The organism is Streptomyces aureocirculatus (genome assembly GCF_000720475.1).
In the GTDB taxonomy this organism is placed as follows: domain Bacteria; phylum Actinomycetota; class Actinomycetes; order Streptomycetales; family Streptomycetaceae; genus Streptomyces; species Streptomyces aureocirculatus.
Genome location: NZ_JOAP01000058.1, coordinates 1 through 44844, shown reverse-complemented (window position 1 = coordinate 44844; position 44844 = coordinate 1). Strand labels below are relative to the sequence as shown.

General features: G+C 68.6%; 33 protein-coding genes and 5 pseudogenes. 19 read left to right on the top strand and 19 right to left on the bottom strand.

Features of this window, described 5'->3' with window-relative positions; translation table 11 throughout:
- On the top strand, positions 1-1397 hold a 1397-nt coding region (dctA, locus tag IG78_RS0136015), incomplete at its 5' end, for a C4-dicarboxylate transporter DctA (protein ID WP_051853285.1).
- A gap of 53 nt (positions 1398-1450) precedes the next feature.
- Here the strand turns inward: dctA and IG78_RS0136010 are convergent.
- On the bottom strand, positions 1451-2245 hold the full coding sequence (locus IG78_RS0136010) for a metal-dependent hydrolase (protein WP_030572104.1): 795 nt from the start codon (positions 2243-2245) through the stop codon (positions 1451-1453).
- A 61-nt stretch (positions 2246-2306) separates the two neighbouring features.
- Here IG78_RS0136010 and IG78_RS0136005 point away from each other — a divergent pair, with 61 nt between their 5' ends.
- The 3 genes from IG78_RS0136005 (at position 2307) to IG78_RS0135995 (ending at position 6557) form a co-directional block, all read left to right on the top strand.
- Positions 2307-4880 carry a DEAD/DEAH box helicase gene (locus IG78_RS0136005; protein ID WP_199813323.1) on the top strand — a complete coding sequence of 858 codons (2574 nt, stop codon included), beginning with the start codon at positions 2307-2309 and terminating at the stop codon, positions 4878-4880.
- Between the two features lie 37 nt (positions 4881-4917).
- Positions 4918-5820, top strand: coding sequence for an acyl-CoA thioesterase (locus IG78_RS0136000; RefSeq protein ID WP_030572098.1), 903 nt, complete (start codon positions 4918-4920; stop codon positions 5818-5820).
- 167 nt (positions 5821-5987) lie between these two features.
- The gene (locus IG78_RS0135995) at positions 5988-6557 is read left to right on the top strand and encodes a tetratricopeptide repeat protein (protein WP_078965678.1); all 570 of its coding nucleotides are present in this window, start codon (positions 5988-5990) and stop codon (positions 6555-6557) included.
- 77 nt (positions 6558-6634) lie between these two features.
- Here the strand turns inward: IG78_RS0135995 and IG78_RS43205 are convergent, their stop codons facing one another.
- The gene (locus tag IG78_RS43205) at positions 6635-7669 is read right to left on the bottom strand and encodes a DUF6397 family protein (RefSeq protein WP_263972736.1); all 1035 of its coding nucleotides are present in this window, start codon (positions 7667-7669) and stop codon (positions 6635-6637) included.
- A 297-nt stretch (positions 7670-7966) separates the two neighbouring features.
- The gene (locus tag IG78_RS0135985) at positions 7967-8380 is read right to left on the bottom strand and encodes a roadblock/LC7 domain-containing protein (RefSeq protein WP_030572088.1); all 414 of its coding nucleotides are present in this window, start codon (positions 8378-8380) and stop codon (positions 7967-7969) included.
- 93 nt (positions 8381-8473) lie between these two features.
- On the opposite strand from IG78_RS0135985, the gene IG78_RS0135980 reads away from it, so the two are divergent.
- The gene (locus IG78_RS0135980; protein WP_030572086.1) at positions 8474-8902 is read left to right on the top strand and encodes a PPOX class F420-dependent oxidoreductase; all 429 of its coding nucleotides are present in this window, start codon (positions 8474-8476) and stop codon (positions 8900-8902) included.
- A 65-nt stretch (positions 8903-8967) separates the two neighbouring features.
- On the opposite strand, the pseudogene IG78_RS46810 reads toward IG78_RS0135980, so the two are convergent.
- A pseudogene (locus IG78_RS46810) lies at positions 8968-9087 on the bottom strand (ATP-binding protein); the annotation flags it as partial.
- Between the two features lie 101 nt (positions 9088-9188).
- Between IG78_RS46810 and IG78_RS0135970 the strand changes: the two are divergent.
- Positions 9189-9788: a class I SAM-dependent methyltransferase gene (locus IG78_RS0135970; protein WP_030572082.1), complete on the top strand. Its 600-nt coding sequence runs from the start codon at positions 9189-9191 to the stop codon at positions 9786-9788.
- A 149-nt stretch (positions 9789-9937) separates the two neighbouring features.
- Here IG78_RS0135970 and IG78_RS0135965 read toward each other — a convergent pair whose 3' ends face one another.
- On the bottom strand, positions 9938-10693 hold the full coding sequence (locus IG78_RS0135965; protein WP_030572079.1) for an alpha/beta fold hydrolase: 756 nt from the start codon (positions 10691-10693) through the stop codon (positions 9938-9940).
- A gap of 147 nt (positions 10694-10840) precedes the next feature.
- On the opposite strand from IG78_RS0135965, the gene IG78_RS0135960 reads away from it, so the two are divergent.
- Positions 10841-11362 (top strand): PadR family transcriptional regulator, encoded by a 522-nt coding sequence (locus IG78_RS0135960; protein ID WP_030572076.1) that lies wholly within the window; start codon positions 10841-10843, stop codon positions 11360-11362.
- Positions 11363-11422: 60 nt separating this feature from the next.
- Here the strand turns inward: IG78_RS0135960 and IG78_RS45025 are convergent.
- Positions 11423-11936: pseudogene (locus tag IG78_RS45025) on the bottom strand (hypothetical protein).
- A 95-nt stretch (positions 11937-12031) separates the two neighbouring features.
- On the opposite strand from IG78_RS45025, the gene IG78_RS0135950 reads away from it, so the two are divergent.
- Both IG78_RS0135950 and IG78_RS0135945 read left to right on the top strand, forming a co-directional pair.
- Positions 12032-12331, top strand: coding sequence for a hypothetical protein (locus IG78_RS0135950; protein ID WP_030572073.1), 300 nt, complete (start codon positions 12032-12034; stop codon positions 12329-12331).
- Between the two features lie 479 nt (positions 12332-12810).
- Positions 12811-13650, top strand: a complete 840-nt coding sequence (locus IG78_RS0135945; protein ID WP_030572070.1) for a hypothetical protein — start codon at positions 12811-12813, stop codon at positions 13648-13650.
- A gap of 227 nt (positions 13651-13877) precedes the next feature.
- Here IG78_RS0135945 and IG78_RS0135940 read toward each other — a convergent pair whose 3' ends face one another.
- The 4 genes from IG78_RS0135940 to IG78_RS0135925 form a co-directional block, all read right to left on the bottom strand.
- Positions 13878-14234 (bottom strand): hypothetical protein, encoded by a 357-nt coding sequence (locus IG78_RS0135940; protein ID WP_030572067.1) that lies wholly within the window; start codon positions 14232-14234, stop codon positions 13878-13880.
- A gap of 64 nt (positions 14235-14298) precedes the next feature.
- Positions 14299-14583 (bottom strand): hypothetical protein, encoded by a 285-nt coding sequence (locus tag IG78_RS0135935; protein WP_157855992.1) that lies wholly within the window; start codon positions 14581-14583, stop codon positions 14299-14301.
- 364 nt (positions 14584-14947) lie between these two features.
- Complete coding sequence (locus IG78_RS0135930; protein ID WP_030572061.1) at positions 14948-15130, bottom strand: hypothetical protein; 183 nt, start codon at positions 15128-15130, stop codon at positions 14948-14950.
- A 107-nt stretch (positions 15131-15237) separates the two neighbouring features.
- Positions 15238-16293 carry an acyl-CoA desaturase gene (locus IG78_RS0135925; RefSeq protein WP_030572058.1) on the bottom strand — a complete coding sequence of 352 codons (1056 nt, stop codon included), beginning with the start codon at positions 16291-16293 and terminating at the stop codon, positions 15238-15240.
- A 245-nt stretch (positions 16294-16538) separates the two neighbouring features.
- On the opposite strand from IG78_RS0135925, the gene IG78_RS0135920 reads away from it, so the two are divergent.
- The 3 genes from IG78_RS0135920 (at position 16539) to IG78_RS0135905 (ending at position 22550) form a co-directional block, all read left to right on the top strand.
- The gene (locus IG78_RS0135920) at positions 16539-19427 is read left to right on the top strand and encodes a DEAD/DEAH box helicase (RefSeq protein ID WP_030572055.1); all 2889 of its coding nucleotides are present in this window, start codon (positions 16539-16541) and stop codon (positions 19425-19427) included.
- Between the two features lie 127 nt (positions 19428-19554).
- The gene (locus tag IG78_RS0135910; RefSeq protein ID WP_030572052.1) at positions 19555-20829 is read left to right on the top strand and encodes an SWIM zinc finger family protein; all 1275 of its coding nucleotides are present in this window, start codon (positions 19555-19557) and stop codon (positions 20827-20829) included.
- 350 nt (positions 20830-21179) lie between these two features.
- Positions 21180-22550, top strand: coding sequence for an esterase-like activity of phytase family protein (locus IG78_RS0135905; RefSeq protein WP_030572050.1), 1371 nt, complete (start codon positions 21180-21182; stop codon positions 22548-22550).
- A gap of 737 nt (positions 22551-23287) precedes the next feature.
- Here the strand turns inward: IG78_RS0135905 and xylA are convergent.
- On the bottom strand, positions 23288-24454 hold the full coding sequence (gene xylA / locus IG78_RS0135895; RefSeq protein ID WP_030572046.1) for a xylose isomerase: 1167 nt from the start codon (positions 24452-24454) through the stop codon (positions 23288-23290).
- Between the two features lie 136 nt (positions 24455-24590).
- Between xylA and xylB the strand changes: the two genes are divergently transcribed.
- From xylB to adh, 5 genes are all read left to right on the top strand, one after another.
- Positions 24591-26108, top strand: coding sequence for a xylulokinase (xylB, locus tag IG78_RS0135890; protein ID WP_051853281.1), 1518 nt, complete (start codon positions 24591-24593; stop codon positions 26106-26108).
- A complete protein-coding gene (locus IG78_RS0135885) occupies positions 26098-27351 on the top strand; it encodes an ROK family protein (protein WP_078965680.1) in 1254 nt (417 codons plus the stop codon). The genes xylB and IG78_RS0135885 overlap by 11 nt, the downstream gene beginning before the upstream one ends.
- A gap of 362 nt (positions 27352-27713) precedes the next feature.
- Positions 27714-28394 (top strand): N-acetylmuramoyl-L-alanine amidase, encoded by a 681-nt coding sequence (locus tag IG78_RS0135880; RefSeq protein ID WP_078965681.1) that lies wholly within the window; start codon positions 27714-27716, stop codon positions 28392-28394.
- 205 nt (positions 28395-28599) lie between these two features.
- Positions 28600-29880, top strand: a complete 1281-nt coding sequence (locus IG78_RS0135875; RefSeq protein ID WP_037686623.1) for a GAF domain-containing protein — start codon at positions 28600-28602, stop codon at positions 29878-29880.
- Positions 29881-30186: 306 nt separating this feature from the next.
- Positions 30187-31710 (top strand): aldehyde dehydrogenase, encoded by a 1524-nt coding sequence (adh, locus tag IG78_RS0135870; RefSeq protein WP_030572035.1) that lies wholly within the window; start codon positions 30187-30189, stop codon positions 31708-31710.
- 162 nt (positions 31711-31872) lie between these two features.
- On the opposite strand, the gene IG78_RS0135865 is transcribed toward adh, so the two are convergent.
- The 3 genes from IG78_RS0135865 to IG78_RS51870 form a co-directional block, all read right to left on the bottom strand.
- Positions 31873-33261: a tyrosine-type recombinase/integrase gene (locus IG78_RS0135865; RefSeq protein WP_030572032.1), complete on the bottom strand. Its 1389-nt coding sequence runs from the start codon at positions 33259-33261 to the stop codon at positions 31873-31875.
- Positions 33258-33455 (bottom strand): helix-turn-helix transcriptional regulator, encoded by a 198-nt coding sequence (locus IG78_RS46795; RefSeq protein ID WP_078965682.1) that lies wholly within the window; start codon positions 33453-33455, stop codon positions 33258-33260. The genes IG78_RS0135865 and IG78_RS46795 overlap by 4 nt, the downstream gene beginning before the upstream one ends.
- 437 nt (positions 33456-33892) lie before the next feature.
- The gene (locus IG78_RS51870) at positions 33893-34051 is read right to left on the bottom strand and encodes a hypothetical protein (protein ID WP_249926153.1); all 159 of its coding nucleotides are present in this window, start codon (positions 34049-34051) and stop codon (positions 33893-33895) included.
- Positions 34052-35073: 1022 nt separating this feature from the next.
- Between IG78_RS51870 and cutA the strand changes: the two are divergent.
- Positions 35074-35400 (top strand): annotated as a pseudogene (cutA, locus tag IG78_RS43195) (divalent-cation tolerance protein CutA).
- Positions 35401-35572: 172 nt separating this feature from the next.
- On the opposite strand, the pseudogene IG78_RS0135855 reads toward cutA, so the two are convergent.
- From IG78_RS0135855 to IG78_RS44530, 4 genes and pseudogenes are all read right to left on the bottom strand, one after another.
- A pseudogene (locus IG78_RS0135855) lies at positions 35573-36742 on the bottom strand (IS701 family transposase); the annotation flags it as partial.
- Between the two features lie 883 nt (positions 36743-37625).
- A pseudogene (locus IG78_RS48635) lies at positions 37626-37742 on the bottom strand (IS5/IS1182 family transposase); the annotation flags it as partial.
- 107 nt (positions 37743-37849) lie between these two features.
- The gene (locus IG78_RS0135845) at positions 37850-38836 is read right to left on the bottom strand and encodes a GntR family transcriptional regulator (RefSeq protein WP_159398269.1); all 987 of its coding nucleotides are present in this window, start codon (positions 38834-38836) and stop codon (positions 37850-37852) included.
- 1755 nt (positions 38837-40591) lie between these two features.
- Positions 40592-42703: an AbiJ-related protein gene (locus IG78_RS44530; protein WP_159398270.1), complete on the bottom strand. Its 2112-nt coding sequence runs from the start codon at positions 42701-42703 to the stop codon at positions 40592-40594.
- A 179-nt stretch (positions 42704-42882) separates the two neighbouring features.
- Between IG78_RS44530 and IG78_RS0135825 the strand changes: the two genes are divergently transcribed.
- Positions 42883-44103 carry a hypothetical protein gene (locus IG78_RS0135825; protein ID WP_030572022.1) on the top strand — a complete coding sequence of 407 codons (1221 nt, stop codon included), beginning with the start codon at positions 42883-42885 and terminating at the stop codon, positions 44101-44103.
- Between the two features lie 464 nt (positions 44104-44567).
- Here the strand turns inward: IG78_RS0135825 and IG78_RS49720 are convergent, their stop codons facing one another.
- Complete coding sequence (locus IG78_RS49720) at positions 44568-44759, bottom strand: hypothetical protein (protein ID WP_157855991.1); 192 nt, start codon at positions 44757-44759, stop codon at positions 44568-44570.
- Positions 44760-44844: the final 85 nt, after the last annotated feature.

Below are 44844 nucleotides of genomic sequence, written 5' to 3'. Positions count from 1 at the left end.
CCCCCGGCCCCTCCCCCGCACCGACCCCCGCCCCTGTCCGCCCGCCGTCCAAGCCCTGGTACCGGCAGCTCTACTTCTGGGTCCTGACCGCGATCGTCTGCGGCATCCTGACCGGCTGGCTCTGGCCGGAGGTCGGCGTCGGCCTGGAGCCGGTGGGCACCACCTTCGTGTCCGCCATCAAGATGCTCATCACGCCGATCGTCTTCCTCACCGTCGTGGGCGGGATCGGCGGTGTCGACAGCCTGCGCCGTGTCGGCAGGGTCGGCCTCAAGTCCCTCGTCTGCTTCCAGGCCGGAACCCTGGTCGCCCTTGCTCTCGGCCTGATCGCCGTGAACGTCTTCCAGCCGGGTGCCGGTGTCCACGCCCACCCCGGCGAACTGCGCCTCTCCGGCGATGCCGCCCAGTACGTCAAGGACGGCGAGGGTCAGAGCTGGTGGCACTTCCTCACCGACGTGGTGCCCTCCAGCGCCGTGGGCGCCTTCGCCGAGGGCAACATCCTTCAGGTGATCTTCTTCTCGGTGCTCTTCGGTGTCGCGCTCAAGGCCGTGGGGCCGACCGGAGCCCCGATCGTCGAAGGCGTGAACCGGCTGAGCACCGTCGTGTTCAAGATCCTTCACTACATCATGCTGGCGGCGCCCGTCGGAGCCTTCGGCGCGATGGCCTTCACCATCGGCAAGTACGGCATCTCCACCCTGACCAGCCTCGGCCGTCTCATCGGCCTGTTCTACGGCACCTCGCTCTTCTTCGTCGTCGTGGTCCTCGGCGGTGCCCTGGCACTCCTGCGGATCAGCATCTTCCGACTTCTGAACCACCTGCGCGAGGAGTTCCTCATCGTCCTCGGCACGTCCTCTTCCGAGAGCGTGCTGCCCCGGCTCATGACCAAACTCGCGGGCCTCGGCGTACGTCGCGACATCGTCGGCCTGACCGTGCCGACCGGCTACTCCTTCAACCTCGACGGCAGCTCCATCTACCTGTCCCTGGCCGCCGTCTACATCGCCCAGGCCACGGACACACCGCTCTCCCTCGGCCAGCAGCTCGGCCTGCTCGCCGTCATGATCCTCACGTCCAAGGGATCCGGCGGCGTCACCGGCGCCGGATTCATCGCCCTGACCGCCACGCTCTCCAGCGTCGGCACCGTGCCCGCCGCCGGCATCATGCTGATCTTCGGCATCGACAAGTTCATGTCCGAGTGCCGCGCCCTGACCAACCTCGCCGGCAACAGCGTCGCCACCCTCCTCGTGGCCCGCTGGGAGGGCGCACTCGACACCGCCCGCGTCAACCGCGTCCTGCGCACCGGCACACCCGAACCAGCCGAGGACCCCGGCCCGGAGGCCGTGCCACCACCGGGCCACGACGGCCACGACACGGGATCCGCTCCGGCCCTGGCCAAGACCTGACACCGAGGCCCCGCCGGGCTGACCCGGGGCGTCCCCGGACGGGTCCTGCCGCCTCAGATGAAATTGAGGGCGGCCGCGCCTCCCACGCCTCCGAGCAGCATGAACACCGGCATCAGGACCTTCAGCTCGATCCAGCTCCCGGCCCGGAACCGCATCATGCGCGGCGGCCCGATCGGGTACCAGCGCCTGCGTCCGATCGGGATGGGCCACAGGATCGGGCAGCCGGAGACGGTCAGCGCGTCCCCGATGTCGTGCACCAGCGCGCCAAGGACGATCGGCAGCCCCAGCCACAGGTACTCCTGGCCCGGCGCCGTGAACAGCCAGTCCGACCCGTTGCCCGGCTTGTCCAGAACCCCCGCCATGATCCATGCGCTGGCCGCGGCGAGGAGCCAGACAAGGACATCGCTGCTCGACCCGCGCGCGGCCCGCCACAGCAGCCCTTCGATGGCGAGCACCATATGCACGAAGAGCAGCGCGAGCACCGCCCAGCGGCCACCGGTCACCGCGAGCACCGACGCACCCGCACCGATCAGCACCGCCCACACCCAGGTGTGCGTGAGCGTGCGGTGACCGCCCGAGCGGCGCGGGTCGCCCGGTTTGCGGGTCGACCGGTACACGGCGTACGAGAGCTTGTCGACGATCTCGCACAGGCCACGCGAGACCGGTCCGAAGGCGCGCGAGATGGTCGCCGACTTGTGGTCGAGGTCGGGCGCGAGCGCCGCCCCGGCGCAGATGAGCGCTCCCACAAGGAGCACCGGCCAGGGCATCGAGTGCCCCGCGGCGGCCGCGGCGGCGCCGACCCCCAACCAGGCCGCTGCCCCCGACAGAGAGTGTGCCGGTCCCATCATTGCTGCCGCCCGCCCCATTTCCGTTGTCCCCGAGCCCCGTTGGCGGACCAGCGTATCGTTCGTGATCTTCGTGCGGCCGTCCGGTTCCCTGATCGGGTCGGAAGGGAGGCAAGATGGGGGTGTGACCCTTATCGATCAGCTCCCGCCGGATGCCGACCCCGATGCCCTCTTCGAAGCCTTCTCGTCGTGGGCCGAGGGGCAGGGCATCACTCTCTACCCGGCCCAGGAGGAGGCGCTGATCGAGGTGGTCTCCGGGGCAAATGTGATCTTGTCGACACCCACCGGGTCGGGCAAGAGCCTGGTGGCCGCCGCAGCGCACTTCTCCGCGCTCGCCGCCGACAAGGTCACCTTCTACACCGCGCCCATCAAGGCGCTGGTGTCGGAGAAGTTCTTCGACCTGTGCAAGCTCTTCGGGACCGAGAACGTCGGCATGCTCACCGGCGACGCCTCCGTGAACGCCGACGCGCCCGTGATCTGCTGCACCGCCGAGGTCCTCGCCTCCATCGCGCTGCGCGACGGCAAGAACGCCGACATCGGCCAAGTGGTGATGGACGAGTTCCACTTCTACGCGGAACCGGATCGCGGCTGGGCCTGGCAGATCCCGCTGCTCGAACTGCCGCAGGCGCAGTTCGTCCTGATGTCCGCGACGCTCGGCGACGTCTCGATGTTCGAGAAGGACCTCACCCGGCGCACCGGCCGCCCCACCTCCGTGGTCCGCTCCGCGACCCGCCCGGTCCCCCTTTCGTACGAATACCGCCTCACCCCCATCACCGAGACCCTGACCGAACTGCTCGAGACCAAGCAGGCACCGGTCTACATCGTGCACTTCACGCAGGCACAGGCCGTCGAGCGCGCCCAGTCGCTGATGAGCATCAACATGTGCACGCGCGCCGAGAAGGACCAGATCGCCGAGCTGATCGGCAACTTCCGCTTCACCACCAAGTTCGGCCACAACCTCTCGCGCTACGTCCGGCACGGCATCGGCGTGCACCACGCCGGCATGCTGCCCAAGTACCGCCGTCTCGTGGAGAAGCTCGCCCAGGCCGGCCTGCTGAAGGTCATCTGCGGCACGGACACCCTCGGCGTCGGCGTGAACGTGCCCATCCGCACGGTGCTGTTCACGGCGCTCACCAAGTACGACGGCAACCGTGTCCGCACCCTGCGCGCGCGTGAGTTCCACCAGATCGCAGGACGCGCCGGTCGCGCGGGCTTCGACACGGCGGGCTTCGTCGTCGCACAGGCGCCCGAACACGTCATCGAGAACGAGAAGGCGCTGGCCAAGGCCGGCGACGATGCGAAGAAGCGCCGCAAGGTGGTGCGCAAGAAGGCTCCCGAGGGCTTCGTGGGCTGGACGGAGAACACTTTCGAGAAGCTCATCACCTCGGATCCCGAGCCGCTCACGTCCCGTTTCCGCGTCACGCACACCATGCTGCTCTCGGTGATCGCCCGGCCCGGCAACGCCTTCGAGGCGATGCGCCACCTTCTCGAGGACAACCACGAGCCGCGCAAGCAGCAGCTTCGCCACATCCGTCGCGCCATCGCCATCTACCGCTCCCTGCTCGACGGCGGCGTCGTCGAGAAGCTCGACGAGCTTGACGCCACCGGCCGCGTCGTGCGCCTGACCGTCGATCTCCAGCAGGACTTCGCGCTGAACCAGCCGCTGTCGACCTTCGCCCTCGCCGCGTTCGAACTGCTCGACCCCGAGTCGCCCTCGTACGCCCTCGACATGGTCTCCGTCGTCGAGTCCACCCTCGACGACCCGCGCCAGATCCTCGCGGCCCAGCAGAACAAGGCACGCGGCGAGGCAGTGGCTCTGATGAAGGCCGACGGCGTCGAGTACGAGGACCGGATGGAGCGCCTTCAGGACATCACGTACCCGAAGCCACTGGAAGAGGTCCTCTTCCACGCCTACAACACCTACCGCACCAGTCACCCGTGGGTCGGCGACCACCCGTTGTCCCCGAAGTCCGTGGTCCGGGACATGTACGAACGGGCGCTCACCTTCACGGAGTTCACGTCGTTCTACGAGCTGGCCAGGACCGAGGGCATCGTCCTGCGTTACCTCGCGAGCGCGTACAAGGCGCTGGAGCACACCATCCCGGACGACCTGAAGTCCGAGGACCTGGTGGACCTCATCGCCTGGCTCGGCGAGATGGTCCGGCAGGTCGACTCCAGCCTCCTGGACGAGTGGGAGCAGCTCGCCAACCCCGAGGTCATGACGGCCGAGGAGGCGCAGGAGAAGGCCGACCAGGTCAAGCCGGTCACGGCCAACACCCGCGCCTTCCGCGTCCTGGTCCGCAACGCGCTCTTCCGCCGCGTCGAGCTCGCCGCCCTGGACCACGTCGAGGAGCTCGGCGAGCTGGACGCCGAGTCCGGCTGGGACGCGGACGCCTGGGGTGCCGCCATGGACAAGTACTGGGACGAGTACGAGGACCTGGGCACCGGGCCCGACGCGCGCGGCCCCAAGCTGCTGCGCATCGAGGAGGACGCGGAGCACGGTCTGTGGCGCGTCCGGCAGACTTTCGCCGACCCGAACAGCGACCATGACTGGGGCATCAGCGCCGAGGTCGACCTCGCGGCTTCGGACGAGGAGGGCCGCGCCGTCGTCCGGGTCACGGACGTCGGGCAGCTCTGACCTTCCCGTTCCCCTGGACAGGAGTCGAAGGACCGCCATGAACAATCCCGCCGACCGCCTGGTCGACCTGTTGGACCTGGAACAGATCGAGGTCAACATCTTCCGCGGCCGCAGCCCGCAGGAGTCGCTCCAGCGTGTCTTCGGCGGGCAGGTCGCCGGGCAGGCACTGGTCGCCGCCGGGCGCACCACGGAGGGGAACCGGCCGGTCCACTCGCTGCACGCGTACTTCCTGCGCCCCGGACGGCCGGGCGTGCCCATCGTGTACCAGGTGGAGCGGGTGCGCGACGGCCGTTCCTTCACCACGCGCCGCGTCACAGCGGTCCAGCAGGGTCGCACCATCTTCAATCTCACCGCTTCCTTCCATCAGCCCGAAGAGGGCGCTTTCGAACACCAGTTGCCACCCCGTATCGACGCGCCCGCCCCTGAGTCGCTGCCGACGGTCGCCGAGGAGATCAAGGAGCACCTGGGCGCGCTCCCGGAGCAGTTGGAGCGGATGGCCAGGCGGCAGCCCTTCGACATCCGCTACGTGGACCGGCTGCGCTGGACCGCCGAGGAGATCGAGAACGCCGAGCCGCGGAGCGCCGTGTGGATGCGTGCCGTCGGCCCGCTCGGCGACGACCCGCTGGTGCACACCTGTGCGCTCACCTACGCCAGCGACATGACCCTCCTCGACGCCGTCCGCATCCCGGTCGAACCGCTGTGGGGACCCCGCGGCTATGACATGGCCTCTCTCGACCACGCCATGTGGTTCCACCGGCCCTTCCGCGCCGACGAGTGGTTCCTGTACGACCAGGAGTCCCCTGTCGCGACGGGCGGCCGTGGCCTTGCGCGAGGGCGGATCTACGACGCCGAAGGCCGGCTTCTTGTCTCAGTCGTCCAGGAGGGTCTCTTCCGCCCGCATACGCCTCACCACCAGGAAACGCGCGTGCCGGACGCATGAGCGGAGGACGGTGTTCCGCGGCCGACGGGCTGGGCGGAAGGTTCGGTCGACGGGACATGACAGCCTCCGGGGCCGGGGTGGGCCACCTGCCCGCACAGGCTGGTGACCAAGACGGTTATCAGCGACTCTCCCCAAACCGGGGAAGTCGCAGGGGACGGGAGAACCACATGGACGACAGCGGCACAACAGGCTCAGGCGGGGCCACCGACACGCCTGCGCCCACAGGCGCGGACACGGAAGCCGGTGGCGAGCGCGACCGGATACTCGCTAAGGCCGTACGGCTCCGTGCGAACGGCAACCGCGAGGAAGCACGCGACCTCCTGGTTCCGCTCAGCGAACGCTTCCCGGACGACGCCGAGGTCGCCTACCAGACCGCGTGGGTGCACGACACCCTCGGCCTCGAAGCCGAGGCGCTGCCGTACTACCTGCGCGCGATCCAGCAGCCCGGCCTGTCGGAAGACGACCGTCGCGGCGCGCTCCTCGGCCTCGGCAGCACATACCGCGTCCTCGGCCGGTACGAGGAGGCCGTGGCTTCCCTGCGCGACGCGTCCGCCGAGTACCCGGACGACGGCGCCCTGAAGACATTCCTGGCCATGGCGCTCTACAACACGGATCAGTCGCACGAGGCGATGGGGATCCTGCTGCACCTGCTCGCCACGACGAGCCAGGACCCGGACATCACTACCTACAGCCCCGCCATCGAGCACTACGCGAAGGATCTCGACGAGACGGTGTAGGCGACGGGACGGCGTAAGTGGTGAGACGGTGTGGGCACAGCACGGCCGACAACGGTGTGGCGGTGGCTTGTCCGCGGTCAGTTCCGCCTGCGGCGGATCCACTTCCACAGCCCGCGCGGCTCATCCGAGCTTGTGCCTCCTGCCCGCCCCTGGGGTTCCGCATCGACACGCAGCCGCTGTGCCGGGATATCTGCGTCGGTGGGCGCGGCGGGCCACGGCGGCGGCTCTGGCACCGGATGCGGACGCGGACGGGGCGAGGCCAGGATGGGCGGCCGACCCGGCCGGGGTGCGGGCCGCAGTCTGCGGGCTTCCTCCAGCGTGAGGAGCAGGTTCACCCGCACCCAGCTAATCTCGTCAGGATCGTCGGCTGTCGTGATCCGTTCGATGAGGCGCGCCGTGGGTGATGCGGACGCTGCCTGGGTGAGCGGCTCGGGGCCGAGCCGATTCAGGTAGGCACGTTCATAAGGATCCCTCACCACCTCCGCGAGTTGCACCGGGTCGAGCAGCGACGCCCCGGCGGCAGCGCGTCCCCACGGGTCCTCCGACTGCCGCAACAGGAACCCGGCATACCGGCCCCGCCAGTTGCGTGCCCGCAGGTCGCCTCCTCCTTCCAGCCGGTCACGCACTGCTTGTGGCGCGCGACCGGTGAGCAGTGCGGCGTTCGTCTCCGAGGCCGCGAACTGCGTCAGTTCCTCAGCGAGATAGAGCCAGACGACCGCCCGATATCGGTTGACGTACCACTTGACGGGTGTCAGAACCCCCGCGCGCGCCAGGCGTGTGAAGCGAGCAGGGCTGATCTCCATAAGAGCCGCCCCTGCCGCGGTTCCCACCGTCTTGATGTGCTTGCGCAAGGACTCCGGGTAACCCGGTGTCTCGCGTACCCGGTCGATCTCCTCGAGCCGGACGCGGCGGCGGCCGCCCGCCGGGTCCGCGACGGTGCGAACCCGGCCCAACATCACGGCCAGGTCGAACTCTCCGCGCTGCAGGCCCAGTTCACGCGCCGCCCGGCTGCGTGCGACGGATGGCGGTGGACCACCCGAAGAGGTGGGAGGGCGCCTGAACGGATCGGGCGGCGCCGTCGCCTCCGCATAAGCGGCGGCAGCCGCGGTCACGCGTGCGGACACGGACTTGGGCACGGATGCGGAAGCGGGCACGGACGTGAACGCGGTTGTGGATGCGGGCAGGGGTTCCTGGGCCGAGGCATTTCCACGTGCCGGTGCCCGGACGGGTCCGATTTCGGAAGCGGGCGCGATGGTCCTGATGTCGCCGTTCATGGTGGTTCTCCCCCGTGCGTGGTCATTGCTCGTGGAAAAACCGTAGCCCGGCCGTCGCTCATCTCGCTCGGCCTGTGGATAACTCTGGATCTCGATGCGTTGCAGCAGGTCAGAGCCGCCGAACCGCGCGGTGGGTCAGAGATCCACGACCTGGGTCCGCTCCGGGTGACGGGCGCCCACGCCCAAGTGTTCGCCGACGCGGTTCACCAGCAGGGTCATCTCGTACGCGACCTGCCCGATGTCGGCCTGCGCCGAACTGAGCACGCACAGACAACTGCCGTCGCCCGCCGCGGTCACGAACAGCACGGCGTCATCGAACTCGATCATGGTCTGCCGGACGTTGCCCGCGTGGAAGTGTCGGCCCGACCCCTTCGCCAGGCTGTGCAGGCCGGACGACACCGCGGCCAGATGTTCGGCGTCCTCCCGCTGGAGTTCCGAGCTCGCCGCCGTCACCAGGCCGTCGTTGGACAGCACCAGCGCGTGCCGTACATGCTCCACACGCCTCGTCAGATCGTCGAGCAACCAACCGAGCCCCGTGTTCTCCGCCATGGTCCCTTCTCCCCGTGCGTTGCTCCCCCTGGCTGGAGGATCTGACCTGCCAGCCTTCCCCACCTCCGGCCTCCCGGCAAGCATGATGGGGACATGGCACAGAAGATGACCGACGAACAATGGCGGAGCTTCCTCTCACACGGAACCCGCACCGGCAAGCTGTCGACCGTCCGGGCGGACGGAAGCCCGCACGTGGCACCGATCTGGTTCCTCCTGGACGGCGACGACCTGGTGTTCAACACCGGAAAGGACACCGTCAAGGGGCGCAACCTGGCGCGCGACGGGCGCGTGGCACTGTGCGTGGACGACGACCGGCCGCCGTTCGCCTTCGTCGTCCTGCAGGGGAACGCCGAACTGGTCGAGGACCTCGATCAGGTACGGCACTGGGCCGCCCGCATCGGCGCTCGCTACATGGGTGAGGACCGGGCCGAGGAGTTCGGGGCGCGCAACGGCGTGCCGGGCGAACTGCTCGTCCGGGTCCGGATCTCCAAGGTGCTCGCGTACGACGCCGTCGCCGACTGAGGACCATAGCCCTGTCGGCGCGGCGTCACTCGCCGACCCACCCCCCGTCCGACGGACCGGTCACGTCATCCCACGGAGTCGAGCAGCCGGGCGGTGTGCATCCGTCCGGCGTGCTCGACGAGGCGTATGAGCGCCTCCATTCCCGCATTGCGGTCGCGCGCGTCACACAGCACCACCGGTGTCCCCCCCGGTCCGGGATGCGTCACCCTGACGTCCTTGGACAATCGCCCCGCACTCGAACGCGTGCAGCATGGTCATGCCCGGCGCATGCGGGATCATGAGGCGCATGACCGACGACCACACGCACGTCCAGGAGTTCTTCGCGGCGCGCGCCGCCGACTGGGACAGCCGCTTCCCCGACGACGGACCGGCGTACCGCGCTGCGGTGACCGAGCTCGGTCTCGCCCCCGGTGATCGCGTCCTCGACGCCGGATGCGGCACCGGGCGCGCGCTGCCCGCGTTGCGGGACGCCGTGGGGACGGGGGGCGCCGTGCTCGCGGCGGATCTCACCCCCGCGATGCTCGAGGCCGCGGTGCGGGCCGGGCGGGCGGCGCACGGTCGGCTGCTACTCGCCGACGTGGCCCGGCTGCCACTGCGCACTGGGTCCCTGGACGCCGTGTTCGCCGCGGGCCTGATCGCTCATCTGCCCGATCCGGCCGTGAATCTCCGGGAACTGAGGCGGGTGGTGCGCGCCGGTGGGCGACTCGCGCTGTTCCATCCCATCGGACGGGCCGCGCTCGCCGCCCGGCAGGGGCGGCAGATCACGCCGGACGATCTGCGCGCGGAGAACAATCTACGGCCGCTGCTGTCCGGTTCGGGCTGGCGTCTCACGTCGTACGTGGACGAGGACGCCCGGTTCCTGGCCCTCGCCGTGCCGGAGGACTGACGGCGGCGGCGTGGTGGCCCGTCCGGTTGGCTGCGGGGCCCCGCAGCGCCGTACGTCACTGCCGATGAGGCAGTGCATGACGGCTGATGAGGCGGTGCACAAGCCGTGCGTGACTGCTGACGGCACGGGTGGCGTCGGGCGCGACCCGGTCAGTCCTGCCCGACGACCGCCGCGGCGAAGGCCGCCGGGTTGTCCAACATGACGTTGTGCCCGGCTTCGGGTACGACGACGACCCGCACTCCGGATGCCACCAACTCGTCGTGTCCCGTCAGTTGGCCACTGAGCCCGCCCTGCAGGTAGGTGCGTTCCATCGGGAGCCGCATCAAGGTCGCACGGAGGGTGGGGCTCGTGCCCCGGACGAGCCCGGTCGCGCTGCGGTGCAGTGCGATCGGGTCGGCCAGCCGCATGGTCGCCGCCCACAGCGGACCTGTCTGCTCCAACACGCGCGTGTGCCCCTCCCTCACGAAATGCCCTTCTTCGTAGGCAGCGATTTGGCTGCTGCCTGCCGTCCGAGGAGGGTGCGCGTCGAGGTTGGCCTCCGTGAGAACCAGGCGGGCCACCAGGTCGGGGCGCCGTTGGGCCAGCACGATGGCGACGGAGCCACCCATGCTGTGGGCGACGAGATTCGCCTGCCGCACGGCAGCCTCGTCCAGAGCGGCCGCCACAGCATCCGCGTGGTCCTCCAGGGCGTAACCGAAGTCGGCGGGCCGGTCGCTCAAGCCGTGGCCGGGCAGGTCCAGGAACAGCGACCTGCGCCCGGCCAGTTCGGGCCGCGCCGCGATGTGGGCGTGATAGGGCGCCGACGCCGCGCCCAGGCCGTGGAGGTACACACGCGCGGGCCCGGGGCCTGCGCTCTCCGTCCAGCGGATCAGGCTCCCCTTCACGTCGAAGCACGCTTCACGTATGGCCATGCCCGTCTCCCTGTCGTCGTTCCGGCTCCCCGATGCCTCCAGGCCCGGAGACCTCTCTGGTGCCTCCAGATTCGGAGACTGTACATCGCCTTCGATGTATTACGGAGACGATGTACACCGGGAGTGGGGAAGAATGCAGGCATGCTGGAGCTCGCCATCCTTGGTTTTCTGTACGACCACTCGCTGCACGGCTACGAGCTGCGCAAGCGCATCACGGCTCTCACCGGTCATGTGCGCCCGGTCGCGGAGAGCACCCTCTACCCGGCTATCAAGCGGCTGGAGAGAGCCGGCCTGCTGGCCCGGGAGACGCAGCCCGGCGCCGTCGCCGCGCCGCGCCACGTGCTGAGCCTCACCCACGCGGGCAGAAGCGAGCTGCGCCACCGCCTCACGGAGCCTGCGCGGACGGACATCACCGACGAGAACCGGTGGTTCACGGTGCTCGCCTTCCTGCGCCACCTGGACGATCCGAGGGCCCAGGCCGCCGTACTGCGGCGCCGCCTGGACTTCCTTGAGGAACCGGCGAGCTTCTTCTACGACGGTGACCGCCCGCTGCGCGCCGAAGAGCTCGATGACCCTTTCCGCCAGGGCGTCCTGACCATCGCCCGCGCCACGAGCCGCGCCGAACTCACCTGGCTTCGCAAGACACTGGCGGCACTCGACTGACGCCACGCCGCGCCCCACCCGCACGCCGCCCCAGCACTGGACTGACGCGGTCCGCCCTGGTCAGTCCTGTCGCCGTGCCGCCGAAGGATCCACCTGACGCACGGGGCAGCCGCGCACGCCGGGCACCGGATGCGTACCGAGTTCTTCCACGCGGTAGCCGCGCGGGTAGCCCTTGATCTCACGGTTCTGGCGGGCGTAGCGCGGGGCTGTGCGCGGCGGCAGCAGACGTACCGCTCGACCGCGCAGCCACACCACGCGCCGGACCTACGCCTTGGAGAGGGGTGGGCCTCTTCGTAGGCGTCAAGGCACTCGGCGAACTCTTCGTAGCGACCGGGAATGCCTTTGATGCCCAGGTGCCGCCCCAGGGTGCGGTAGTACACGGCCGCAGCCTCGGCGTGCGGGACAGGAGTCGACCGATGCTCGGCACGGCGTACGTGCGGTACAGGGCGAGCTCGAGGGCTCGGGTGAAGTCCCACGGGAACTCGTACACGGTGGAAAGTCGATAGATGGCCAGAAAGTCCTTCTCCGGGTCGAGGCGCCGGATCTGCCGCAGCCGCGCGTAACGCTCTTGCATACGGCCTTCCCTCTATCGACGTGACCCCAACCCTACGGTCACACGAGGCAGTTGAGCTGCACGTAGCCGAGACCCACGGGGGTAAGGTGGTCCACATGTTCGACAAGCTGCGCAGGCTCCGGCGCGGGCGCAAGGCCGCAGATCCTTGGGAGGAGGTGGCGAACGGCGACAAGGCGCGTCCGCACAACCTCTTCGAGGCGGCCGCCGTCTACGTGGCGGCGTGCGCCGAGGACGACCAGGACCGGCTCGACGAGGCCGCGAGCTGGGTGTCACCAGAGGCACTGTCGTTCGGAGTCAACGAGCTCGCCTGCCGCGCCGTCATCGCCCTTGCCCGGGAGCGCGACGAGTCGCCGCGCGTCGTGGCGCGTACGCTCCTCGGCCTGCCGTCCGTCTGACGTCGGTGTGGGTCGGGTCCGGGCACACGAGTGCCGCACCGGCAGGGACTCCCGTGGCGTCGGCGTGCGCGAGGCGTTCGCGTACCTCCCGCGGCGTCCGGGGGCGGTAGCCGGGTCCCCCGCCGCAACAGTCCTGCCGGAAGCGCACACCGGCGGTCAGGAGCACCGTGAGGGCACGCCATGCGGCGGTGTCCCGACGCTTGGGCACCGCCAGGGCTGAACCCGCGTTGAGCAGTTGCTCTCCGCACTGGGGGCAGACGTCACGGCGCACGCGTGTGTAGTCCGCCGGTTTCTTGAACGACGCACGGCACGGCAGACAGACGAAGTGTGAACTGGCCCTGGGCATGACAGCCAGCGTAGGCGGCGCCTCCAGTGGCGTACGAGCGAATTTTCCTGGTCATCCGCCCTCGACGGCATCAAGGGCCAGTGGTTAGGGTGCGCCGACGGAGGAAGAAGTGGCCAGTGATGGGGAGGCCGGCATGGCCGGGACGGACGACGCTGTCGCCACCGACGACGACGCGCTGTACGTACTGACGGCGGTGCTCCTCACACCGGCGAAGTTCCCCAGCGTGCTCGGCGACGACTACCCGGAGGCGTGTGCGGCCCTGGGGCTGCCTCCTCTCGCCGCCGGGTACGGCCTGGTCCTCGGCCAGGACAGTGCCGGCGCGCGCTGGACGGTCGTCACCGACGACGTGTCGCTCGTCGCCGTCGCCATCGCCGCTTGGGACTGCGGCATGGAGTACGACCTGTCGCCCGGCGAACGGACCGTGGTCGCCGGGTTGCCCGGCTGGCCGCTCGCGGTGGCCGTGGCCGCCCCCGGAGTGCCCGCCCCGCACGACCCCGAGCCGGATCCCGAACAGCCGGACCTGGTTCCCCTCAGCCCTCCCCCGTCGGACACATGGGGTCCGGCCCAGCGTCGCCTCGGGGCCGACGAGATAGCTCTCCAGTGGGCCGTGTGGCGCGAACAGATCGACGACGAGGACTTCACCGGTGTGGAGGGTGATACGGACGGGGCCGGGGTGAGCGGTGCGACGGGACCGCAATCCGAGCCGCTCACCGGCGTACGCCGTGTCCTCGCGGAGGCGCGCACCTATGTGGAGACACCTCCGCCGCTCGGGCGGGTGCGGTCGTCCTTCGCCTCCGGCGAGGCACGCACGCTGCGCGCCGACGGCCCCGGGTGGTCCATGGTGGCCAGGACCGACGACATCGCGTTCGTGTTGATGGACGAGGAGCCCGGAGAGGTGTTGCCCGTCGGGCGCGGGGCGGAGCTTCCGGAACTGCTGGAAGCGCTCGACAAGATGGCGGTTCGCCCGTCCTGAGACAGATCCAGTTCCTCAACATCTGGATCAACGTCATCAAGTACTCGAAGCACTGGGTCCACACCGTCAACAGCCGAGCCCTCGCCATCAACAGCCGGATCCGATCAATGCATGGACACGGCCGGTCCATCCATGGGCGCAGCCGACCGCAGCCGGTCGGCAACCCGGTCCCCGTCTCCCCGGCATGAGGGTGGTCAATAGCCACTCATGCAGTCGACAAGTCCCCCTCATGTCGACAACGAGAGCGGCCGTCGCCGTGTCGGGGCCCCGTGGCCGCGCAGCGCGACCAGTTCACTGGGCCACGCCTCCTCCCACGACGTCGCCTCCCCGGCAGTTCGCACCAGCGTCAAGGCCATCACCCTGGCAACGGGCGTCCCGCGATCGCGCAGCATCCGGGCCGCCGCCAGCATGGCCTCCGGAGCAGGCGGGCCGTCGACGTCGACGTACGGATCACGGCACGCGGGCAGCCGGTAGGGCCTCTCCTCGACCAGACGCAACAGCTTCTCCCAGCGTCTCTCGTCGTACCGCCCGTTGAGCCAAGGGGTGACGGTGGCAGCGGAGCACGCGGCCAGGGGCGGGGCCATTCCCGGGGGCCGAACTGTTCGTGGATGAGGGGCAGCAGACGGTCGGCGAGGCCGTCGCGGTGACTCAGGCGCAGGTTGCGATAGGTCTCGCGTCGTGCGGCCACCACGGGCCCCGCGCGAGCTGTTCCAGGGACGGTGTGGCGGCGGGAAGGTGGATGGCCGCGGACTGGGCGCGACGGCGCAGGAGCGGGTCGGTCAAGGCGTCGGTGACAGCGATGAGGTCGCGGCGCGTGACGGCGAGGAAGAGCGCGGTGTGCCGCTCGTGCGGGCTGCCGGTGTCGAGGTCTTGGAGCAGGGACGCGTAGGCGTCGGGGGTGAGAGATCGGGCGTAGCGCGCGAGGGCGCTCATGCGGGCCGGGTAGGGCAAGGGGTCGAAGTGGGGCCTCAGCCAGGCCGCGGTCAGGGGCGCGGGAGCACGCCTGGGCGTGGACGGGGACTGCGGGGTGTGCGTCGGGGACGCGCCGTGTCCGGCCATCAGCGATCACCGTGGGATCGCTGGGCCTCCCTTCGGGAAGTCATGGGTGTCTTGGGCACGGGCGGGGTCGGCCGTCGTAACGAGTTTTTCCGTACGCATCTGCCGGCATCGAACCCGCACAGGGGTGCGGCGCTTGAGCTGTCCCACCCGCGATGCGGGGCGAAGTGAGCGTGCGCTCGATGTTCGGCCATCGGGCCGGGTGGCCTCGAGGTCCGTCGTGCTGGTCGTGCGGAGCCGCTCAGCGGCCGAGTTCCTTGCGGGTGACGCGGCGCAGCCTGCGCCGCTGCCCGGAGTCGAGTGTCAGATAGGCCGCCGCCGGTACACCGAGCACGATCAGGAATGCGGCCCACCAGGGCAGCCAGATCAGCATGATGAGTCCTGCCGCCACGCCTCCTGCGGCGATCTTCGCCTTCTTCGACATGTCCGTCGCCTCCTTCGCGGCTGTGCTACCGCTCTCTGTTTTGAAAACGCGTCGGGACCGCGTCCGGTTCCTGGACGCGACCCTGACCGATCCCTGACCTGCGACCCCTACTCAACCCTGAGTGGTTCGCCGACCTCGTACATGTGGCGCAGCACCTGCCGGTAGGAGTCGATGAGCCCTGTCTGCGCGTAGGACATACCCACAGCATGACAGTGCGCGCGGACCATGGGCTGGGCAAGGCGCAGGTGCGGGCGGGGCATGCTCGGGAACAAGTGGTGCTCGATCTGGTAGTTCAGGCCGCCGAGGAGCCAGTCGGTGAGTGGGCCGCCGCGGATGTTCCGCGAGGTGAGGACCTGTCGCTTCAGGTGGCCCCAGCGCTCGCCGTCCGGGTCGGGCATCTCCATGCCCTTGTGGTTGGGGGCGAAGGCCATCCCCAGATGCAGACCGAAGAGCGCCTGGTGGAGGGCGGCGAAGGCGAGGGCGTGTCCGAGGGGCATCGCCGTGAGCAGCAGGGTCACGTACCCCACGAGGTGGATCACCAGCAGAGGGCCCTCGACCGCTCGTTCGCTGCGGCTCTGACGGCGCAGATCGCGGAAGCCGTAGATCTTCATGGCGACGCCCTGCAGCAGCGTCAGCGGGAAGAAGAGCCACGCCTGGTTGCGGGTGAGCCGGCGCCGGAAGCCGGCACGGAGCCTGGCTTGCCGTGCGGTGAACACCAGGACGTCGGCTGCGACGTCGGGGTCCTTGTCGACGTGGTTGGGGTTGGCGTGGTGGCGGTTGTGCTTGTCGTTCCACCAGCCGACGCTCATACCGAGGAGCAGATTGCCATGGAACAGGCCGATGAGGCGGGCGACGGTGCGGTTGCTCGTTATCTGGGAGTGCCCGGCGTCGTGTCCTATGAAGGCGGTGCGGGCGCAGAGCACGGAGAGCACCGGTGCGAGGAGCAGTACCCACCAGGTGTGCCCGATGGTGAAGAGTCCCGCGCACACGGCCGCCAGCGCGGCGGCGTTGGCGGCCATGCTGCGCACGTACCAGGCGGTGCGCCGCTCCAGGAGCCCCCGTGCGCGGATGGCGCGCAGAAGCGGAGCGAAGTCGCTCCCGGAGGAATGCCGTGCGCGGACATCGGTGGGGCGTTCCGCGACGGCTGTGGCAGCCTGGGGCATGGCGAGGTCTCCGGTCTCCGTGAGGGTTCTCCGACCTTTGGAAACGTACGGATCGACCACCTTCGGCGACCATGACGCCACCCCCCGCGTTTCACCGGGTGCCAGCGCCCCGCCGTAGGGGTGCTGAATACACCCCTGGTGAAGTGACGGGGATCACGGGCTTATCGGTCCCCTGCTCTTGCCATAGATGATGTACTCTCAGCCGCTCGGTCTCATTAGTCAAATTTGAGGAATGCGTCATCGCTGTGCACAGGCTGCTCGCTGTCACCCCCTCCGAGATTGCGGATCTCGCTCGTTGCTGTGTCGTGTTCGTGCCCGGCGATCCCGCGCGCACCGGACACGTCGCGTTCTGGCACGCCGACGGCGCCACTCCGCCCGGCACACAGGCAGGCACCGTCGGCGAGCTCACCGTGGCGACACCCGGCGCCGAGAAGATCGACGTGACAAGCGTGCCGGCGTCACTGCTCCCCCTCGGCGCCGCGCTGCCGGTGCTCACGCGCGCGCGAGCCACGACCGGCGCTCACCCCACGACCACCTTCTGGGGCACTGCGGCCGTCCTCGCCCTGCAACTGGTGGCCCGAGGACTGCTGTTGCCGGGGCTCTCCGAAAGCGACCACGACGCCTGGCGTGCGGGCCCACTCAGCACCGATGACCTGGAGCGGCTCCGCGACCTCGCGGCCGCGATGCCGCCCACCGCCCACGCCGTCCCCCTGGATGCCGGCACGCCGCCCCGGCTGCCTGCTCCGGAGCGGCTGCTGCGCCAGTTCCTCGACGCCGTCGCCGACACGCTGCCGCGCTCCCCTGCCGCCGCGTCGGCCGCCGGACACCCGGCGTTCGCCGCGCCGGAGCCCCAGTACGTACCCGCACAGCGCGCCTGGGCTTCGGACGTCGCTGCGGGCCATGACGCGGGGGTGCGGATCTCGCTGCGCGTCGAGGTGCCCGGCTTGCGGTCGGACACGTCCGAGGAGGATCCGCTGCCGTTCCGCGCTGTCGTCCAGGTCCACAGCGTCAGCGACCCGTCACTCGTCGCGGACGCCGCCGAGGTGTGGGCCGGCTCGGGCGCCGCCGCGGAAACGTTCGGCCCGCGCGCCCGCATGGACGCCCTGTTGGCACTGCGTCGCGCCACGCGCGCGTGGACGCCGCTCGGGCCGCTGCTCTCGGCACCGGTGCCGGACGCGGTCGAGCTCGCCGACGAAGAGGTCACCGAACTGCTCGGCGAGGGCGCGCGCATGCTCGCCGTCGCCGGCGTGGACGTGCACTGGCCCAGGGAACTCGCGCGCAGCCTCACCGCCCGCGCGGTCATCGGTCCGGACGACCCCGAAGCGAGCGGCGACGACACCGACACGGCCCCGAACACGTTCGGCTCGGACACCCCCTCGTACCTTTCGGCCGACGCACTCCTCGCCTTCAACTGGCGTTTCGCGCTGGGTGACCAGGAGTTGAGCCGCGAGGACCTCGACCGCCTCGCGGAGGCCAACCGCCCGGTGGTGCGCCTGCGCGACCAGTGGGTGCTCGTCGACCCCGACGAGGCACGCCGTGCCCGAGCGCAGCACGACCGCAAGGTCACCCCGATCGACGCGCTGGGCGCAGCCCTGACCGGTACCACGGAGGTGGACGGCCGCCGCGTCGACGTCGAGCCCACAGGGTGGCTCGCGACCCTGCGCGAGCGTTTGGCGGACCCGGAGGGCATGGAGCCCGTGGGGCAGCCGCCGGCGCTCGCCGCCGAGCTGCGCGACTACCAGTTGCGGGGACTCAACTGGCTGGCCCGCATGACGTCCTTGGGGCTCGGCGCGTGCCTGGCCGACGACATGGGGCTCGGCAAGACCATCACTCTGATCTCGCTGCATCTGCACCGGCAGAGCCATGAGGAGACCGCGGGACCCACGCTCGTCGTGTGCCCGACCTCCCTGATGGGCAACTGGCAGCGCGAGATCGAGAAGTTCGCACCCGGTACCGCTGTGCGTCGCTTCCACGGCCCCACCCGGACACTGGACGACGTGGCGGACGGCGAGTTCGTGCTGACCACCTACGGCACGATGCGTCTCGACACGGAGCGACTCGCCTCGACCGGCTGGGGCATGGTCGTCGCCGACGAGGCACAGCACGTGAAGAACCCGTACTCAGCCACGGCCAAGCAACTGCGCACCATCGGCACACGCGCGCGCGTGGCGCTCACCGGCACCCCCGTGGAGAACAACCTCTCCGAGCTGTGGGCGATCCTCGACTGGACCACTCCCGGGCTGCTCGGCAAGCTCGGCACCTTCCGCACCCGCTACGCCCAGGCCGTCGAGGGCGGTGCCGATCCCGCAGCCGCCGAACGGCTCTCCCAGTTGGTGCGCCCCTTCCTGCTGCGCCGCCGCAAGTCGGACCCGGGCATCGCTCCGGAGCTCCCGCCCAAGACGGAGACCGACCGTGCCGTCGCCCTGAGCACCGAACAGACGGGCCTCTACGAAGCGGTGGTCCGCGAGACGCTCGCCGAGATCTCCGGAGCCGACGGTTTCGCCCGCCGCGGGCTGATCGTCAAGCTACTGACCGGCCTGAAGCAGATCTGCAACCACCCCGCCCAGTACCTCAAGGAGGACAAGCCGCGCATCACCGGCCGCTCCGGAAAGCTGGAGCTCCTGGACGAGTTGCTCGACACGATTCTCGCCGAGGAAGCGAGCGTTCTTGTCTTCACCCAGTACGTACAGATGGCGCGGCTCATCGAACAGCATCTGTCATCGCGTGGCATTGCCTCGCAGTTCCTCCACGGCGGGACCCCTGTGGCCACGCGGGAGGCGATGGTCCGGCGCTTTCAGGACGGCGAAGTCCCGGTCTTCTTGCTGTCGTTGAAGGCGGCCGGCACCGGCCTCAACCTCACGCGGGCCGAGCACGTCGTGCACTACGACCGGTGGTGGAACCCCGCCGTCGAGGCCCAGGCCACCGACCGCGCGTACCGCATCGGGCAGACACAGCCCGTCCAGGTGCACCGGCTGATCGCGGAAGGCACCATCGAGGACCGCATCGCCGAGATGCTGCTGCGCAAGCGCGAGCTCGCCGATGCCGTCCTCGGTTCCGGCGAGGCAGGGCTGACCGAGCTCACCGACGCCGAACTGTCCGACCTGGTCGAGCTGCGAGGAGGGGCCACGCGATGAGGGGGGCGTACGACGTGAGGGCGCACTCGGCGCGGATCACCTGTCAGGAGTCCCGTACGGCGGGGCAGGCCGACAGGCGTGTACAGACAGCGGAGACGGCAGCAGTGGCGACGACGGGAGCGACGGCGTGACGGAGTACGACGACGAGCGGACGTTCGAGGCGCTGCCCACCCCGCACGGGAAGGGGTTCGCGCAGACCTGGTGGGGTCAGACGTGGATGAAGGCCCTGGAGGACACGGCCCTGGAGCTCGCGCAGCTCAAGAACGGCCGTCGGCTCGCGCGGGCGGGGTCGGTGGGCGCGGTCTCGGTGCGCCCGGGGCGCATCACCGCGGTCGTGCAGGACAAGGACGGCACACGGCACCGCTCGGACGTGCTGCTGCAGGAGTTGAGCGACGACGAGTGGGACCGCTTCCTCGGCATGGCCGTGGAGCGGGCCGGGCACATCGCCGCACTGCTCGACCGGGACATGCCGCCGCACCTCCTGGAGGACGCGGCAGCCGCCGGCGTCGAGCTGCTGCCCGGAATCGGCGACCTGGAGCCCGAGTGCGACTGCGAGGCATGGGACCACTGCGGGCACACGGCGGCCCTGTGCTACCAGGTGGCTCGTCTGCTCGACCAGGATCCGTTCGTGTTGCTCCTGATGCGCGGTCGCGGAGAACGTCGGCTCCTGGACGAGTTGCAGGTGCGCAGCGTCGCGCACCTGGCTACGTCGGACACCGAGCAGCCGGAGACGCGAGAAGCCTCGCAGGAGGGCGTGACGGCCTCCGAGGCGTACGCGGACGGCGCCGTGCTGCCGCCGCTGCCCGAGCTTCCCGCGCTGCCCGCACAGCCCGGTCTGCCGCCTTCCCTGGACACAGAGACGGAGCCCGCCCCCGGCGTGGATGGCGCGGCGCTCGGATTCCTGGCGGCACGCGCGGCGGCGGAGGCTCACCGGCTGCTGGCCGAGGCGCTGGCGCCGGGGCATGAACAGCAGCCCGTCGAGCCTCCGTTGACGCCGGGCGAGGACGGGGTCCGTCTCGCTGCGGCCGCGCCGCATCCCCTGATCGCCGACCGGCTGGCGGCGGATTCGGGGCGCGACCGTGAAGGGCTGGCCCGTGCGGTGCGGGCGTGGGAGCTCGGGGGGCGTGCCGCGCTGGCCGTCCTGGAGGAGGAGTGGATCCCGGAGGGCGACTCGCTGGCACGCGCGCGTGCTTCGCTGGACCAGGCGTGGGACGAGGACGAGCGCCCCGTCCTGCGTGCGGTAAAGAACCGATGGACGGTGGTGGGTGCCGATGCCCAGTTGCGCCACGGACGGGACGGTCGCTGGTGGCCCTACCGCAAGGAGCGCGGCCGTTGGGTGCCGGCGGGCCCTGCCGCGCACGATCCGGCGACCGCTCTGGCCGCCGTCACCGCGGGTGAGTGACGAGTGCGTCGGCCGTGGCTGAAACGTACTCAGCGGCCACCGGCGCGACCGGGCTGGTGACACGTGCGCCGGGAACACCGGCGCACGCACTCCCCCTGGTCAGCGATTGAGCGAGGCCATGTCGTCCCGGAACGTGGAACACGCCGGTGCAGTTGTGCGGGTTCAGCCGAACGGGAGACGAGAGGGGCGTTGCGCTCCGGCACAACTGACAGCCTTGGTGATGACGGCGCCTCCTGCCCCTCGCGGGAGGCGCCGTCGGCGTGTCATGCGACGTTCATCCGAGTGACGGCCGGAGTTCGTGGTGGCGGCGAAGGGTGGCGCTGTCACGAACCCCCGCCCCAGGAGGCCCGATGTCCCCGCACGCCGCAGGCCGGCGCCGTGCCCGCCGCTCCCTCACCCTCGGCGCGCCGCTCGCCCTGCTGACTGCCGTCGCGGTGGCGGGCACCGCCGTGGGAGCCCAGGCCGGCGCGTCCGGCGAGGGCCGCGGCAGGCAGGCCGTGCCTGGCGTGACCGGCACCGCGAAGCTCGGTGGCGTCCCCTTGGGCAGCTTCAGCAACCGCCTGCTGCCGGGCACGGTGCGCGATGACCGTGGCGTGAACCTCGGCGGCATAGGCAGCGACATATACCCGTCCGGCCGCAAGGGCGAGTTCTGGACAGTCACCGACCGTGGTCCCAACGGCCAGATCAAAATCGACGGGAAGAAGCGGCGGACCTTTCCCGTGCCCGGTTTCGATCCGGCCATCGTGAAGATCCGGGTTTCCGGCCGCTCCGTGAAGGTGATCGACGCGCTGCCCGTCACCACCCGCTCCGGGAAGCCCGTCACCGGACTGCCGAACCAGAAGGAGCGCGACGAGGCCCCGTACACGTACGACGCGAAAAGGCCCCTCCGCTACGACCCGAACGGTCTGGACACCGAGGGCATCGTGCGGGCCAAGGACGGCACCTTCTGGCTGGTCGACGAGTACGGGCCCTCCTTGGTCCACGTCTCCGCGCGCGGGAAGGTCATCAAGCGCTACGTACCCGAGGGCCTGAAGCTGCGGGGCGCGGACTACCCGGTGGCCGAGACGCTGCCTGCCGTCCTGCTGCACCGGAAGGTCAACCGCGGCTTCGAAGGGCTTGCTCTTCTGCCGGGCGGTGACCTGGTGATGGCGGTCCAAAGTCCGCTGTCCCTGCCGGACGCGGGGGCGGGAGACAGCTCGCGCACGGCGCGACTGCTGCGGTTCTCGCCCAAGAAGCAGGCGGTCATCGCCGAGTACGCATACCGCTTCGACCCGGTCGGCGCCGTGGACCCAGGTGAGAACGACACCTCCGAGCTCAAGATCTCCTCCGTGGTCGCTGTCGGCCGGGACCGGCTGCTCGTCGAGGAACGCACCGACAAGGCGGCTCGGCTACAGCTAGTGCGTCTGACCAGGAGTGCCGACATCCTCGGGGACCGGTGGGACGACGCTGCGACGCGCCCGTCCCTGGAGCAGCTCGACGATCCGTCCGCGACAGGCGTGCCTGTGTTGCGCAAGCGCTTGGTCGTCGATCTGGGCGCCGTCGCCGGAGTTCCTGGCAAGATCGAAGGGGTGGCGCTGGTGAACAGCCGCACGTTGGCGCTGATCAACGACAACGACTTCGGGATGACCGACGGCCCGGAAGCATTCGACAAGAACGGCCGCCTGGTGGACAGCGGTGTCAAGACGACGGTGACGCACCTGCGGCTTCCCAGGGGTCTGTGACGCTCCTTCGCAGCACAGTGATTGGTGTGACCGCCCTCTACGGAGGGTGGTCACACGTCTGTCAGGGCACTACGTAGGCGTTGACAGAAGGGCCCGGCGCATCGAGTCGGTCGGTCAGCCCAGTGGGCAGCGTCGGGAGATCATTGGGGAGACTGGTCGGGAAGTCGCTCGGCAGCCGGGTCCGAATGTCGCTGGGCAGCTCGCTGGGCAGGTTCGTGGGGACCTCCGAGGGAATACTCAGCGTCGGCGTGGGCCTGGAACCGGTGCTTCTGCTGCTCTCGGAGGGGCTCTTCTTGTCCGGAGAGTCGTCACCTCGGGTGACCATGAGAACGACCGCGACGACGACTCCCGCGGCCATGACGGCGACGAGCAGGAGGAACAGGGGGCGTCGACCGGGCGGCTCGCCCGACGGCGGTTGAGGAGGGCCGTCGTCCCCGGGAGGCGGGCCATACCCTCCCGGAGGGGGGTCGTACCCGCCCGGCGGCCCGTACCCACCGGGCGGCGGGCCGAAGCCGCCGCTCCCCGGTGGGGGTGCGTCACCCGGCGGACGAGGGGGCTGCGGTGGTTGCGGCGGCATGGCCATACCACTGAGAGTCGCCGCGAACCGGCCAAGAAGCGACCCCTATAGAAAAGTTCCTCTTCCCCCTCCCGTGGAGTCCTCCGAGGAACGCCCCACGGGAGGGACGGTTCCGGAACACGGATCCGGGACACGGCGGCCCGGGTCCGCCGTCGCCCACTCAGCCCCTGACACCCAACAGGTGTTCCATGGCCAACTGGTCCAGCCGCTCGAAGGCCATGCCCCGCGCGGCGGCCGCTTCCACGTCGAAGGCTTCGTAGGCGCTCCGGTCGGCGAGCAGACCCGCGAGCCCGTCCTCCGCAGTCGGTCGTGCCAGTTCGGGCAGGCGTGCCGCCCGGAGGGCCTCGACGACGTCGGGGTCCGTGCGAAAGGCTGCCGCGCGGTCACGCAGGATCAGGTAGTTGCGCATGCAGCCGGCTGCGGACGCCCACACTCCGCTGTAGTCCTCCGTACGAGGAGGCTTGAAGTCGAAGTGGCGTGACCCGTCGTAACCGCCCCTCTCCAGGAGGTCCACCAGCCAGAAGGCACTGCGCAGGTCCCCCGCGCCGAACCGCAGGTCCTGGTCGTACTTGATGCCGCTCTGCCCGTTGAGGTCGATGTGGAAGAGCTTGCCGGCCCACAGAGCCTGGGCGATGGCGTGTGGGAAGTTCAGGCCCGCCATCTGCTCGTGGCCCACTTCGGGGTTCACGCCGTACAACTCGGGCCTCTCCAGGCGCTCGATGAATGCGAGGGCGTGCCCGACGGTGGGGAGCAAGATGTCGCCACGCGGCTCGTTCGGCTTGGGCTCGATGGCGAACCGCAGGTCGTACCCCTGCTCGGTCACGTAGGCGCCCAGCAGGTCGAAGGCCTCCTTCATGCGCTCCAGGGCGTCGCGCACGTCCTTGGCGGCACCCGACTCGGCACCTTCTCTGCCGCCCCAGGCGACGTACGTACGCGCACCGAGCTCGACCGCCAGGTCGATGTTGCGGATCGTCTTCCGCAGTGCGTAGCGCCGCACGTCGCGGTCGTTGGCGGTGAACGCGCCGTCCTTGAACACGGGGTGCGTGAACAGGTTGGTGGTCGCCATCGGCACGACGAGGCCGGTCGCGTCGAGGGCTTCCCGGAAGCGCTTGACGTGTCCGTCGCGTTCGGTGTCCGACGACCCGAACGGGATGAGGTCGTCGTCGTGGAAGGTCACTCCGTAGGCACCCAGTTCGGCCAGATGCCGTACGGAATCGGCTGGGTCCAGCGGGGTCCGGGTGGCGTCTCCGAAGGGGTCCCTGCCCTGCCAACCGACGGTCCACAGGCCGAAGCTGAACTTGTCCTCAGGGGTGGGGCGATAGTTCATGTACGACTCCTCGCCGACGGCTCGACTATTTCGTCATGGCGATTGACAAATTAGTATCCCCAGGCACCGCTGGGAAGGACGAAGGAAGCAAGTTTCTGGACGCACGTCCGGGAGAGCCGCCAGAACGGAGTCGTCGATGTCATCAGCGCCCTCAGGCCCCCTCGTCGTCGGTGTGGACAGCTCCACGCAGTCCACCAAGGCCCTCGTCGTCGACGCGGCCACCGGGGAGGTCGTGGCGAGCGGCCAGGCGCCCCACACGGTCAGCTCCGGAACCCTCCGGGAGAGTGACCCCGAGCAGTGGTGGGACGCCTTCCGCGAGGCACTGCGCCAGTGTGGTGACGCCGCGCGCGAGGCGGCCGCCGTATCGGTGGGCGGCCAGCAGCACGGACTCGTCGCCCTCGACGCCCGGGGCAGGCCCGTGCGGTCCGCGCTGCTCTGGAACGACACGCGCTCCGCGCCGCAGGCCCGGCGTCTGGTCGAGGACCTGGGCGGGCCCGAGGTCTGGGCCGACCGGGTGGGCAGCGTGCCCACGCCCTCGTTCACGGTGACGAAGTGGGCCTGGCTCGCCGAGCACGAGCCCGCGTCGGCCCGGGCCACGGACGCGGTGCTCCTCCCCCACGACTACCTGACGTACCGTCTCACGGGCTCCCGGACGACGGACCGCGGTGACGCCTCCGGTACGGGGTGGTGGGCGTCTGCCACCGAGTCGTACGACGAGGAGATCCTGCGCCTGGTGGACCTGGACCCGGCGCTCCTGCCACGCGTGGTGCGTTCGGGGGAGGTCGCGGGCACGGTGCACGCCGACGACGAACTGCCCTTCTCCAAGGGCACGCTGGTGGCTGCCGGCACCGGCGACAACGCCGCCGCCGCTCTCGGGCTCGGCCTGCGCCCCGGCACACCCGTCCTCAGCCTGGGTACGTCCGGCACCGTCTACGCCGTCTCCGAACGCCGCCCCGCGGATCCGACGGGAACGGTGGCTGGTTTCGCGGATGCGCACAACGCCTGGCTGCCGCTGGCATGCACCCTCAACTGCACCGTCGCCATCGACCGGGTGGCCGCCCTGATGGGCCTCGACCGGGAGGCCGTGCGGCCCGGCGGGACGGTGACCGTGCTCCCTTACCTGGACGGCGAGCGCACACCGGACCTACCGCACGCTTCGGGGATGCTGCACGGCCTGCGCCACGACACGGCTCCCGGACAGGTGCTCCAAGGAGCGTACGACGGTGCCGTCCACGCCCTCCTGGGCGCGCTGGACGCCGTCCTCGACGCGGACGCCGACCGCTCCGAACCGTTGCTCCTCATCGGCGGCGGAGCCCGGGGCACGGCGTGGCAGGAGACGGTACGCCGCCTCTCCGGAAGGCCCGTGCAGATCCCTGAAGCCCGTGAACTCGTCGCCCTGGGTGCCGCCGCTCAGGCCGCCGGGCTGCTGGCAGGCGAGGATCCGACCGGGGTGGCACGGCGCTGGGGAACAGCGCGCGGGCCGGTACTCGACGCCGTGGAACGCGACGAGGAAGCCCTCTCCAGGATCACGTCCGTCCTCTCCGATGCCGCGCCGTTGCTGAGCGGGGAACATGAGGTCGGCAAGGCTCGCGGGGTGGATGAGGGTTTCGGGGTGGATAAGGATCGTGGGGCGGACGGAGTCCATGGGGCGTGACGGTACTGAGCGGGGCGGCACGGAGCGGGGCGGCACGGAGCGGGGCGGCACGGAGCGGGGTGGGCTGCCCGGTGCCTCACGGAGGGAGGGGCTGCCCGACACCCAGCAGGGGATGCGTCGCCGCAACCTGTCACGCGTCATGCATGCCGTCGCCGCCAACGGGCCGCTCTCCCGGGCGGCGGTGGCGGCGCGGATCGGTCTGACCCGTGCCGCCGTGTCCACGCTGGTGGACGAGCTGATCCGGGCCGGGCTCGTGGAGGAGCTGGGTCCCGAACGCCCCTGCCGGGTGGGCCGCCCCGGTTCCGCCCTCGCGGTCAGCGCGCAGGGGCCCGCAGGCATCGGAGCGGAGGTCGGGGTCGACCATCTGGCGGCGTGCGTGGTCGATCTTCGCGGTGCGGTACGCGCGCGTGCGACGCGGCGAGTCGACAACCGGGGACGTGCCCCGGGCCCGGTAGTCACCGATCTCATGTCGCTGATACGGCAGGTGAGCGCCGGAGCCGAACAGGAGGGTCTGCGCCCGGCGGGCCTGGCGATCGCCGTCCCGGGCCTGGTCGCAAGGGACTCGCACACAGTCGTCCGCGCACCCAATCTCGACTGGCACGACACGGATGTCGGTGCGCTTCTCCCCGCGGAACTGCCCCTCGTCGTGGACAACGAAGCGAATTTCGGCGCCCTCGCGGAGCTGTGGCTGGGTGCGGCGCCACCGGCAGACTTCCTGCATGTGTCGGCGGAGGTCGGCATCGGTGCCGCGCTGGTCGTCGAGGGACGTCTGCTGCGCGGTGCCCGCGGCTTCGCGGGCGAGTTGGGGCACGTGCCCGTGTGGCCGGACGGGCCGAAGTGTCCATGTGGGGGTCGAGGATGTCTGGAGCAGTACGCGGGCGAGGAAGCGGTACTGCGGGCGGCCGGCCTGGCGCCGGGCGCCGACCGCGTCGAGCTGCTCGCCACGTGTGCCGCAGCGGGGGACGAGAACGTGCGGGGGGCTCTGCGGGAGGCAGGGGCGGCGCTGGGCATCGCCCTCACCGGCGCGGTGAATCTCCTGGATCCGCGCGCGGTGGTACTCGGAGGCGCCCTGTCTCGACTCGCCCCGTGGCTCCTGCCTTCGCTGAGGGACGAGTTGGGCCGACGTATCGCTGGCCCCGGTTGTGCTGTCGCCGTCTCCCGCCTCGGGCCGGACGGGCCACTGCTCGGGGCGGCGCATGCGGTGGTCCGGTCGGTGCTCGATGATCCGGTGGGAGTGGCGTAACGGCTGGGATCTGCGGGGCGAGGTCCAGTTGTGAGCCTGCGTCAGCCGAACGAGTGGCCGACTTTTCCACAGGCACTGTCCCGTCCACAGATGCGCGGCAGGCCCTTCCACCTCAACGGATAGGCCCCGTACCGTAATTCGTGCGAGGCCGTCCCGGCTTCGGCCCGAACCACACGCCTGGCCGGTTCGAGGCGGTCGCACGCAGCACACCCCGCGCCGCACACACCCGACCGGGCCCTCCCGTCCCCCGCCGCCACCGCCACCGGCCCCGGCCCCGACCCCGACCCCGCCAAGGATTCCGGACCGAATCCCAGGAACCGTGCCGATCAGATGCTCCCCCCCCCACGAGAGGCAGACCAGCCATGGATCGAGCAAGAAACCGAGCGCAGGGCACCGCCGAGAACAAGGGCACCACTGAGAACACGGCTTCTTCACTCACATCCGTATCCGCGCTCGGCCCGAGCAGACGCCGCCTGCTCCAGGGCGCGGCACTCGCCGCAGTCCCCGCCGCGCTTGTGACCACCAGGCCGCACCCCGCGGCCGCGGGGACCCGCGCGGTCGACTACCCAGGGGCCGAATCGGTCCCGGCAAGCACCTCCAACTACACGGCCTCGAACCGCCCCACCAGCTACCCGATCGACTACGTGGTCATTCACGTCACGCAGGAGACGTACCTGGACACCCTCGCCATCTTCAAGAACCCGGCCAAGAAGGTCTCCGCCCACTATGTTGTCCGCTCCACGGACGGACACATCGCACAGTGCGTCCGCGAGCGCAACGTCGGCTGGCACGCGGGCAATTGGAGCTACAACACACGGAGCATCGGCATCGAACACGAAGGGTGGGTGGACAAGCCGGAGTACTTCACTGACGAAATGTACGCGCGGTCCGCCGCCCTGACCGCGGCCATCTGCGAGAAATACGACATCCCCAAGAACCGCGAGTACATCATCGGCCACTCCGAGGTGCCGGGCGCCGATCACACCGACCCCGGCCGGTACTGGGACTGGACACGCTACATACGCATGGTCAACCTGACCTGACGGCTCCGCTCTCCCGACGACGACGCTGGGCGGTATCGGGAAAGGCAACAGCAACAGCGGAGGCGGCCAACGGTCCGCGGCTGACAACGGCTGACAACGGCTGACAACGGCTCAACATCAACCGGAGTCAGTGCGCGCACGCTTGTCGGCTTCTGTCCCCGGGGCGACGATGGCAGCACCGCACCGCCGTCCCGGGAGGCTCGACTTGACCGATCCATGGGTGGCCCTGGAACCCGGTACCGACCCCGCCGAGCGGGTGCGGACCATCCGTGTCGCGCACGAGCGGTTCACTGCGGCGGGCACCGTGGAGCGGCCCGTGCGCTCGGTGGTGGCCGAGTCCTGGCGCCGTTCGGTACGGGCGCGGGTCAGTCCCGAGGACACCGGGGCCGCGGTCGAGCTGACGGCCGGGGATCTGGGCGCGTACCGGGCGGAGCATCCGCTGTCCCGCGTGATGCCGTTGTTCCGTGAGTTGATGGGTGGCTTCGCCAAGGACGGGGAGCATCTGCTGGCGGTGTGCGACGCGCACGGCAGGCTGCTCTGGGTGGAAGGACATCCGGCTACAAGGATGCTGGCGGGTCGGATGAATTTCGTGGCCGGGGCGCGGTGGGCGGAGTCGGCCATGGGAACGAACGCGCCCGGCACGGCGGTCGCCGTGGACCGGCCGGTGCAGGTGTTCGCGACGGAGCACTTCGTGCGCAGGGTGCAGCCGTGGACGTGCGCGGCGGCGCCGGTGCACGATCCCCGGTCGGGCCGGGTCATCGGTGCCGTCGACATCACCGGAGGGGACGGTCTGGCGCATCCGCACAGCCTGGCGTTCGTCCAGGCGGTCGCGCGAGCAGCGGAATCGCATCTCGCCCTCCTCGCGCCGCCGGTGACGGACGACGCGGCACTGGAGCTCACCGCGCTGGGGCGGGACGAGGCCATGCTCGTCGTCGGTGGCCGTAAGGTGCGGCTGAGCCGGCGGCACAGCGAGATAGTGGTGCTGCTCGCCCGGCACCCGGAGGGGCTGAGCGGCGACGAGTTGTTGTGCGCGCTGTACGAGGACGAGTCGGTGACACCGGTGACATTGCGGGCGGAGCTGGCGCGGCTGCGGCAGGTGCTCGGACCCGAGGTGCTGCGGTCGCGCCCCTACCGGCTCGGGGTACCCGTCACGTCGGACGTGGTGACCGTCGAGCGGCGCCTGGGGTGCGGGGCGGTGACGGCAGCCGTGTCCGCGTACCCGGGACCGCTGTTGCCGGGGTCGCAGGCACCGGCGGTGGTGCGGTTGCGGCGGCGGCTGACGGATCAGGTGCGGGCGGCGCTCATCGCCCGTGCGGACCCGGATCTGTTGTCGGACTGGGTGCACGCGCCGTGGGGGGAGGACGATGTGGAGGTGTGGCGGGCGCTCGCGGCGGTCCGGCCGACGGCGCCTGTCGTGGCGCGGCTCCGGGCCCTGGATGACGAGCTGACGGCGGTGACCGTACCCAGAACTGGCCGACGCTCCTGAGCACATTCAGCACCATGCAGCCCGTCCAGCCCGTTCAACCCATGCAACCCGTTCAACCCGTTCAACCCATGCAACCCGGCAGGTCCGCCCCCCTCGACCCAGCGGCCACGCCTTACGGGCCCACTCCCCCGAGGGCCGACCGCCGCTCCCGTGCCCACCCGCCTCCGGCCGACCGGTCAGCAGCTCCCAGCTCCCAATACCCCATACCCGGCACCCGGCACCGCAACGTATATGCAACCTCCGTGTACCTAGCCTCCCGCGGAGAGCTGCCCAACGGCGGGCAGCGTGTCCGGGGAGGCAGTCAAGATGGCCCGTTACGCAGCGCCCGGTACGGAAGGCGCAGTCGTCTCCTATCAGGCCCGGTACGACCACTACATCGGCGGCGAGTATGTGGCGCCGGCGCGTGGGCAGTACTTCGAGAACCCGAGCCCGGTCAACGGACAGCCGTTCACCGAGGTCGCCCGTGGCACGGCAGAGGACGTGGAGCGTGCCCTGGACGCGGCACACGCAGCGGCACCCGCGTGGGGCCGTACGTCCGTGGGCGAGCGGGCGGCCATCCTGCGGCAGATCGCCGACCGGATGGAGGCCAACCTCGAGACGCTCGCCGTGGCGGAGAGCTGGGAGAACGGCAAGCCGGTGCGGGAGACGCTGGCCGCCGACATCCCGCTGGCCATCGACCACTTCCGCTACTTCGCGGGAGTCATCCGCGCGCAGGAGGGGACGCTCAGCCAGATCGACGACGACACCGTCGCGTACCACCTGCACGAGCCGCTCGGTGTGGTGGCGCAGATCATTCCGTGGAACTTCCCGATCCTGATGGCCACGTGGAAGCTGGCGCCCGCGCTCGCGGCCGGGAACGCGGTCGTCCTGAAGCCCGCCGAGCAGACGCCTGCCTCGATCCATGTCTGGCTGAGCCTGATCGGCGACCTGTTGCCGCCCGGCGTGGTCAACGTCGTGAACGGTTTCGGCGTGGAGGCGGGCAAGCCGCTCGCGTCAAGCCCGCGGGTCGCGAAGGTCGCGTTCACCGGTGAGACGACGACGGGGCGGCTGATCATGCAGTACGCCTCGGAGAACATCAAGCCGGTCACGCTGGAGCTGGGCGGCAAGAGCCCGAACATCTTCTTCGACGACGTGTGGGCCGCCGACGACGACTTCCGTGACAAGGCGCTCGAGGGCTTCACCATGTTCGCCCTGAACCAGGGCGAGGTCTGCACGTGTCCGTCGCGGGCCCTGATCCAGCGGGGTCACTACAGCGAGTTCCTGGAGGCGGCGATCGCCCGGACCGAGGCGATCAAGCCGGGGCACCCGCTCGACACCGATACGATGATCGGCGCCCAGGCCTCCAACGATCAGCTAGAGAAGATCCTTTCGTATCTGGACATCGGCCAGCAGGAGGGCGCCAAGGTCCTGACGGGCGGTCAGCGCATCGACTACGACGGTGAGCTGGCGGGCGGCTGGTACGTGCAGCCCACGATCTTCGAGGGCAACAACAGGATGCGGATCTTCCAGGAGGAGATCTTCGGTCCGGTCGTGTCCGTGGCGTCGTTCAGCGACTTCGACGACGCCATCAAGATAGCCAACGACACCCTGTACGGCCTGGGCGCCGGGGTCTGGACGCGTGACATCAACAATGCCTACCGCGCGGGTCGTGCCATCCAGGCGGGCCGCGTGTGGACGAACTGCTACCACTCGTATCCGGCGCACGCGGCGTTCGGCGGCTACAAGCAGTCCGGCATCGGCCGCGAGACACACAAGATGATGCTGGAGCACTACCAGCAGACCAAAAACCTTCTGGTGTCGTACTCGGCGAAGAAGCTCGGCTTCTTCTAGAGGCACGAAAGAAGGCGCCTGACCTGGTCTTTTGCCCGTCAGGCGCCTTCCAGTCGGCCCGCTCAGCGCAGGGCCCGGTTTACGTGGTAACTCCCAGTTTCTCCCACCGCTATCCCGCTTCTGATCAGCTGTTCCGGACCAGTGGCGGACCAAAACCCCGACTCACCGCCCAGGCGCCGCGCCCTGACTGACGCGATCCCACTCCTTCATCGACTGCTCGATGAGGCGGTTGGCCTGCTCCCGGACGCCGTCCAGGAACTTGGCGTAGTGGCGGAAGAGGACCTCGATGCTCTGGCCCGCGCGGCGGGCACATTCAGCCGGGTCCACACCGGAGTACAGCCAGAACGAGATCCCTGCGTGCCGGAGATCGTAGGGCCGCTTGGCGAGCCCGGAGGCGAGTTCCGTGCGCGTCAGGACGTACTTCCGCGCCCGCGCCCACGTCGTGCCGTACGCGGCGGCGTCCACGTAGTTGCCGGCCTGGTTCCGGAACAGCCGCCCGTCCGGCGCCACGCCGAACCGTTCGATGTGCGCACGAAGGATGCGCACGAACTGCGGCGGGATCGGCACAGGTCGGGTCGCGGTGGCCGCACGGCGCTTGAGCGAGTGCACCTCGTGCACCGCGCCGTCGTCCGTCCAGTCCCTCCCTGCGGTGACGACACCGCCCGAAAGATTGAGCATCCCCCATCCGGTCTTGGGGAGGTGACACTGTTCGAGCCGGAGGTGGATGACCTCCGCGGGCCGCATGGCCGCGTAGTACATGCACCCGAAGAACGCCTCAAGGTGAGGACCGCGTCCGCGCTGCTGAGCCACCGCCGCAAGCAGCCGGGCGACCTGGGCCGGATTGGGAACGGCAGCCGGGTCCACCTCATCGTTGACGGCCGGAGCGTTCCACCTGAGTCCGTTGAGGGGGTTATCCCCGAAGTAACCTTTCTCCACTGCGGTGTTGAGCACTTCATTGAACGCGGCCCGCTTGCGCCGCGCCGTCTTAGCTGCAGCCGCCTTGCCGTCCAGCTTGCGGCACAGGGCGTCCAGCGCCCGTCGCAGCACGTCGGCTTCCGCGAGTGCACCGACGGGCAGGGAGTTGCGCTTTATCCAGTCCAGGGCCTTCCGCCACTCCTCGTTCGGCTCTTGGGCCCATGCGTTCTTGTTGAAGGCCCACGAGTACAAGGCGCGCCGCAGGACCCGTGGCTCCGGATAGATCACGCCAGGGTGCACCAGGGCAGGGGTGATGGTGGCGAAAGCGTCGGCCAGGGTGCGGCGGGTGTTTCCCGGCGTGCGGTCCCACCGTTGGTCGAGGTATTCGTGGGCAAGGTCGTACCACGTCGTCCGCTGCCTGATGGCTCGTAGCTCAGACGCCGGCAAACCTGTCTGCACATCAAAAGGCTCGCCTGCGCGCGCTGCCGTCATCAGTTTTGAGCGCCTGCTGTCGGCGAGCCCGAGGGTCATGAATGACTCAGATTTTTCGCGCCCATCGACCGTCCACCGGACCATAAACGGCTTGCGCCGGTCAGGGCGCTCGCGTATGTCCCAGAAGCGGACGTTGTAGCTCATCGCCAAGTGTCAGAATCTCTCTCGCATGCTTCCCACCAGGCATCCAGGTCTGCACGACGGCACCGGAGTTCGCCATTGGGCAACTTGATCATGTGGGGTCCTTGCCCGCGAGCGCGCATTCGGTAGAACGCTGACGGACTCATACGGATCTCCGCCAGAACCTCGGCGAGCTTCAGCGCGGGAGGGCGAGCCATGCAATATCACCTTCGTGTTGGTAAAGGCTTCATGCCGGAAACCCAGGCCCATATACGCAGCACAGCTCCTCAGCTCCGCACGGCCACGCCTCATGGAGCGGACGGGAAGGCAGCGAGGCATCGAGGATCGACGCCGCGTGCTTTCCTCACGGCACTCGGGCGAGCAGTCCGGAGGGAGAACTTGCGTAGCGGGAAGCCATAGCCGTGGCATGAAAGCGCGGTCATTGACGTACAAGCAGGTGGCAACATCCGCGCTATTACCTCCTCGCGAATGCGTGCGGCGCTACCAACTGCGTCCGCCACGGCTCCACCGCCAAGCACAGCCGGGTGCGAACAACATCAATGCTCTGAAGAATCCCCGGTTTCGCTAACCGGGGATCGTCTGCTATGTATCGCCCAGCACGAAGGAAGCGCTCCTGACGCTCGTGTGGTCTGCTTCAGGAAGCCAGTCGATAGGACTGGAGAGCAGGGGTCGCTCCATCCGTGACCAGCATCTGAAGCCCGTCTTCGGTGAGTCGGCTGAGGCTACGGGCCACCACGCGCTTGGAGGAGCCAAGGGCGCGGGCGATGTGTCGAGTTGCGACTTCGGGGTGCACCGCGATGTGCGCGAGGACCGCTCGATCACGTCAGTAGCCCCGCGGCACCAGGTCCTCGCCGAACAGTCCGGCCGCGCAGACGCATAGACACAGCGCCGCGGAGAGGACACCGTATTCCTCGTTTCGGTTGCGCTCCACGCATTCAGAGCGCCGAGCGTCAAGAGGATGGGGGCAGTGAAGCGGGTGGATCGGAGAGCGGGATTCGACAGATTTTCCTCCTTGAGACGGGCCTCGGCGGTGAGACCGATTAGGGTGGGAGTAATGGGCTGCCAAGGCGCCCGACCTGTCTGTCGGTCGGTCCGGAGATCCGCATCCCTTGGCTTACCAGGTGTTTTCCGGGACGTTGTACGTTGACATGGTCTCGGAGGAGGTTCCAGACCCTTGGGGCTCTTTCTCGTCTGCCGTGGGCGAATCCGCGCCGAGCACGCTGCGGGCATCGACTCCGTGCACCGGCTCGACCTGGCCTCACCGCGCCCTGACCCACCAGGACCGCGGCGCGGAAGCCCAGCGCCTCATGACCACAGCAGTCTCTGCCGTCGAGGCGACCGGCCTGCATACTGATGCGTCGGTGTCGGCGTACGCACAGAAGCCCTGCACCCTCGTCTACACCGCCCCCCGGGGTGGCCGCCAGACCTCCCAAGTCGGAGCCCTATCAGGGGGCCGAACCGCGTGAGGCGTGAGTTCCGGTCATTTGCGGAAGCCTGAGCGAAGTCGAGCGGCACCGGCTACAGGGTGTCTTGCAGGGCGTTGATACGGCCCCGCTGCAACTATCCAGTCTTTCGGCGCTATTTCCTGTCTGTCGTCGGCGAATGCACACGCCGATCCGACCGGCAGTGCTCCGTCGCAAGCCCGTTGAGATACACGTACCGCCGATACCTGGAGGTCGTAAGGCAGATCGCGGGGCCCGACAGATGATCGAAGCGGAAGCTGAGTTCGCGCAGCCCTCCCGAGGACTACCACCGCCCGGCGGTTGTCGCGCGTCTGGGTAGGGTCGCAGTAACCCGAGCTGGAGAGGTAGCCGCATGGAGCACGACATCGTGATCGCGCAGACGACCAGTGACAACGAAGATCAGGCTCGGGCTCTTGCCCGAGGCGCGGTTGAGAGCAAACTGGCGGCCGACGTCCACATCGATGCGCCGATCACCGCCTTCTACTGATGGAAGGGGAAGGTCGAGTCGGCACAGGAGTGGCGAATCTCGTACATGACGTCGACGGACTGCCTCCCAGCGCTGGAGGCGTAGCTGCATGAGAAGCACCCGTACGACGTCCCCCAGTGGGTCACGCTGCCCGTAACCGGAGGGTCGGAGGCGTACTTGTCCTGGGTGGTCGACGAGACGCACCCGCAATAAGATCTAGTACTGCAACGGTGCTTTTTCTGAGTGTTGGGCAGTTTTCAGGGGCTGTGTCCGCGTCGTTTGTAGTGACTGAGTCGAGCTTGATACTGCCGTCGTCGCCATGTCGACCAGTGCAGGATGTGGTCGGCCGGGGTGGGGCGGCGGTCAGTGAGCCGGGTGATCGGGCGTCTGATCTCGGCGAGGCTGAGGTGGATGAGCTGGGAGGATCCGTTTCTGCTTTCTCTGCATGCAGCTCCCGCGCTCGCAGGACGGTCAGGCAGGCGTGAGCGGCCATCGCCAGGGTCATGTGGCGGTGCCAGCCGGGATAGCGGCGGACCTGGTAGTCGTCCAGGCCGCACTCCTGCTTCGCGGTCTGGAAGCATTCCTCGACAGCCCATCTGCTTCCGGCGATGTGGATGAGCTCATCCAGGGTGGTGTCGGTGGGGCTGTAGGCGATGTAGTAGGAGATCTCCTCGGGCCGGCTGACGCTGCGGCGGGCGAGAACCCAGTGCCGGCGGTCCTCGCGGTGCCAGGGCCGCACCTCGACGCGGGCCCAGTCGTAGATCCGCCGGCCGTGAGCCCCCTCGCCGCAGGAACGGCGTTTCCACTTCTGCCGTGGCAGGCCGGGAAACAGCTCATGGACGGGGTAGTCGATGGACCAGCGGGTGACGACGGTGTCGTGGCGGGTGGTGGCCATGAGGTGGAAGACGTCGGCCTGCTCCAGCTCGAACCGCCAGCCCTTGCTGAAGCCATAAGCGGCGTCAGTCGTCACCCAGCGGAAGGGGACCTTGTCGGCGATGGCCCGGCGGACCATCGTCTTGGCCATGGCCACCTTCGTCTCGAAGGCGACGCTGTCGTCGATGCCCGCCCGGCGGCAGCGTTCCCGGTCATCCGTCCAGGAGGTGGGCAGATACAACCGCCGGTCGATCAGGGTGCGTCCGCGGCTGGTGGCGTAGGCGAGGAACACGCCGATCTGGCTGTTCTCGGTGCGTCCGGCGGTACCGGAGTACTGCCTTTGCACCCCGGCCGAGCAGATGCCCTTCTTCAAGAACCCGGTGTCGTCGACGATCAGGATGGCATCTGGGTCTCCGAGATGTTCGACGACGTAATCCCGTACGTCGTCCAGGACCTCGTCAGCGTCCCACTCGATCCGGTTCAGCAGCCGGCGGATGCGATCGGGCCCCGCGTGCCCGGCCCCCTCCGCCAGCGTCCAGCCGTTCTTCCGCTCCAGCGGCGCGACCAGCCCCCGCATATAGGCAAGAGCGGACTGCCGTGGCTCCTCCCGGTGCGCATCCCCCGCTACGACTACACCCCCGCCAACCGGCTGCGTTTCATCCTCCGGGGCGGCACCCCGCACCGCGGCAGGGAATGGACCGACCTCGACGGCCGCCTCCTGGAAGACCAACTCGCCGAAATCGCGCAGGAAGTCGACCTCCGAGGCGAAGCCGCGGAACGACGTCGGCACGCAGACGAACAAGCCCAGGAAGCGGCACGACAGAACCGGGAAAACGCCCTGCACAAAGCCCACGCCGCATACGCCCACGCCTATCGCGTCGAGCGCCTCGAAAAGCAGGCAGACGCGTGGCACGAAGCCAATCGCCTGACCGAATTCGTCACAGCAGTACGCGACCACGCCGCATCCCTGCCACCCGGGCAGGAACGGGCCGAGATCGAGGAGTGGCTCGCGTTCGCAGACGCCCACCTTCAGCAGCTCACCAAGGCGACCTCGGCGCCGAAGCTGCCCACGCCGCCGCACCCCGGCCTCGCAGATCTTGAGCCGTACCTCGCCACCATGAAGCCCCCCGCGAACCGAGGTCCATCCTCGGCCCCAAAGCCAGCACAGGCAGAGATCCTCAGGCCGCACCCGGCAAATCATCAACCGAGTGAACAAGTACCTGACGGCCTGCCAGGCGAATGAATGATCGACTGACGGGCCGTCAGAACGTGCGTCAGAAGAGCCCCACGTGCGTCAGATATGCGTCAAGATATCGCCCGTAACGCACACAACGCACACTCGCCAAAACAGCAGGTCAGCCAGCTTTTTCGGCAGGTTCAAGGATCGCGACACACTCCACATGGTGGGTCATCGCGAAACATGTGGAACGGAAACATGTGCAAGAACCTGCAGGTCAGTAATCTGTGCGAGGAAATCAGGGCAAATAGCCCCTGTGCATTGTGTGCGCTGCGGGCGTTACGCGCGCAACTCTGACGCACGCTGCCCAGGCTTTCCTTGAGCCTTTTCAGCGTTGCCTCTCCAGGGTGAGGACGGCTTTGGAGATGACGGTCATGCGGTCGGTGCCGATGCGAGATCTGCGGAAGATCTGCCAGGTCTTCCGCAGTGCCATGCCGCGTGCGTCAGCGCCACGCCCGGATGTTCCACGTCTCGCCAGGGCACTTTCCTTTCCCCTGAAACGCGAAAAGGCCCCGTTTCGTGAGGGAATAGGGACTTTAGTGGGGTCTGGGCTTAGTCGTCCAGGGAGTCCAGCTCCCGGAGCGCAGCGTCCGCCTGGTCCCGGGTGGCCTTCATCTGGTCTCGGAACGCCTTTCGCTGGGCCGGGGTCATGACACGGAGGGATGCCATGGAAAACACAGCAACCCCGTGTTCGATCTGGCGGGCCAGGGTCACGAGCTGTGCCCCGGTGGCCTTGCCCTTGCGGGCCTCTCCGGCCGTGGCCTTGGCGGTGTCGGAGACCTCCGTCAGGGCCTTGGCAGTCTTCTTTTCCAGGCTGGCACGCTGTCCCCGGGAAAGCGGGTCCACGCCGAACTTGTCCCACTTGGACGGTGGGATCACCTCCCGCTTGCGATCCTCGACGTGGTGGAGGATTGCGCGCTGGGCTGCTTTGTCCGCGCCCAGGTCCTGGTACAGGAGGGCGGCCAGGGCCTGGTACTCCGATGACTTGCCGTTGTAGTCGGGGTCTCCCTTGTACGTGAACATCTCGCGGAGTTCCATCAGCTTGGCGGACATGTCCCGCTTGGCCTTCGTCGCCCGGGTCTCCGTGTCCAGCCACGTCCGGCCTAGGATCTTGGTCTCCTGGTACACCCGGGCCACGTCCTCCCGCTTCAGGGCCCGTTCCGCATTCGGGTCGACATGCTCCGTGACCACGCGACCCTCCAGGACCTTGGGAGCCTCCCGGGTGGCCACCTCCGACCCCTTCAGCGCCTCCGCCTTGGTCGCCATTCCGGCCGTCAAGCCCTTCGCGGATTCCGTGACCACCAAAGGTGTTGCGGCATTTTGGCCGGCGGATGTGTGAGGCGGGAACAGGCCCTCTGCTACCTCCCAGGCGTCTCCGTCTCGAACGACCACACCCTCCCCGGTCAAGACCTCCAGTGCCGTGGTCACAGTTGCCGCGTTGGTGGCATGCCTGGCCGCCAGGCCCGCCGTCCCCAGGTCCAGGCCCTCCGCGTAGGCCCCCTCCTGGATGTCCTTGCGGAGAGCCTCCGCCACCGCCACGTACCTTGCCGGTTTGGCCATCGCCCTCTCCCCTTGCCTTCATGAAGCGGAACCACGGTACCGCCGCGCGTAGGCCGTGGTTCTACTTCTCTTGGAACTTGGCACCGCACACGTTGCAGGTGATCCGCCCAGGGATGCGATGCGCGGGCCGAATTGGCAAGTTCGTGGAGGGTTGGTGCACGCGCATCGCAGGGTGATAGGTGCACCCCCGGGCGGGCCGTCGGGACGCTCCCAGCCGCCCAGGGGGACTACCAGGCGGTCCCGCTTCAGGACCTTGACCCAGGGGCTCCGCCAGTTGCCGGGAATTCATGCCCGCCGACCACCGCCATGCCAAGTCATGAGACCCCGTCGGAACATGTTCTGACCCTCCGCTAGTCGACTAGCGGAGAGAGCTTTACCAGTTGCACTGAAGGCGATTCGGTTGCACTGAGGGCAACCGCAACGTCGAGGTTGCGTACGCACCTGCGTACGCAACTCTTGAACAGAAACCCAATGAACCGCAGGTCAACACGACCTCGACCGCCAACCTGGCGCACTGGTCAGTACGCTAGGTTGGCGCGCCATCAGGCCGCCGAACGCTTGCCTAACTCGGTTAATGCATGAGGCGCTGACGCAACTGACTCAAGGCAGGTGCGTCAGTCGTTTACGCATCCCCCAGCATGCGGGCACAGCGCGCTAGACCAGCGCGCCGCCACGACAGGACCGCGACCTCCGCCAGCGGTAGCCCGCTAACGGCGCCGGCTGACCACACCGCGACGTCACGGTGTGCCCGCCTCAGCCCGAGCCCGTCTGCGATCGCAGATGCGGTCGCACCTGCCGCGACTATCAGCGGGGGTAGTACCACCATCAAAAGACGCACAAGTCTTCCGAGTCGCGCACTTTTCTCAGGGTGGTACCACCAACCCGGCCGGGCGGCCGGGCGAGAGCCGGATAACGGGCCTGGGGGTCACGCACCAGGTGAGAGCACGTCACAGACCCCAGGCCCGTTATCCGCAGGGCCGCAAGCTGTCGTGACAGGTTCTCGATACTGCGAATCTGTCATTTCCGTCAGCATGCCAGGGTGACCACGTACCGAAATCAGTACCTGCCATAGGCCACTTGTGCCGCCAGCTTGCTGACCAGCAGGGCTAGGCGTTGCTCCGAGACTTGTGCTTGGGTATGTGCACGCATCAGCGCGAGGGACGTTGGTGCGCAGAAAGGCATGTCCCCGTGAAGACGCCCACGCCTCCTGACCCGAACCCGTACTTTGAACTCCGGGTAGGGACCCTGTACGTCAAGGCGGACCACTTCCCGACCAAGGCAATCACCCTAGCCGTGGGCCTGGCCTCCGCCCTGGCCACATGGTTTTTCATGGGGCAGTGAGCGTTTTCAGGGTGGCCACTGATCGAGTGCCCCAGGCCGAGTCATTATGAGGACCGCAACGCACAGGGCTCCCGCGCCGTTGAGGGAGGTATTCGAAGTCTCAACCCAGTGGATCGGCGAAGGTCCTTGCGTGACCGACCCGCGCGCCCGGCTCCTGACCGATTTCACGGCGATTCACGGCAGTTCGGGTGCGGCGGTACGGGACTCGTCGTTTACGTGCGCCCGATCGGCGCTGCTTGCATCCGTCAGCGCGGCCCGGATCCTGTGGTCGACGAACGCATCGTCGATGAGATGACTGAAATGTCGGGCACAGTCTGGATGCTGGCGCAGCATAGATGCGACCGAGCTGGCATTGTCACCGGTCAAGGTGCGTAGCCACGCCGCAATCTCTCTTTACGGTCCCCACTGGTCCCAGTCGAAGGCTCCGTTGCAGCACTCTTCGAGAAGGGCGAGCGCACCCGTTGCTGCCGCTCGTTGCGCGATGCCGATGAGCCACATGATGGCGGCGTCGACTTCTCCCCGCTCGGGAGACCTGTGGGTGCCCAGAAGTGCGGCCATGGCCCGAACGACGTCGGTGGCGTGCTGAGTGTTGGCCAACAGGGCTGGCAGGAGATGCTGCAGCGGCAGTTTGACCAGCAGGTCGCAGTAGAGTGCCGCGTCGTCGGAATGCCTCGCGTCCAGGGAGACCAGTTCGTGCGCAGCGGCAGCAGAGCCCGCTTCCAGATCACGCTGCAGGGTCGTTGCCGTCACGAGAGCGGGCTGTGCCGGAGGGTGCGTTTCCTGGTGAACGAGCTGGCGCAGCGCCTGAACCGTGCGAGGCCGGCGACAGGGATCGCTCTGGGTCGCGTGCCGCACGATGCTTCTCCAGGGTCCGGCTTTGGGCAGGAGAGGCACGTTGATGGCTGGCATCTCCCCAGTCACGACCCAGCCGATCAGCTGTCCGATGCTGTACACATCGGCGGCGTCCGTGGCGCTGTGTGCGTCGACCGAGAGTTCCGGTGCGGCGAAGCCGTCCGAGCCGAAGCGGACGCCGACGCGGGTGCGTTGCGGGTCAGTTGTCTGACCGCGCGGGCGGCGGGCGATGCCCCAGTCCGCCAGCACCCAACGTCCCTCGTAATTCAGCACGTTGGCAGGCTTGATATCGCGATGGATCCACCCGGCCTGATGGGCTGCGGACAATACCGAAAACAAAGCATCGACCAATTGCGCCAGTTCGGACGTCTCGGCCAGCTGACCTCTCGCCTGCTCGGCGGTCAAGGGGGCGTAGGGCATGACAAACCAGGAGTGGTGCGCGTCTGCATCCAAGATCGGCATGGCGTGGGGGTGTCCGTCGAGCCAGCGGCCCAGAGTAATCTCGCGCCGCATGCGAGCGCGCTTGCGTTCTGGAGGGTTTCGGTCACGAAGCTTCTTGAGTACGACTGTGGCGCCCGTCTGCTTGTGTATCGCGCGAAAGACGTCTGCTTGACCGCCGTCAGCGAACGGCAGCCGTTCGCACGAGTAGTCCTTGCGCTCCCCTCGGGCCAGCTGTCGCACCCGCGATGTGTCCCCGGTCGCCACCACCGAAGCGGCCTGAGTCAACCCCGCAGGGGTGTGTCGTGTTCCGGGCTTCGGGTCTGGGTCTGCAGGAACAGCAGTGTCTCCAACCGTCTGCTGGGACGTCACGGTGTCTGCTCGGCGGCGGGCCCGATAGACCGGGCTTCCGCTGATAACTGCTATGGGTTCCAGTTGGTATCCATCAGGCGCCAGGACCCGGTTGAGCGCGGCCAAGAGTCTCGCAACCTCCTCCTCGTCCGTGCGCACCGCAGGGTGCAGGGTCTCGCTGAGGAATCGGAGCAGTGTCTCGTCCTGGCCGCGGCGCAGACCGAACCGGTCGTCACTGAAGATCCAGTCGTTGTCCCAATCTTCGTTGGCATACCGGTGCTTCGAGATGTCCTCGCGTGCCGTCGCGAATCGCGAGTCATGGCTCGGCAAGGCATCCAGGTCATAAAGTCGTTCCAGGAATGGGAGGTCGCCCAGCCCTCCGGTCCAGTCCGCCGTGTTGAGAACGTCGACGATGCGACGCCTGGTCACCTCGGTGAGCGTGCCTCTGCCATTGTCCGCGCGGAACGAACTCCGGCTGAGGGCTGTGGGCGCCCAGGAGCCTGATATCTCGGTGATCCGGCCGCGCTCATTGATCTGCAGGCCGTCGCGCTGTAGCGCCTCTGACAGATCCTCCAGCCAGGACCCACCCCACGCCTCCCTCTGCCCGGTCCGAATGATGTCCTCGAACACGCGTAGCGCTCTGGTTACGTGGCCACGGTCGGTCCAGTCAACGGCTGCCGCGTGAGACTCGAAAGTGGTGCGGCGAACGCTGGTATCCACATACCGCAGTTCGTCATCCGGTACGGGTGCGAAGTTGTTGCTTTGCCACGCCTCTGCGATCGTACGGACGGTCAGGTTCGTCGCGAGCGAACGGAACCTCACACGAGTGACGCGGCTGACCAGGTCTCTGGAAGGCGGTGGCATACGCATGAGGATATGACTGTTTCCGCAGGCGCCGCAGTGTGCTTCCTCCGTGAAGTGCGTTCCCGACCGCCGCCTCCGACTCGCACTGGCAGCACGGATGTCCACCCGTTCCAGCCCTGGTTGTCAGAACCTGCCCGTAACGTTGTGAGCCCTGCTCGCGGCGGCTACGGGGAGCACCCATGGACGACGAACTGCAGATCGATAGCGACGACGACCTCTTCCGAAACCCCGTCTACTACGAACCGGCAGGCTGCAACCTCGACTTGGATCGTGCCGATCTCGGTGTCCCCCAGGGCCAGGACCTCCTGAACGGGCTCCTGCGCATGCGAAAGCGTGTCCCCGTCGACAAGCGCGGCCTCATCTGCCCCGACTGCCGGGACCTTCGCGGACGGCGCGTTCCCATGTACCTCGTCCAGCGTGACGGTATATGGCTTGCCTCCCACTACCGGAAGCCTGGAGATAAGCCCATCAGCCACGAGTCCGACGAACACCTCGCCCGCAAGGAACGCGTCGCGAAGGATTCAGAAGATCACGGCTTCCAGGCCGACATCGAGTCTCAGACACCCGATGGACACGCACGCCTCGACGTACGCATCAACGGCGCCAACGGCATCGTCCTGGGCTACGAACCTCAACTGAGCACCCAAACGGCGCGTGGAATGCGTGCGCGGGAGGGCTTCCGGCGCCGCGCCGGCATCCAATCGGTCTGGGACTTCGCCGACCCCGACCACGCAGGCATCGGAACCGTTCCCTACGTCCGCACACCCAACCTGCCGGCCTCCGTCATCCGTGTGCAGAAGAACCCCATCGCGGTCCAGGACGGCAACTTCGTCCTGGAAGAAGGCCAGTGCAACCAGAACGGCGCGCTCACCCGGTGCCCCGAGAAGCCCTACGACCCAGAGAGCCCAACCGACACCGGCTACTGCGGGGGCTGGCACCGAGTCCTCGTGCCCGCACACCAATCGAGCGCCTTCACAGGAGAAGGCCGCCTCACCCTCACTCGATTCATCGTGGAAGCAGCGGCCGGGGAGCGGGTCCCATTCCAACGGAGCGGGCACCACGGCTGGCTCCCCGCGCAGCAGTGGCAGCAGTACCTCGAGGCGAACGGGCCAGCCCTGCACGACAAGGAGCGCCCGTCCCTCATACGACAGGGCGATCGACACGACAAGTGCACCGAGGACCGGCCAGCTTCGGAAGCAAGGGCAGAACCGAAACAGAAACGCGGCAGCCGGTCAATCGTGCTCGAGTCCCGCCCACAGGAAACCGAAGCCGTAAGGGTGCCGGTGGACATACCGGGGCAACCAATCCCGCCATGCCGCTTCTGCGGCCAACCCGCAAGCCTCCCAGGCCCGGAAGGACTACCTGAACACTTCTCGTGCCGACGAAGGCACCAGCTGTGAGGCTTCTGTCACTGCAGCCAGCTCTCGCCGACAGCCAACGTTGGTCTCGGCCACGCGCCGTGAAAGCGCCCGCCAGGCCGGCCGATGAAGGCCGGCGGACGAACACCAGACGATCTTGTTGGGCCCCTTTATCATCGATGAGGCGGTGCATGGTGGGCGTTCCCCCGCCGCGACACTGTCGAGAACTACCACGAAGCGCTGTTCTCCCTGTAGGGGCGGCCGGAGAACGTCCCGTACGCCCCCCTGGGTGAGAGATTCGGTGGGGCAGCCAAGGCTGCCACGCCGAAGATTGCAGAACCGTGTGATAGAGCCTATCCCTGCAGGTCAGCGGGCTTTTCTGTCTACCACCGTCAAGGTACCTGTCCCAGCGTGACTGAGAACGGACGGAAGATGACGGCGTTTCCTCTGACGCCCACGGTGCCGGGACAGGATGCCGCGTGAGGCGTGGCGAAAGTGACCGCGGATCAGCTGGCGTCGGTGCTATCACCCGTCACGTCGTCGGGTTCGTCATCCAGGTCCTCCACAGCCCGCATGGAGCTGTCGGAGAGCTCAGGCATCTCGAAGGCGTAGCGGCCCTTCATGTGGATGTGTCGGTAGAGGAAGGGAGACAGGCTCCGGACGACTTCGTCGGGAACGCGCCTTAGACGCCATCTCATTTGGCTAGTCTGCGGTAGCAGATGAGGGTGCAGGCGATGCTGGTGAAGGCGAGGAAGTGCTCGGCCTTGCGTTCGTAGCGGCGAT

What these genes read in the sequence shown, in the direction of transcription:
- IG78_RS0135930 (WP_030572061.1), bottom strand. Translation starts at nt 15,130, where the DNA reads ATGTCGAAGAAGGCGAAGATCGCCGCAGGAGGCGTGGCGGCAGGACTC.
- IG78_RS0135880 (WP_078965681.1), top strand. Translation starts at nt 27,714, where the DNA reads ATGGATCGAGCAAGAAACCGAGCGCAGGGCACCGCCGAGAACAAGGGC.
- IG78_RS46795 (WP_078965682.1), bottom strand. Translation starts at nt 33,455, where the DNA reads ATGGCTCGCCCTCCCGCGCTGAAGCTCGCCGAGGTTCTGGCGGAGATC.
- IG78_RS0135960 (WP_030572076.1), top strand. Translation starts at nt 10,841, where the DNA reads ATGCTGGAGCTCGCCATCCTTGGTTTTCTGTACGACCACTCGCTGCAC.
- xylA (WP_030572046.1), bottom strand. Translation starts at nt 24,454, where the DNA reads ATGAACTATCGCCCCACCCCTGAGGACAAGTTCAGCTTCGGCCTGTGG.
- IG78_RS0135985 (WP_030572088.1), bottom strand. Translation starts at nt 8,380, where the DNA reads ATGGCGGAGAACACGGGGCTCGGTTGGTTGCTCGACGATCTGACGAGG.
- IG78_RS0136000 (WP_030572098.1), top strand. Translation starts at nt 4,918, where the DNA reads ATGAACAATCCCGCCGACCGCCTGGTCGACCTGTTGGACCTGGAACAG.
- adh (WP_030572035.1), top strand. Translation starts at nt 30,187, where the DNA reads ATGGCCCGTTACGCAGCGCCCGGTACGGAAGGCGCAGTCGTCTCCTAT.
- IG78_RS44530 (WP_159398270.1), bottom strand. Translation starts at nt 42,703, where the DNA reads ATGCCACCGCCTTCCAGAGACCTGGTCAGCCGCGTCACTCGTGTGAGG.
- IG78_RS0135905 (WP_030572050.1), top strand. Translation starts at nt 21,180, where the DNA reads ATGTCCCCGCACGCCGCAGGCCGGCGCCGTGCCCGCCGCTCCCTCACC.
- IG78_RS0135995 (WP_078965678.1), top strand. Translation starts at nt 5,988, where the DNA reads ATGGACGACAGCGGCACAACAGGCTCAGGCGGGGCCACCGACACGCCT.
- IG78_RS0135950 (WP_030572073.1), top strand. Translation starts at nt 12,032, where the DNA reads ATGTTCGACAAGCTGCGCAGGCTCCGGCGCGGGCGCAAGGCCGCAGAT.
- IG78_RS0135925 (WP_030572058.1), bottom strand. Translation starts at nt 16,293, where the DNA reads ATGCCCCAGGCTGCCACAGCCGTCGCGGAACGCCCCACCGATGTCCGC.
- IG78_RS0135865 (WP_030572032.1), bottom strand. Translation starts at nt 33,261, where the DNA reads ATGAGCTACAACGTCCGCTTCTGGGACATACGCGAGCGCCCTGACCGG.
- IG78_RS0135825 (WP_030572022.1), top strand. Translation starts at nt 42,883, where the DNA reads ATGGACGACGAACTGCAGATCGATAGCGACGACGACCTCTTCCGAAAC.
- IG78_RS0135970 (WP_030572082.1), top strand. Translation starts at nt 9,189, where the DNA reads ATGACCGACGACCACACGCACGTCCAGGAGTTCTTCGCGGCGCGCGCC.
- IG78_RS49720 (WP_157855991.1), bottom strand. Translation starts at nt 44,759, where the DNA reads ATGAGATGGCGTCTAAGGCGCGTTCCCGACGAAGTCGTCCGGAGCCTG.
- IG78_RS0135945 (WP_030572070.1), top strand. Translation starts at nt 12,811, where the DNA reads ATGGCCGGGACGGACGACGCTGTCGCCACCGACGACGACGCGCTGTAC.
- IG78_RS0135885 (WP_078965680.1), top strand. Translation starts at nt 26,098, where the DNA reads ATGGGGCGTGACGGTACTGAGCGGGGCGGCACGGAGCGGGGCGGCACG.
- IG78_RS0136010 (WP_030572104.1), bottom strand. Translation starts at nt 2,245, where the DNA reads ATGATGGGACCGGCACACTCTCTGTCGGGGGCAGCGGCCTGGTTGGGG.
- xylB (WP_051853281.1), top strand. Translation starts at nt 24,591, where the DNA reads ATGTCATCAGCGCCCTCAGGCCCCCTCGTCGTCGGTGTGGACAGCTCC.
- IG78_RS0135980 (WP_030572086.1), top strand. Translation starts at nt 8,474, where the DNA reads ATGGCACAGAAGATGACCGACGAACAATGGCGGAGCTTCCTCTCACAC.
- IG78_RS0135935 (WP_157855992.1), bottom strand. Translation starts at nt 14,583, where the DNA reads ATGAGCGCCCTCGCGCGCTACGCCCGATCTCTCACCCCCGACGCCTAC.
- IG78_RS0135940 (WP_030572067.1), bottom strand. Translation starts at nt 14,234, where the DNA reads ATGGCCCCGCCCCTGGCCGCGTGCTCCGCTGCCACCGTCACCCCTTGG.